Raw genomic sequence first — 57,671 nt, forward strand, 5'->3', positions numbered from 1 at the left:
GACGCCGGGCGTGGTGACGTCGGCCCCGACGATGGAGTTCACCAGGGTCGACTTGCCCGCCCCGGTGGAGCCTCCGACGACGGCCAGCAGCGGGGCGTCGATCGCGCTCAGGCGCGGGATCAGGTAGTCGTCGAGCTGGCCGGCCAGCTCGCGCAGCGCCCTGCGGTCCGCCTCGACACCGCCGGTCTCCAGGGGCAGCGGGTCAGGATCGAGGCGGCTCCGCAGCTCCCGCAGCGCCTCCAGCAGACCGCCGTTCCCGTTCATAGGACCGGTCCTTCCCGAAAGGGAACGGCCTAGACGTCCAACGTGATCGGTTCCGCACATGAGAAGGGCCCCGCCGTCCGACCGGATCACGGGGGCGAATCCGGTAGGCGACGGGGCCCGAATCCCCGGTGCCCGAGGGCGGACCGGAACGGTCTCGCCTCCCCCGCAGCTGGAGGCGAGCCCTGATCCGCCACGGTCACGGGGAGATCTGGGGTGATGCGGTGACCATTGGAGCAGCCGAACCTCAGGGACAGATGAGGCGAACCTGAGTATTCGCTGAAAGTTCAATCATCCCGGGGAGGGCGCAGGACGTATCCCACGCCCCTCAGGGTGTGGATGAGGCGGGGCTCGTTCACGTCCACCTTCCGGCGGAGGTAGGAGACGTAGGACTCCACGACCCCGGCGTCGCCGCCGAAGTCGTAGTTCCAGACGTGGTCGAGGATCTGCGCCTTCGACAGCACCCGGCCGGTGTTGACCATGAAGTAGTGCAGCAGCTTGAACTCGGTGGGCGACAGCCGCACCGGCTCACCCGACACCCAGACCTGGTGGGCCTCCTCGTCCAGTTCCAGCGTGCCGACCTGCAGCCGGGCGGGGATGTCGAGGTCTCCCCGGGTACGGCGCAGCACGGCCCGGATCCGGGCCACGACCTCCTCCAGGCTGAACGGCTTGGTCACGTAGTCGTCGGCCACCCGCAGGCCGGCGACCTTGTCGTCGGTCGCGTCCCGGGCGGTCAGGAAGAGCACCGGCGTCTGGCCGCTCACGTCCCGCAGCCGCCCGGCGACCGAGAAACCGTCCATGTCGGGCAGCATCACGTCCAGCACGACGAGGTCGGGGCGGGTCCGCTCGGCGAAGTGCACCGCCTCCCGCCCGTCCGCGGCGGTGATCACCTCGAACCCCGACCTGCGCAGGCTGGCCGAGAGCAGCTCACGGATGTTGGGCTCGTCGTCCACGACGAGCAATCTGGCCTCGGCTCTGTCCAGCACGATCACGAGGTTCGCTCACCGCCCTGGAACGCAGCTCAGCCCAGGCTGAACATTTGCTGAGAAAACGATTTCAGTACGCGGACCGCCGCCGCCGGGAAACGGACCCGGCGAACGGCTCGTACCCGTGAGCGGACCCGATTCCGGCCCCCCCTTTCCCGCCGGGGATACGGACCCGGTCCCGGACCGCCGTCGCCGCCGGGCCCGCGCCCGCCCGTCACCCCCGGCCGCCGCCCTCGCTGATCGCGGTGGCGGTGATCGAGCCGTCCCCGGCCCGCTCCCCCTGGACGACCACCGCGCCACCGGGTTCCAGGTCGGCGACCTTCCCCTTCTTCGAGACCCGCACGGTCGTGTCGTCGCCGGTGTTGACCGTCACGACGGAGCCGTCCCTGGTCTGGACGTAGACCTTCGTGCCCTCCACCCGCTGCACGGTGCCGACGGCCGCCCCGCCGAACCCGCCCCGGCCGCCGAAGCCGCCGCCCGGCCCGGTCCGGCCGCTCTGCGTGCCCTGGTCACCCTGGTCACCCTGGCCGTTCTGACCGGGCCGGCCGTTCCGCTGGCCGCCGCCGAAGCCCCGGCCGTCCCCGAAACCGCCACCGGAGCCATCGGAACCGCCGGGACCGCCGGGGCCCTGCCGTACCGCGGCGTTCGACGCGGCGGGACCCGCGGCCGGGCCGCCCAGCGCCTTGTGCGCCTGGATGCCCAGGATGATCCCGGCGACGAGCACCACCCCGGCGCCCAGCACGAGCGTGAGCGTGGACGGGCCGCGTCGCGGCGGGCCCGTCGGTTCCGTCTCCAGGTCGTCCCCGAAGGGAGAGCTGTCGAGCACCTCCCCGGCGGGGACGGTGCCACCCGGCCCGTCGGCCGGTCCCGCGCCCTCGTGTTTCCCCTTGGGCCCCATGTGTCTCTCCTCAGCCTGAATGCGCGCGGCGCGCGCCGTACCGGGTCACTCGTGGCGCAGAGCCTGGATGGGGCGGAGCTTGGCCGCCCGGTTGGCCGGGTAGCCGCCGAAGAACAGCCCGATGCCCACCGAGACGCCGAGGGCCAGCGCGATCGAGGACGGCACGACCACGGGCTGGATGCCCGCGACCGGGAACCGGCTGCCGGCCAGCGCGACCAGCACGCCCGCCAGCCCGCCCGCCAGGCTCAGCACCGTCGCCTCCGTCAGGAACTGGCCGAGGATCGCGCTCCGGGGCGCCCCGATGGCCTTCCTGATGCCGATCTCCCTCGTCCGCTCGGTCACGGTGACCAGCATGATGTTGGTGATGCCGATGCCGCCGACCAGCAGGGAGATCGCGGCGACCGCGCCGAGCAGCGCGGTGAAGACGCCGATGGTCGAGCTGACCGTCTCCTGCAGGGCGGCCTGGTTCAGGATGCGGTAGTCGGCGGCCCCGCCGGGGGCGATGCCGTGCCGCTGGTCGAGGATGGCCGTCACCTCGTCCTGGGCCGCGTCCGTCGTGTCGGCGCCGGTGGCCTGCACGATGATCGAGCCGAGCGGGCCGAACCCGGTCAGGCTCTGCTGTACGGCCGGCAGCGGCACGATCGCGACGTCGTCGGCGTCCTGCATCCCCGACGAGCCCAGCTCCCTGAGCACCCCGACCACCGTGAACGGCACCCCGGAGACGGTGACCTGCCGGCCGACCGGGTCGGCGGCTCCGAACAGCTCGTCGGCCACGGTCCGCCCGACCACCATGACCTTCCGGGCGGCGACCACGTCGTCGTTGACGAAGTACGACCCCTTCTCGACCACCTTGTTGGTCGCCTCGAAATAGCTGGGGTAGGTGCCGACGAGCTGGGAGACGGTGTGGCTCGTCCCCTCGTACACGGCGGCGGTCCCGTTCGCGGTCACCACCGGCGACACGCTCCGGACCGACGGGGCCTGCGCGCGGTCGGTCAGCGCCCGCGCGTCGTCCAGCGTGAGCTGCCTGGCCTGGGTGCGCGGCCCGCCGCCCCCGCGCCCGCGCCCGCCGGCGAACCCGCCGGGGCCGCCGCCCGCGAAGGACGCGGAGACGGTGAGGGTGTTCGACCCCAGCCGCTGGATGTTCTGCTGGATGGACCGCGAGGCGCCCTCGCCGAAGGCGACCAGCAGGATCACCGCGGCGACCCCGATGAGGATGCCGAGCGTGGTCAGGAAGCTGCGCAGCTTGTTGGCCGCCAGCCCGCGCAGCGCGAACCGGAGGATCTCGAACCGGCTCACGCGGGCACCTCCGGCGTGCGGGCCCGGGGCGGGGCGCCCTCGACGGGCGCCTGCCGGCGGTCGTCGACGATCCGGCCGTCCACCAGGCGGACCACCCGCTTGGCGTGCTCGGCCACGTCGTCCTCGTGGGTGATGATCACGATCGTCCGGCCGGAGACGTTCAGCTCGTCGAAGATCTCCAGGACGTCCCGGGTCGAGGCGGTGTCGAGGTTGCCCGTCGGCTCGTCGGCGAGCAGCAGGGACGGCGCGGTCACCAGCGCCCTGGCGACGGCGACGCGCTGCTGCTGGCCGCCGGACAGCTCGTTCGGCTCGTGCCGGACGCGGTCGGCCAGGCCGACCCGCTCCAGGGCAGCCAGGGCGCGGGCCCGCCGCTCGACCGCCCCGACCCCTCCGTACGCCATGGGCAGCTCGACGTTGGCGAGCGCGCTCATCCGGGGGATCAGATTGAACGACTGGAAGACGAAGCCGATCTTCCGGTTGCGCAGGACGGCGAGGCGGCGCTCGTCCAGCGACCCGACGTCGGTGCCCTCGATGAGGTAGCGGCCCGAGGACGGCACGTCCAGGCAGCCCAGGATGTTCATCAGCGTGGACTTGCCGGAGCCGGAGGCGCCCATGATGGCCACGTAGTCGCCGCGCTCGACGGTGAGGGACACCCCGCGCAGGGCGTGGACCCGGGCGTCGCCCTCGCCGTACACCTTCGACAGGTCGCGGACCGACAGGACGGGGACGCTCACCGGCCACCGTCCCCGCCGCCACCGCCGCCGATCCGGCCCAGGCGGCCGGTGCCGCCCCCGCCTCCGCCGAGGCCGGGGAAGCCGCCCTGCTGGGAGGTGCCGGCGGCGGCCGGGCGGACGACCTGGTCGCCCTCGGCGAGACCGGACGTGATCTCGGTGAGGGTGAGGCCCCTGACACCGACCTCGACCGGGGTCGTCACCTGCCGGCCGTCCCGCAGGACCGTCACCGTAGTGCGGCCACCCGCCGTGGAGACGACCGAGGAGGGGACCGCGAGGACGTTCTCGGCCCGGCCGACGGTCACCTCGACGGTCGCCGTCTGGCCGAGCCTCACCTCTTCCGGCGCCTTGGCGAAGGAGATCGTCACCGGGTACTGCACGACGTTGTCGCTGGTCGTGGCGGTCGGCTGGATCTGGGTGACCTCACCGCCCGCGGTGACACCGGGCAGCGCGTCGAACCGGACCGCGGCCTGCTGGCCGACCTTGAGCCTGGTGACGTCGGACTCGGTGAAGTTCCCGACGAGCTGGAGCCTCCCGGTGTCGGCGAGCTCGATGAACCCGCCCGACCTGGCGGTGGAGCCGTTCGACGCGTTACTCCCCGACGCGCCCGAGCCGGACCCCGAGCCCGAGGCGGACCCCGACCCCGAGCCGGAGGCCGAGGCCGACGACCCCGAGGCCGAGCCGCCGACGGTGCCGTTGACCGCGGTGACCGTGCCCGCGAACGGGGCCTTGATGACCGTGCCCGCCACGGTCCGCCGCGCCTCCCGGTAGGTGTTCCTGGCGGTGACGTACCGGGCGTAGGAGGCGGCGGTGGAGGTGTCGTCGTCGGCGGAGTCGAGCGCGGCCGCCGCCGCGTCCAGACTCTCCCGGGCGGCGGTGTCGTCCAGGCGGGCGAGGATCTGCCCCGCGCGCACCTTGTCACCGGGGGCCACGTAGATCTTCTCCACCGTGCCGCCCGTACCGAACCCCAGGGAGCGCGACCGGGCGCTCGTCACCGCTCCCGAGGCCGACACCGAGGCGACCACCGTGCCCCGGGTCACCGCCACGGTCCGCGCGGCGGCTCCGGCGGACCCGGCGGCCTCCGCCGAGGAGGACTCCCCGCCCAGGGAGGAGTAGGCGATCCCCGCGCCGCCCAGCAACAGGACGGCGAGCGTCCCGTTGACGATCAGCGCTCCGCGCTTGGTCGACAGCTTCACAGGGCGGTACCTTGGCGCACCTTCCTTAGGCGCAGCCTCTAGATCGCTGAAGGTTTCCTGGGGACCCGCGGGGCTCCGGTGGAGATACGCAGGAAACCCTCAGGTGTTCCTGAGGAGAGAGTGGATCGGGCACGCCACAATGGTCCGCCATGAGACCGACTGATCTCCCGAAACCGGTACGGACGGGAGGACTCGCCCTGGCCGCCCTCGTCCTGGCGGGCGCGGGCGTGCTCTACGCGCTCGACGACGGCTCCGCCCCGGCGCCCCGGGTGGAACTCGCCGCCGCCCGGCGGGGGACGGTGACGGCCGAGGTGTCCGCGGCGGGCGAGACGGTGGACGGCCACACCCGCGAGCTGGCCTTCGGCGCGTCCGGCACGGTCACGAAGGTCCATGTCAAGGCCGGTGACAAGGTCGGCCGGGGCGACGTCCTCGCCAGGATCGACCCGGCGGCCGCCCGCGAGCACTACGCCGCGGCGAAGGCGCAGCTCGCGGCGGCCCAGGAGGCGCTGGACGACGCGGAGACCTCAGCGACCTCTGTGACCTCCGCGCCGCGGGCCACCCGACAGGCCGCGCAGCCCCGTCAGCCGCAACAGCGGGGTCGGGAGCAGGTCCCCGCGACCTCAGGCCCCACCGTCCCCGCTGTCCCCACCGCCCGCGCCACCTGCGTCCCCACGGTCCCGACGGCCCGTCCCACCTCCGCCCCCGGGCCCAGCGGCACCACCGACCGTACGGCCCGCCCGACAGGCGCGCCCGCCCCGACCGGCGCGCCGGCCGCGCCCACACCCGGGTCGCGGGAGCCGGTACGGCAGGTCACGGTGGCACCGGCCGGTGGGATCGCGCCGGCCGGGTACTTCCTCGCGCCCGCCCGGATCCCTTCGTTCGCCGGAATCCCTTCGTCCGTCCAGAGCCCTTCGTCCGTCCGGAGCCCGGAGCGGACGCCCACCCCCACGCCCACGGTCAGCCCGACGGCCGTCCCGTCGCCCACCGGCGACTCCACCGACCCGGAGCCCGCGCCGACGGTGACCGTCACGGTGACGGCGACCCCGACGGCGGCCCCCACGGTGACCGTGACCGCCACGGTCACCGCCACGGCCACGGTCACCGCCGCGCCGGGCGGGGACCGCCCGCCGGTCACCACCGGGCCCACGCGTCCCGGGACGGAGCCCACCGCCGGACCGAGCGGGCACCCCACCGCCGGGCCGGGCAGGCACCCCACCGCCGCCCCCACCTCGACCGGTCGGCGCGGATCGAGCCCCACCCCGACCGTCGGCCGCACCCCCGGGACGCGCACCACCCCGGCCTGCCAGGAACAGGGCTCCGGCCGCGACCGGACGGCCACCGACACCGGAGACGGCACCGGCACCCGAACCGGGACCGGCACCCGAACCGGGACCGGAAACGGCACCGGGACCACCCGGTCGGCCACCGCCACCGGGGACGGCGCCGGCGGACGGCAGGCGCTCAGCGTCGAGCAGGCCCGGGCCGAGGTGAAGCGGGCGGAGGCCGACCTCACCGACGCCCGCGAGGAACTGGGCGGCGTGCGGATCGTCGCGCCCGCGGACGGGACCGTCCTGTCCGTGGCGGGCGCCGTCGGCGACAGCGCGGGCACCGGCGCGTTCGTCACCCTCGGCGATCTCGACGAGCTCCAGGTGGAGGCGCTGTTCACCGAGTCCGACATCGGCCGGCTGAAGCTCGGGCAGCGGGCCCGGGTCACCCTCGCCACCCGGGAGGGCGAGGAGCACACCGGCACGGTGACCCGCATCGCCCCCACGGCCACCACCAGCGGGCAGCTCGTGCGGTACGGGGTCACGGTGGCGTTCGACGAGCCCCCGGCCGGGCTCCTGGTCGGCCAGACCGCCACCGTCCGGGTGACGGTCGCCGAGGCCGAGCAGACGCTCTATCTCCCGGCCCAGGCCGTGCGGTCCCGGGCGGGCGGCGTCTCGGTGGTCACCGTCCAGGGCGGCGTCGAGCGCGTCGTCGAGACCGGGGTCCGCGGCGACCGGTACGTCGAGATCGTCTCGGGTCTGACGGAGAACGACCGGGTGGTGCTCCCCGGCGGCACGGCCACCGGCGGGTTCCCCGACAGCGGCTGGCCTGAAGGGATGTGAGCCCGTACGGTTCCGGGGCCCGGCCGGGTCCCGGGACCGTACGGCTCATCCCGGGAGATCCCGCCGCCCCGGAACGCGGCCCGTGACGACCCGGACCAGGGAAGGGTCAGTCGGCCTCGGGGGCGAGGGGGAGGGCGACCCGGAACGTCGCCCCCTCGCCCGGGGCGGACTCCACGGCGACCCGGCCCCCGTGGGCCTCGACCATGGCGGCCACGATCGCCAGGCCGAGCCCGCTGCCACCGCCCTCGGGAGTACGGCGGCCGCGGGCCGAGTCGACGCGGTAGAACCGCTCGAAGACGCGTTCGCACTGCTCGGCGTCGAGCCCCGGCCCCTTGTCGGCCACCTCGATGACGGCCGTGCCGTCCTCGGCGCGCACCCTCACCTCGATCGGGGTGCCTTCGGGCGTGTGGGTGAGCGCGTTCGTCATCAGGTTGCCCACGACCTGGCGGAGCCGTACCTCGTCGCCCGAGACGATGAGCGCGGCGCCGTCCACGGTGAGCGTGACGGAGCGGGCGGGGGCCAGGATACGGGCGTCGTGGACGGCGTCGGCCGCGATGGCGAGCAGGTCGACCGGGCGCGTCGCCATCGGGCGCTGCTGGTCCATCCGGGCGAGCATCAGCAGGTCGTCCACGAGCAGGCCCATCCGGACCGCCTCGGACTCCACCCGGCGCATCAGCGGCGCGACGTCGACGTCCGGGGCCTGCCGGTAGAACTCGGCGAAGCCCCGGATCGAGGTCAGCGGGGTGCGCAGCTCGTGTGAGGCGTCCGCGACGAACCGGCGCATGCGCTCCTCGGAGCTGCGGGCCGCCGCCTCCGACTCCGACCTCGCCCGGAAGGCGGTCTCGATCTGGGTGAGCATGCCGTTCAGCGACTGGCCGAGGCGCCCGACCTCGGTGCGCGGGTCGGCGTCGGCGACGCGGCGGCTCAGGTCTCCGGCGGCGATGGCCTGGGCGGTGGCCTCGATCTCCTCCAGCGGGCGCAGGCTCCGCCGGATGACCATCACGCCCGCCCCGGCGAGCACCAGCATCAGCCCGCCGCCGCCCAGCACCTCCACCAGGGCGAGCTGGCCGACGATCTGGCGGACCTCGGACATGTCCACGGCCACGACCAGGCTCCCGCCTTCCGGGAGGGGGGTCACCCGGACCCGCCACTCCCCGCTGGTGAACGACCCCGGCCGACGCCACGCCGGCACGTGCGGGCCGGGCTTGTCCTCCACCTCCGAGCCGCTGAACGGCAGGAGGACAGCGCCGTTCCGGTCGCGGATCTCCACCCTGGTGTCGGCCGAGAGCGGTTTGCCGGCCAGCATGGTGTTGCCCCGCTGGACGCGGCGCAGGGCGGTCGCGGTGGTCAGGGCGGTCTGGTTGTCCACCCGGTCGATCAGGTAGCCGTGCATGATCGAGACGCTGCCGATGCCGATGAGGGTGAGCGCGATGACCAGCAGGACCAGGATGATCACGATCAGTCTCACCCGCAGCGGGGTGCCCTTGAAGGTCATGACCCGCGGCGGGGCGGCCATGAGGGTCCTGGCCCGTGACGGGACGCCCCGGCGGATCATGCGCCGGGCGGGAGTCGCAGAACGTAGCCGACGCCGCGCAGGGTGTGGATGAGCCGGGGATCGGTGTTGTCGATCTTGCGGCGGAGCACGGAGACGTAGGACTCGACGATCCCGACGTCGCCCCGGAAGTCGTAGTCCCACACGTGGTCGAGGATCTGCGCCTTCGACAGCACCCGCCCGGCGTTGGCCATGAAGTAGCGCAGGAGCTTGAACTCCGTCGGAGACAGCGCCACCGCCCTGCCGTCGCGCCACACCTCGTGGCTCTCCTCGTCGAGCTCGATGTCGGCGAAGGTGAGCCGGGGCGGCCGGGCGAGCACGTCGCCGGACCCGGTACGGCGCAGCACGGCCCGGATCCGGGCCACGACCTCCTCCAGGCTGAACGGCTTGGTCACGTAGTCGTCGCCGCCCAGCGTCAGTCCCTTGATCTTGTCCTCCACGGCGTCGCGCGCGGTGAGGAAGAGCACGGGGGTGTCGGTGCCGCCGCCGCGCAGCCGCCGGACGACGTCGAAGCCGTCCATGTCCGGCAGCATCACGTCGAGGACGATGAGGTCCGGGCGGTGGCGCTGCACCGAGGCGACGGCGTCGGTCCCGTTGCCCGCGGTGTTCACGCCGAACCCGGCGAACCGCAGGCTCGCGGCCAGCAGTTCGAGGATGTTGGGCTCGTCCTCGACGATCAGGAGTCGAGCCTCGGGGGAGTCGGTCACGACGGTTATCTTCACTCCCCCAGATGAAAGCGCAGTTAAAAGGACGACACCGAGGTTAGCCCCACAATATGCCTGGCGATTGCCAGACTGGACGTCGCCGCAGGCGAAGGGGCGTTTCTCACCAGTGCCACCCGGCCCTGGACGTCGACGGAGAAGTCGTCCAGAAGGGCGCCGTCCCTGTCCACGGCCTGCGCCCGGACGCCGCCCTCGACCCTGACGAGGTCGCCGGCGGTGAGGGCGGGCACGTAGCGGCGGGCGGCGGACAGGAAGGCCCCCTTGGACAGCGAGCCGAGCACCTCCCGCACCCCGGTCCGCCAGTGCCGTACGGCCAGCCGCCGGGTGCCCCGCCAGGCGAGGATCCGGCGCAGGTCGCCCGGGTCGACGTCGCGCCAGGAGTAGCCCTCCAGCGCCAGGGCCATGACCGCGTTGGGGCCGACCAGGACCTCGCCGTCGATCCGGCGGGTCAGGTGGACGCCGAGGAACGGGTAGCGGGGGTCGGGGACGGGATAGATCAGCCCGCGGACCAGGTCCCTGGCCGTGCCGGCCAGCGCGTAGTACTCCCCGCGGAAGGGGACGATCCGCACGTCGCCGGGCGCCCCGGTCATCCGGGCGACGGCGTCGGTGCCGAGGCCGGCGCAGACGATCAGCCGGTCGAAGCGGAGCCTCCGCCCGCCGGCCAGCACGTCCACCCCGCCCGAGGTCTGCCGCAGGGCGCGGACCGGGTGCGACAGGAGCACCGAGCCGCCCAATTCCTCGATGTCGCGGGCCAGGCGGCGGGCGACGGCGGGGAAGTCGGCGATCGCGGTGTGCGGGGAGTGCACGGCGGCCACCCCGACGGCGTTCGGCTCGACCTCGCGCAGCGCCAGGGCGTCCAGCTCGGCGATGCCCGGCACGCCGTTGGCGCGGGCACGCTCGGCGATGTCCCGCAGCCCCGGCCGCTCGGCGGCGGTGGAGGCGATGACGAGCTTGCCGACCTCGTCGTAGGGGATGCGGTGCTCGGCGCAGTACTCCCTGAGCATCGCCGCGCCCTCGCGGCACAGCCGCGCCTTGAGCGAACCGGGCCGGTAGTAGATCCCCGCGTGCACGACGCCGCTGTTGTGCCCGGTCTGGTGGGCCGCGACGTGGTCCTCCTTGTCGAGGACGGTCACCGTGGCGCCGTCCAGGGCCACCTGCCGGGCCACCGCCAACCCGACGATTCCCGCGCCGACGATCCCCACGCTCCCGCGGGGGACGGCGCCGCCGGACGCACCGGCCTCCAGAAAGGGCATGCCCGCACGCTAACGGCAACACTTCCCCGCGGTGAAGCCCCTTCCGCTGATCGTCACCTTTTGCCCACATACCACCTGAAAGGCGGGGACCACGCGCCAGAGCCGCCCGCCGGGGCCACGCGTCGGGACCGCGTAGGAGCCACCCGTCGGGGCCGCGTAGGAGCCGCGCGTCGTCAGCGCATCCTGCCCACGGCCGCCCGCAACCGGCGCACGTCCCTCAACCGGGCCTCGTAGGTGGCGCCGAGCGCGACGAGCAGCAGCCCGCCCGCCGCCATCGGCACCCACCGCGGCACGGCCACGACGGCCAGCGCCACCCACGGGGCCAGCTCGTGCAGGACGACGACGGCCAGCGTGAGACCGCCGAGCAGGGCCGGCGCCTGGAGTCGCAACCGGGCCCCGGCCAGCAGCACGGCCATCGAGACCAGGCCGAGCAGCAGCGGCCGGACCCAGCCCTCGCCCTGGAACACCGCGAAAGCGCTGGGCAGCAGGCCGGTGGCCAGGCCCGTGCCGTAGGCGCTCCAGGAGGAGATCCTCGCCCCGCGCGCCCGCCACCGGCCGAAGGCCACCAGCACCAGCGCGAACGGGACCGTGTACGCCTCGATCACCGACACGTCCCAGGCGAGCAGCCGCAGCCAGGAGGCCACGAGCAGGAAGCCCGTCCCCACGTATCCGGCCTGCCGCCGGTCGGGGCGCAGCGCCGTACCGGCCATCAGCACGCCGACGACCGCGCAGGCCAGCGCCATCACCGGCAGGTCCGCGCCGGAGCCCGCGCCCATGGCGGACCCCGCGAGCGGCCTCGTACCCCCGACGGCCTCCGGGAGCGAACCCGTGACGGCGAGGATCAGGCCGGCGGCGGCGAGGGCGTACCCCGCCGCCTCCACCCCGGCCGCGAACGCCGACCGCCGCAGGCGGCCCGCGACGACCGCCGCCGCACAGGCCACGGTCAGCGCGCCGAACGCCGCGTACCGTACCGGCCACCCCGCCGCCAGACCGGCGGCCAGCGCCTCGCCGCCCAGGAGCAGCGTCGCCACGCACGCCGCCCCGGCCCGTACGGCCGACTCTCGGGCGGTCGCCGCGACCGCCGCCCCGATCGCCGCCACCGCCGGAAGCGCGGCCAGCGTGGCGGATTCCGCCGCGAGCGCCCAGGAGACCGCCATCGACACCGCCCACAGCGCGCCGGCCGCACCGGCCACTCCGGCGGCGCCGATCGCTCGGGGCGCTCCGGCCACGGAGGCCGTCCCGCCGTCACGGCCACGCGCCGCCGCCCACGCCGCCGGAACGATTCCCGCGACCAGCAGCGCCACCTCCACCCCGTACGGCGGGGCGGCCGAGGCCGCCAGCGCCGCCGGCACCACCGGCCCGGCGGCCGACGCCGCCGCGAGCGCGCCGACCCGTCCGGCGGCCCGGCCGCGGAACGCCGCCAGGGCGGCCACCGTGAGAACCGCCAGGACGACGAGGGACGGGTGCTGCCGGACGTGCTCCACCGGCGGCGCCCAAGGGCGGGCGAGCGGGTGGTAGAACCCGTGGATCCCGGCGGCGAGCACGGGAACCGCGACGAGCCCGGCCAGGAGACCGGCGGAGACCGCGGCGGCCGGGCGGATCCGCACACCCCCGCGGACCGGCGTGCCCGCTGCTCGGCGGATCCGCGCGTTCACCGGGCCCGGCAGGTGCAGCGCGACCGCCGCGACGACCAGCGCCGCGGTGACCTGGGAGACGGCCCACCACTCCCCCGGGAGCAGTGCCCGGAGGGGCGCGGCCAGGCCGACGGCCGCCACGAGCGCCGACGCGGCCGCGAGGACCGTGCGCGCCGGAGCCCCCAGCCGTACGGCGACGGCCACCCCGATCACGGCCAGCGCGACCAGCAGCGCCCCACCGGTGAGGCCGGCTGCCATACCGTCCGTGAGCGTGGGAGAGGCCGGCACCCCGAAGGAGGTGTGGAGGATTCCGCAGAGGGCGGCCGACGCCCAGGCGAGACCGAAGCAGGCGGACGCGGTCACCCGCGCCCATCGCCCGCCCGCGCCCCGCCCCGAACCGCGCGTTCCCGGCCCCGGATCACCCGCCCCCGGCCTCGGGCCATGCGCCTCCGGCGCCGTCCCGGGGACGGAGGCCGGGCCGCGCGCCCCGCGGGCGAACAGGCCCACGAGAACGGCGTCGATCGCGGCCGTGGCCACGAGGGCCGCGGTGCTCCGTACGTCCACCCCGTGCACGAACAGCAGTGGGAGCGGGAGCTGGGCGAACCCGATCGCCACCGGCAGCGGCAGCCTCAGCGGCAGCAGCCGTGAGTACCCCGCCATGGCGAGCGCGACCACGGCGGACAGCAGGGCGACGTAGTCGCGTCCGGCGAGGCCGGCGGCTCCCGCCAGGCCGACACGCCGGACCGCGTAGCCGTCCAGGAGAAGCAGGGCGACGCCGAGCATCGCGACGGTCTCCGCGGTGGTGACGAGTGACCGCCGCACCAGGAACCGCGGCGCGGCGAGGGTCAGCGCGGTGAACCCGGCGAGGATCGCCGCCCGCCCGCCGATGCCGATGCGTCCCCAGTTCACCACGGTGAAGGCGACGGCCGCGACGACGAGGAGCAGGCCGCCGAGCGTGAGGAGGAGGTTCTGCACGGCCCGCGGTGAGAAGTCCCGGCGCGGGGCGGCGGAGCCGCCGGGACCACCGGGACCATCAGGACCACCGGGACTGCCGGGGGAACCCGCGGGCACCGGCCCGGCGGCCGGGGCGTGTTCCGCCCTGAGCCGGGCGAGCAGTCCACCGCGCCGCTCCAGCAGCTCCGCCTCTTTGGCCCGCAGGTCGGCCAGCGCCCGGTCCACGTGCCACAACTGGGTCGCCACCGGCCCGCGCAACGGCAGCGCGCAGCGGGGACAGCGGTCGTACGTCGCGTCGATGGGCGCGTCGCACTCCGGGCAGCCCGTTCCCAGCGGGCGCCGCGCACCGGGGGGCGGGGTTCGATCAGGCATGGTGCCGACGATGGCAGGCGCCGGTTGCCGTTCGGTTGCGGAAAGCACTCATCCCGGCCCGCCGCCGGGCCCGAGGCCCCCGCCCGGCCGCCGAGTCCGAGATCTCTACCCGGTTATCGGGTCCGAGGCCCCCGCCCAGCCGCCGAGTCCAAGACCCCTGCCCGGCCATCGGGTCCGAGGCCCCTGCCCGGCTACCTGGCGCGGCGGGCGATGAAGGTGATGACGCCCGTGGCTCCCGCCGCGACGGCCAGCCACAACGCCACCGCCCGGTTCGGCACCCCCGCGTCGGCGTCGGCCGCCCGCGCGTCACCCCGGGCGTCCGGCCCGGCGTCGGCGGCCGTCGTGGCCCGGCCGTCCGCGCTCCCCGTCGGGGTCGGCGCGGCCTTGCGGTCCCCCGCGGCCTTCGCCCGCGTCGCGTCGATCTCGCGGAGCACCCGCTCGGGCAGCGGGACGCGGTACACAGGGCTGCCGACCCCCTCGCTCCCGGTCAGCAGCGCCCTGCCGTCGGACGTGTAGGCGATGGACTCGGCCTGCTCCAGCGGCGGCATCGACACCCGGGAGATCTCCTTGCCCGGCGCCCGGTAGACGGTGGCGGAGAAGTAGGTGCGGATGACGAAACTCGACCCGTCGGGGGCGTAGGCGGCGTCGGTGGCCATGATGGGCGCGGAGCCGACCCTGCGGAACACGTTGATCCGGTCGGTGCGCAGCCGCTTCGGCGCCGCGTAGACCCCGCCGGCGAACTGCTTGGTCACGACGTAGAGCCGCCCGGTGCGGGGGTGGACCATGACGCTCTCGGCGTTGTGCTTGCCGTCCTCGTAGCGGAACCGGTAGCGCACGGCGGGCAGGGTGGCGTCACGCATCGTGGTGGGCTCGTCCACCCGGTAGACGGAGACGTCCGGCCACGCCCCGTCGAAGTTGTCGCCGATGTCGGCGAACCAGAGCACCCCCCGGCCGGTCGCCGGGTCCTTGGACGCCGCCATCCCCTCCCAGTCGCGGGCCGACGCCCCCCGGAGGGTGAACGTCGCGCGGGTGCGGCCGTTGGGCCCGACGGCGTAGAAGACCGGCCCGGCCGCGCTGTCGTTGTGGGTGTAGTAGACGTCCGGGTGCGTCGGCGAGACCGCCAGCCCGCTCGACTCGGTGATCCGCCGGTCCTTGAAGGTGAACAGCGGCCTCCCCTCGTCGTCGTCCCACGCCGCCGCCCGCGTCCCCGTCCCCGCCTGTGCCTGCGCCTGCGCCTGCTCCTGGGGCGTCACCGCCTGGGACCGCTCCGCCGTACCCTCGCGGGCCTGTGCCCGCGCCTGCGGTCCGGTGAGCGCCATCGCGCCGGCCAGCACGACCGCCCCGGCCGACGCGAGCGTACGGACCACGATCTCCCCCGCCTTACTCCCCATCCCGCCATAATGCCCTGCGATCGGCCCGCGGAAGCGGCCTACCCGGTCAGCCCCGCGCCTACGTTGCCCGCCCCGGCCGGTCATCGCTTGTCCACCTCCAAACGATCTTAGAGGTATACCCCTTAGAGTTATAGTTCTAAGAGGTATGCCTCTAAGGAGCGCGACAGTGATCAGGAAACCCGAGTACGTCTTCGCCCGGGACACCGAATGGGCCGCGCTGAGCCGTTTCGCGGAGAGTGAGGCGCTGAGCACCCGGCTGGGCGTGGTGAGCGGGCGGCGCAGGCAGGGCAAGACCTTCCTGCTCAATGCCCTCGTCGAAGCCGTCGGCGGTTTCTACTTCGCGGCCAGCGAGGATACCGAGACGGAAGGGCTCCGGCGGTTCGGCGAAGCCCTGGCCTTCCACGCGGGCGGCGGAGGACGGTACCAGTTCGACAACTGGGACCAGGCCATCGACCGCCTGTATGCGACGGTCCCCGACGGCATCGTCGTCATCGACGAGTTCCCCTACCTCACCAAGGCCAGTCCCGTTCTGCCCTCGCTGTTCCAGCGGGCCCTCGATCCAGGTGGCATCGCGCGCCGGTCGAGGACCAAGACCCTGCTCTGCGGATCCGCGATGTCGGTGATGGGCGGCCTTCTCGCGGGTGACGCACCACTCCGGGGACGGGCCAGCCTCGAACTCGTCGTCAGCCCCATGGACTACCTCACCGCCGCGCGCTTCTGGGGATGCGACTCCGACCACGAGCTGGCGGTGCTCCTCCACTCCGTCGTCGGCGGGACGCCCGCGTACCGGCACGAGTTCATCCACTCCGACGCGCCGTCGTCGCTCGCGGAGTTCGACGACTGGGTGGTCAGGACCGTGCTCAATCCCGTGGTCCCCCTCTTCCGGGAGGCCCGTTATCTCCTCGCGGAGGAGACCGAGATCCGCGATCCGGCCCTCTACCACGCCGTTCTGGGGGCCATCGCCACCGGGCACAACACGCGCGGCGGCATCGCGGGATACCTCGGACGCCCCTCGACCCACATCGGCCATCCCCTGACGGTGCTGGAGGACAGCCGCCTGATCCACCGGGAACAGGACACCTTCAGGCCGGGGAAGTTCACCTACCGGATCACCGAGCCGCTGATCACCTTCTACGAGAGCGTGATGCGCCGCACCTGGAGCTTCCTTGAGCGCGGGCTGGCCGGGCAGGCGTGGGAGGTGTCCAGGAGCGGTTTCCTCTCCCAGGTCGTCGGCCCGCACTTCGAGGAGCTGTGCCGGGAGTTCACCATCGCCAACAGCCTGGACCTGTTCGGCGAACTGCCGGGACAGGTGTCCCCGGGGGTCGTCCCGGACCCCTCCAACAGGAGATCGATCCAGGTCGACGTCGCCGCGGTCGCCCCGGGCGAGGCGGGTGCCCGCCCACGCGTCATCGCCCTGGGCGAGGCGAAATGGGGGAAGGTCATGGAGCTGCGCCATCTCGAACGGCTGCGCAGAGCCGGAGAGCTGCTGGCCGTCAAGGGGTACGACGCCGAGGGCACGTCGCTGCTCTGCTACAGCGGAGCCGGGTTCGACGCCGAGCTGCGCGCGGCGGCCGCCCGCGACGGCCGAATCATCCTCGTCGACCTCCCCCGCCTGTACGGCCGGGCAGCCGGGTGAGGCGAGTGATCGATGAGAGGGCCGCGCGCGGGGGCCGGCCCCCGCCTGGTCCCCGCGCGCGGATCGGTGAGCGCCTCAGTCCCGGCGGGCGGGCGGTTCCGGTCGTTCGTCGGTCCAGCCGATCGCCTGGTACGAGGTGGACGAGGGGAGCTCCACCGGCCGCCCGTCGGCACCCTTGGCCACGTTCATCCGCATTTCGGCGAGCGGCAGGCCGGTGCCGGGATCGACCACGAAACGGATCTCGGTGAACAGGCCCGGCTCGGCCTCCTCCTGATAGACGAGCGCCTGCCCGCGCCGGCCCAGCGGATCCGTGATCTCCCCCCCGGCCCGGATGCCGGGCAGGGACGCGAGGATCCGGTAGGCGGACGCGCGAGCCTCGGGGGACACCGGCAAGCCGGTGATCATCCGTATGCAGACCGCCCGAAGGAGCCGCGGCATCTCCTTCTCCACGTCCATCCCGGAGTCAGGGTGCGCCACCTGCCGCCGGACGTACCGTTCCAGGTACGTCCGGAGCCTCCCGGGGTCGCCCGGGATCGCGCGCGCCTCCTGCCAGGTGATCGAATCCCATATCAGGTCACCGGCCGTGCCCTTCCAGCGGCCGCGAAGCCGCTCGGCGGTCCGCTCGCCCGCCGCCGCCTCCAGCGACTCCCCGGGCGGCGGGGCGGCGAACTGTTCCTTCTTCACGTCCTCGGGGTACCGCCAGCTGGTGGGCGCCCCCGCGGCCCGCCATGCCTCCTCGTCCCGCGGGGTCGCGGGCCTGGCGCCGAGATACCGCCTGATGCGCCAGCTCTGCAGGTCCGGCCGCTCCGCCAGCCATTCCTCCCGGGATTGCTTGGTCTCGATCACATAGCTGCGGGTGGGGTCGGTCAGCGTCGACTGGTCGACCATCGCGATGCGCCAGTAGTCGCCGCTCGCGGGGGCCTTCTCCACGGCGACGGCGGCGGCGAGCAGGACCTGTCGGGCGGTCAGTTCGGTCGTGGCGGGAACCGACGTACCGGTGCGAGGTGCGACGGACGTCCCGCTGCCGGACAGCCCCATGGGGACGAGAACCGCCGCCGCGGCCGCGACCGCGGTGAGGCTCAGCCCGATGCCGACCCGCCGGCCCCGCCGGCCGTGCCGCCTCCGCCGTGCGGGTTCCAGGCCGCTGACCGTGGCGGTCGCGGCCGCCTCGGCGAGCAGCCGGGCGCGGCCCTCCGCGACCGTGCGGGATGAGGGTTCGTGGGATCCCAGCAGGTGGCGTACAGCGGTCACGTGGTGCGGCTCGACCGGCTGACGGAAGTCCTGGTCGTCGTGCGGCTCATCCATCGGATCCTCCAGATTCAGCAGTGATGTCGTTCAGCGCCGCGCGCAGCTTTCTGCGGACCCGGTTGAGCCGGGAGGCCACGGTGCCCAGAGGGATGTCGAGGGCTTGGGCGATCTCCTCATAGCTGAGATCGCCGTACGCGACAAGGAGCAGCACGTCCCGCTCGCCATCGGGCAGCCGGCTGAGCTCCGCGGCGAGTCGGCGCTGCGTGGCCGCCGCGGTCACCCGCGCCGCCACGCGGTCGGCGTGCTCGCTTTCGGCGGGACTGGCCACCGGAACCCTGGCCAGCGCTTCCAGCCTCCGGGTCTCGCTTCGGCGATGGTCGGCGAGGAGGTTGGTGGCGATTCCGTACAACCATCGGCGTACCGCGCCACGCTCGGGATCGAAGCCGTCTCGCTTGCGGAACGCGACCAGGAAGGTCTCGGAGGCCAGATCGTCGGCGGCCTGCGGTCCGATCCGCGCGGCGACATAGCGGTAGATATCGCCGAAGTGGCGGTCGTACAGCGCGGCGAAGGACTCGGGCCGATGCCGCGACTGCTCGATGAGCGCGGCGTCGTCAAGTCTCCCCGGCGAATCGGGGGGAGCGGTCATCCGCATGGTGTCCCTTCTTCCAGATACACCATTAGTCCGCCGCAGAGCCCGTCCGACTTCGCGGCCGGCGCCGGCAGGTGCGGGAGGTGGCCATCGACGACGCCTGTCGGCACCGGAGTTCCGCGCGGCGGGCTCGCCTGGAGTGCGCTCCAGGTATTTAGGGTGAAGGTCATGGATTACACACAGCTTGGCCGTACCGGCCTGAAGGTCAGCCGCCTCTGTCTCGGCACCATGAACTTCGGCCCCGTGACCTCGGAGGAAGACTCCTTCGTGATCATGGACCGCGCCCACGAGCTGGGGATCAACTTCTTCGACACCGCCAACGTCTACGGGTGGAAGAAGGGCGAGGGCATCACCGAGAACATCCTCGGGCGATGGTTCGCCAAGGGCGGCGGCCGCCGCGAGAAGACCGTCATCGCCACGAAGCTCTACGGCGACATGGGCGACTGGCCCAACGAGGGCCGCCTGTCGGCGCTCAACATCCGCCGGGCCGCCGAGGCGTCGCTGAAGCGGATGCAGACCGACTACATCGACCTCTACCAGGCCCACCACGTCGACCGGAACACCCCGTTCGAGGAGTTCTGGGAGGCCATGGACATCCTCAAGCAGCAGGGCAAGATCCTGTACGTGGGGTCGTCCAACTTCGCCGGCTGGCACATCGCCAAGGCGCAGGAGACCGCCCGCCGCCGGGGCGGCCTCGGCCTGGTCTCCGAGCAGTCGCACTACAACCTCATCGTCCGCGCCGCCGAACTGGAGGTCATCCCGGCCTGTGAGGACTACGGCCTGGGTCTGATCCCGTGGAGCCCCCTGGCGGGCGGCCTGCTCGGCGGCATCCTCCGGAAGATCGACAAGGGCCGCTCGGCCGCCGAGCACATCGTCCAGGAGCTGGAGAAGCACCGCGACAAGATCGAGCGGTACGAGGCGTTCTGCGACGAGCTCGGCGAGGACCCGGCCAACGTCGGCCTGGCCTGGCTGCTGCACCAGCGTGCCGTCACCGCGCCGATCATCGGCCCGCGCACGACCGAGCAGCTCGACGGCACCGTCAAGGCCCTGGAGATCACACTGGACGACAAGGCGCTGACCCGCCTGGACGAGATCTTCCCCGGGTTCAGGACGTCACCCGAGGAGTACGCCTGGTAGCGGACGACCGGCGGCGACGGCCCGCGGATCCCCGCCCCGGCGGGGGCCGCGGGCCGTACGGCGGGGGCGCGCGGAGACCGCGCGGCGGAGCCGTACGGCGGGAGGCCGGGAGAGCCGCGGGGAGCCCTGGGAGCGGACGGCGAGGGCCCGGAAACAGGCCCGGGGAGCCTAGGAGACGAGGGCGCCGATCACCACGAGCAGCACGAGCAGTGCGAGCACCGTGGGCAGCAGCCAGCGACGGGGACGATCCACGCTTTGGAGCTTAGCCCCGCTCACCGGGTGCGGGCGCCGCGAGGGGGTACTCCTCGATCGTCTCGTAACGGACCGTCGCCCCCAGGTGGCTGCGCACCAGATGCACGGCGTCCGCCTCCCAGGAGGACCCGGTGAACGCGGCGAAGGCGTCCACCAGGTCCTGGATGTCGACGCCGGAGCGGGTCCTGGCCAGCGACAGGTGCGGCCGGAGCCGCCGCCGGTCGGCCTGCTCGGCCCCGGCCCGGAACGCCCCCGCCCCGAGCGAGTCCGCCAGGCGGACGAGCCGGGGTTCGGGGCCGCGCAGGCCGGTCCAGAAGACCCGCGCCCGGCGGGCGGAGGGGAAGGCGCCCCCGCCCGCGAACGACAGCGTCATCCGCTCGTAGCGCGACGCGGCGCGCGCCAGCCGGATGCGCAGGCCGGGCAGGACCGTCTCCGGGACCTCGCCCAGGAACGACAGCGTCACGTGCCAGCTCTCCAGGTTCAGCCAGCGCAGCTCGGGCCAGGCCGCCCGGTGGGGTTCCAGGGCGCGGGCGAGCTCGTCACGCACCTGCCGCGGCGGCAGTAGTCCGACGAACAGCCGCATGCGTCCTCCTGCCGATCACCCTGGTCAGCATTATCGCCGCGCCGACCCCGAGCATCGTGAGCACCCCTCCGATGACGACGCCCGTGCGGGGGCCGCCGACCTCCGCGACCCAGCCGAGCAGCGGCGCGCCGATCGGGGCGCCGCCGGTGAAGACCAGCACGTAGATGCCCATCACCCGGCCGCGCATCTCCGGCGAGGCGGCGAGCTGGACGCTGGTGTTGGCGGCGGTGTTGACCGTGATCAGCGCGATCCCGGCGGGGATGAGGAAGAGCAGGTAGAGCGGGTACCACATGGCCAGGCCGCTGACGATCTGGGCCACGCCGAAGGACAGCGCGCCGCCGATCAACAGCTTGCGGCTGGGCCGTACCCGCCGGGCCGCGAGCAGCGCGCCGCCCAGCGCGCCCACCGCGAACATGCTGGAGGCCAGGCCGAAGGAGGACGCGCCCGCGCCGAAGACCTGCCGGGCCATCAGCGCGATCGACATCGAGAACGACTGGGTGAACAGCGACACGAAGGCGACCAGCAGTATCGGCAGCAGCAGCTCGGAGCGCGCCAGCACGTACCGCAGGCCCTCGCGGAGCTGGCCCTTGGCCCTGGGCACCGGGTCGGGAGCGGTCAGCTCCGAGGCCCGCATCATCCCCAGGCCGGCGAGGACCGCGCCGAACGACAGCGCGTTGACCAGGAACATCGGGCCGGTGCCACCGAGCGCGGAGATCAGCACGCCCGCGATGGCCGGGCCGACCACGCGGGCCAGGTTGAAGCTGGAGGCGTTCAGCGCGACGGCGTTGGACAGGTCCTTGCGGCCCACCATCTCCACGACGAACGACTGCCGGGTCGGCACCTCGACGCAGGAGATGAGGCCCAGGACGAAGGCCATCACGTAGACGTGCCAGACCTGCGCGCTGCCGGTCACCACGAGCACGCCCATGGTCAGCGCCAGCAGGCCCATGAGCGACTGGGCGGCCATCAGCAGCGGCCGCTTGGGGTAGCGGTCGGCGAGCATCCCGCCCCACAGCCCGAACAGCAGCAGCGGCAGGAACTGCAGCGCGGTGGTCAGGCCTAGAGCGAAGGCGCTGCCGTGCGCCAGGTCCAGCACCAGCAGGTCCTGCGCGGTGCGCTGCATCCATCCGCCGACGTTGGAGATCACGCCGCCGATGGCGAACAGCCGGTAGTTGTAGATGCGCAGCGACCGGAACATCCCGCCCGTCGACTTGGGGACGGGCTGAACGGTCCTGGTCTCGACGGCCTGCAGCTCACCCGCGGCCGCCGCCCGCGCGGTCCGGCGGCGGCGCGCGGCCGCCCGCCACCCGGGCACCGCGCGCGTCACCCGCCGCGTGACCCGTCGTACCGGCCCCTCCTCCGGTACGGCACGCGCCTCGGCGTCCTGCGGGGTCGCCGAGGCCCTGGGTTCCTCAGGTTCGGCTAGATCCGGCTGAGCTTCTCCAGAATCGGAGCCGCCTGCCGCAGCACCGCCCTCTCCTCGGGCGTCAGCTCCTTCAACTGCCGTGTCAGCCACGCCTCCTTGCGGCGGCGCTCCTCCTTCAGCAGTGCCGATCCCGCCTCGGTCACGCTCAGCGTCACCTGGCGCCGGTCGGTCGGGTGCGGTGTGCGCGACACCAGCCCTCGCTCGCCCAGTACGGAGGTCACGCGGGTCATCGAGGGCGGTTGCACCTTCTCGAGCTCGGCCAATTCGCCGGGGGTTATCCCGGAATGCCGTTCCACGGCGGCGAGCGTCGCGAGCTGGGTGGGGGTCAACGAGTGTCCGGCGGCCTGCCTGCGCAGGCGTCTGTTCAGGCGCGCCAGCGACACGCGCAGCGCCGAGGCCAGACCGGCGTCGCTGCGCAGGTTCGCGCGCTGGTCCTTGCTTGGGTTCATTATCATGCGTCATTACCTTTGCTAACTATATACGACGCTACGGAATTCCCGGCGGGACAGGGGTTTCTCGCGCGCGTCACCGGCCCCGGGCAGCGGCGCCCGCCGCATGTTCGCAGAGTACGGCGAGCGTCCTCCGCCCCTCCGCCGGACCCCGCGAAGGGTCCTCCGCGCGGCCGTCACCCGGTCCGCCGGGCGGCCCGCCACCGTGGTGCTGTGCTCCTGGTCGATCTGCCCTCCCGCTTCGGGAGGACGGCCCCTCTTCTCGGGCCCGGGTGACCCGGGCCCGTGCCGCCTTACGGGTCCGTACGAAACGGGAAAGGCCGTCGTGGCGGCCCGTACCGCCACGACGGCCTTTCCCGCGCGTCTCTCAGCCGACGCCGAGGAGGGACTTGATCGGGCCGAGGGCGAAGTAGAGGACGAACAGCGCCGCGACCACCCACATCAGGGTGTGGATCTCGCGGACCTTGCCCTTCGCCAGCTTGATCAGCACGAAGCTGACGAAGCCCGCGCCGATGCCGTTGGCGATGGAGTAGCTGAACGGCATGAGCACGATGGTGAGAAACGCCGGGATGGCGATCTCGTAGTCGGTGAAGTCGATCTCGCGGATGGCCGTCATCATCAGGAAGCCCACGACGACCAGCGCCGGGGCGGCGGCCTCGTGCGGGACGACCGCGACCAGCGGCGAGACGAAGATCGCCAGCAGGAAGAGCACGCCGGTGACGACGCTGGCCAGGCCGGTGCGCGCACCCTCCCCGACGCCCGCCGCCGACTCGACGTAGGTGGTGTTGGACGAGACCGAGCCCGCGCCGCCGACCGCCGCGCCGATCGAGTCGACCAGGAGGATCTCCCGGGTCCGGGGCAGCGTGCCGTCCTCCTCGATCAGGCCGGCCTGCCCGCCGACGCCGACGATCGTGCCCATGGTGTCGAAGAAGTCGGTGATCAGCAGGGTGAAGACGAGCAGCAGCGCCACGATGACCGAGACGGAGCCGAACGCGCCGAACGGGTCGAACTCCTTGAACAGCACCAGCGGGTTCTCGAACCCGAAGATCTTCTCCGGCATCGCGGGCACGACGAGCCGCCAGCCGCCGGGGTTCGGCTGGTCGGCCGTGCCCGAGCCGCCGACCTTGGCGACGGCCTCCACGACGATCGCCAGGACGGTGGTCGCGACGATGCCGAGGAGGATGGCGCCCTTCACCTTGCGGGCCACGAGCATGACGAGCACCAGCAGGCCGGCCACGAACACGAAGATCGGCCAGCTCGTCAGGTTGCCGCCGATGCCCAGCTCCAGCGGCACGGCCGGCGCCTTGCGGACGAAACCGGCGTCCACGAAGCCGATCAGCGCGATGAACAGGCCGATGCCGACGCTGATCGCGGTCTTCAGCTGGGGCGGGATGGCGTTGAACACCGCCGTCCGGAACCCGGTCAGCACCAGGAGGGCGATGATCACGCCTTCGAGGAAGACCAGGCCCATGGCCGCCTCCCACGACATCTGCGAGGCGATGCCGTAGGTGACGAAGGCGTTCAGGCCGAGCCCGGCGGCCATCGCGAACGGGACCTTCCCGACGACGCCCATCAGGATGCACAGCACTCCGGCGACGAAGGCGGTCCCGGCGGCCACCAGGCCGGTGGGCGCGGAGGTCGCGTCGGCGATGAACTGGCCGTCCGCGTCCTTGGCGGTGGCGATGATCAAGGGGTTGAGCACCACGATGTAGGCCATCGTGAAGAAGGTCGCCAGGCCGCCCCGGACCTCCCGGCCGACCGACGATCCGCGCTCGGAAATGCTAAAGAAACGGTCAAGACCGCTCAATTGGGTGGGTTTACTGTCAGTCACGGACGCAGGGTGACAGTGCGTGTCCGCCGCCGGAAGGGCCAGGCCGCGATGGTGATGTTTTCGCGACCGATTCGCGATCTCACAGGGCCAGGTTGCGGGCGGTGAGCCCCCGTCGCCTACGCTGGCTCACGTGAAGCAGTCTCGCCCCTCGGATCTCCAGCCGCTGAAGACCAACGACACGGCCACGATCCTCACGGGCATCGGCCTGTGGGCGGCCGCCCTCGTCGCGCTTCTGATCGTCGGCCCCGACGCCGGGCACCGCTGGTGGATCTGGACCTGTGTCTCGGGCATCTGCGGCGGCGTCTTCGGCCTGTGGTTCGTCCGGCGGCGCGACCGACACGCCCCGGCCTCGGCCCCGGCTCCCGGTGAGGAGCCGGTCGAGCCCGCCACCGCGATCCCCCCGATCTCCCCCACCCCGCCGTCCGCCTGACCGGGGGTCGCCGCGCGCCGGAGTGTCACGGTGTGGTTTCGGCCGCGGCACCGCTCGGCAGGAGGGCCAGGAGCTGCCGCGTGTGGCCGGGCAGCTCCGCCTCCGCGAGGCCCTTGATGAGGTCCCTCAGCGGCATGGGCTGATCGAGCAGGACGGTGTCCTTGGACAGGAGCCGGGTGGGCACCGGTGTGTCGAGTTCGGCGTCGCTCAGCATCGGCCCCCCGAGTGCGCAGAGGGCGTCCGCTTGGAGACGGATGCGGTCTCGAAGCCCCGCGTTGCCGCCGGCGAGCGCGATGAGGCGTTCGATGGTCCAGGTGTCGAGCGCCATGCGGTTGTCGTAGGTCGTGTTCGTTCCCGAAGCGACGGCTGAGACGGCTGCGATGGTGGCCGCGTTGACGATGGCGACATGCGCCAGGATCTGGTCGGCGTTCCACTCACCGGCCGGTGGGAGGGGACTGGGCTCGCCGGAGCCGGCCACGGTGGCAGCGGCGTCCAGCAGCGCGCGGTAGGCGTCTCGCAGGGGGATGGTGTCCATCGAAGTCCTCTTTCCGCGGGCGGGGGTGAACGGGAAGGGTCGTGTCCGATGCCGTCTCAGGCATGTGCTTCGTGCATCTCCCATGGCGCCTGTGGGAGGACCTCGCCGGTCTCGAGCAGCGACTTGAGGTTCGCCAGCACGGCCGGCCATCCGCGTGAGATGCCGTCGAGCATCTCCTGGTCGGGAAGATTCTCGTGGGTCACGGTGAGGCGGACGATGTCCCGGTGCGGCTCGACGAGAAAGGTGACGACCGACGGCTCCCTCGGTGATTCGGCGTCGGGGGCGTCGTCGAAGGTGATGACCAGGCGTGTCGGGGGATCGGCCTTGATCACTTGGCCGGCGACGTCGACGACGCCTGATCCGTCGACGCGCCGGTGCTCCCAGGCCGAGCCCGGCTGCCAGTCCGACACGTTGGCGTGCCCCCAGTAACGCGCCGTCAGGTCCGCGTCCGTCAGGGCTTGCCACACCTGCTGCGCGCTTGCGCGGATGTAGGTGACATAGACGTAGGTCGGCACGGACGCGGGTCCATTGGTCATGGCGTACTCCTCTGCCTGGTTCTTGATGGCACTGACCGCTTGCAGGCGGGGCTTGTCGAACCCCGAGATCCAGCGCTCCTCGATCTCGTGGATCGGTATCGGGTTGAGGTAGTGAAGCCGCGCCCGTCCGCGTCGTACGACGGTCACGAGGTTGGCCCGCTCAAGGATGTCGAGGTGCTGGGTCGCCGACTGGCGTGCCATGTCCAGGCGTTCGCACAGCTCGCTCAGTGTCTGGCCGTTGTGCTCGCGCAGACGGTCGAGCAGAAGTCGCCGGGTGGGGTCGGCCAGCGCTTTGAAGACCGAGTCCATCGCTTCGAGGCTCACGCCCCCATTATGCAGGCATCTGCCTGCATAACGTCAAGTGATGGATCTCCACTCGCCTGACTTCATGACCATCGGGCACGACCAGGCACTACGCGCCCACCCGGCATGACGCACAACGCGCCGCCCGGAACGATTCCGGACGGCGCGTCGCTACGGAGCGGACGTTGCTCGATGCGGGCTAGTTCGTCGAGGCGGTCCAGCTGTCCAGGTCGGCCTCGGCCAGCAGCAGCGGCACGGCCGCCGGGTCGCGCAGCAGCGCCGCCACGGCCAGCCGGTCGCCCCACTGGCCCGACGCCCAGGCCAGCCCCCGCGCCAGGCCCTCCACGCCCGAGGCGTGCACCTGGCCCTCGAAGAACCGCCAGGCCGCGGGGACGCCGTCCACCAGCAGCTTCTCGTGCTCCACGTACGTGGCGGGCGCGGTGGGCAGCAGCGATCGCACGGCGGGCGGCACCTCGCGGGCCGCGCCCGAGGAGGTCACCTCACCGGCCGCCTCCTCCCCGGCCAGCGGCAGGTCGAGCAGCTCCGACAGCGCCTCGGCGAGGTCGAACGGGGCCAGCACCAGCGGCCGGCCCGCCACCAGCGGCAGCAGGTCCGGGGCCTCCACCACGACCGGCTCGGGCACCTCCGCCCCGGCGCCCCCGACGCGGTCGGGTCCCGCCAGCAGCCGCCCGTTCTCGGCGTCCACGACGACGATCTCGCCGTCGAGGATCGCCCGCACCGCCCGCGGGGGCGCGACGCGGGCGGGCTCGACACCGGCGAGCGCCACCCACAGCGACCGCAGCTGCGCCCGGTCCACCTCGGCCGAGGGGTCGCCCAGCAGGTCCAGCAGCTCGTCGGGGCCGCCGTGCGAGGCGAGCAGGTCGGTCAGGGTGGTCCGCACGCCGATCATGGCGAGCGCGGCCTCGTCAATCACCGAGGGCGCGTCGCCGTACAGGCCGAACAACAGCGGGTCGGCGGCGGGCAGCCGCAGCTGCGTGGGACGCCGGCCGTCCAGCACCGGGTGGGTGGACAGCCACCACGCGGTGTAGGACGGCACCTCCACGACCTCGCCGGCCGCCAGGACCCGCAGCGGGTGCAGGACCGAGCGAAGCGGCGGGCGCGACAGCAGGGCCAGGGCCGACGGCCAGTCGGCGACGTACTCCAGGTCGCGGACGGCGGAGAACTCCCTGGCGACCGGCGGCACGTCGATGTCGGGCAGCAGGTCGAGCACCGCCTCCAGCCACTCCTCCTCGCGGTCGAGGTCGTGGTCGAACTCGTCCGGGTCGAGCATGACGTCGGCGTCGTTGACCACGGCGAAGCCGTCGAGCACGCCGGCCGCGGCCAGCACCCGCGGGCCGTACCGCTCCACCAGGTCGGGCGCGGCCGTGCCGAAGTGGGTCTCGGCGTCGAGCAGCCCGGCCAGCGCTCCGTCGGCCAGGAGCAGCTCACCCGCCGGGTACAGCTCGCCGTCGGCGCCGCGAAGCGCCAGCTCCGACAGCCACGGGGCGTCACCCGGGACCAGCCCGGCGGCGTCCACCAGCGCGAGCACCGCCTGCGCCACCGGCTCGGGGTCGGGGCCGTCCAGCGACTCCGCGACGGCGGAGCGGGTCAGCGGGTCCTCCAGGACCGTCCTGGGAGTCGCCTCGGCGGCGCCCAGGCGCAGCAGCAGCGGGTGGGCGGCCTCCGGGTGCACCACGCGCAGGCCCAGCGGGCCGAGCACGGCCGGGTCCAGCGCCGAGCCGTCGCTCAGCAGCAGCGTGCCGCGCGGCCCCCGGACCAGGCGGCCGTCGGCCAGCGGCACCGGCAGCGCGCCGAGCGCCTCGGGGTCGTCGGCGGGCAGCACCTCGTACAGCGACCGCCACCATTCGGGACCGAGATCGGCGACGGCGTCCCCGGAGAGCATGTCCACCACGTCGGACAGCTGCACCCGCCGGACGCCGAGCGCGGCGATCGCGGGGTGCCGGGACGGCCACCCGGCCGGCAGCAGCCCGGGGACCATGCCGGCGATCTTCTCCAGCAGCTCGCCCGGCGCCGCCACCACCACCGACGCCTGCCGCCCCGTGACGACGATGTCCTCACCCGGCGCGCCCGCGCCCTCGGCGGCGGCGTCGGCGGGCGGCGACAGCGCCGGGAGCAGCGGCAGGTCGGGGAGCCTGCGCAGGATGGCGCGGCGGATCCGCGCGTCGAGCTCACCCCTGCCCATCAGGCCGGGGACGAGGTCGAGGAGGGCGGGCGTGCGGGGCAGCCCGGCCAGCAGGTCGAGGTAGGCGTCGGCGGCGCGCTCCACCAGGAAGTCGGTCAGCGGCCCCATGGCCACGTGCCGCCGGTCGGTCGCCATCGGGAAGGAGGCGATGAGCAGGGCGGGCAGGTCGAGCGGCTCGTCGCTCGGCGTCGGCGCGTGCACAACCGGCCGGACCAGCTCGGGCAGCGGCCGGGGCTCCCCCGTCTCCCCGGCGACCGGTACGGCCCAGCGGACCAGCCAGTGCGGCCGGCTCCGCTCCTCGGTCGGCCGGTCGGCGAACAGCTCGGTCACCTCCTCGGGGGTGAACCGCCCGGACGCCGAGACCACCCGCCAGCCGTCCGGCAGGATCGTGCGCATCTCGCCGTCGAGGTCGATCTCGATCGACTCCAACGCGGGCAGCCCGAGCAGCAGCGCCGGACCGGCCTCCCGCAGCATCCGCCGTACGGCGTCCTCGGACGCGGCGTCGCGCAGCGGCAGCCGGACGAGCGTGTCGAAGCCCGGTGGCACCTCCACCGGGCCGGCCGGGAACGGCAGGCGCAGCAGCGGCACGTGCCCGCCGCGCTCGGCCAGTTCCGCGGCGAGCACCGGCTCGGCGGCCACCAGCGCGGCGGTCTGGGAACGGGACCAGCGGACCACCCCCGACCCGAGCGAGCCGATCACCGGCTCGTCGGTGACCGAGACCACGGCGGCGAAACCGACGCCGAAGCGGCCCGCGGCGTCCTCCTCGCCGCGCTTGGCGGAGGCGCGCAGCGTCGACAGGCTCTCGATCCCGGCGGCGTCCACCGGCGCACCGGTGTTGGCGGCCGACAGCACGCCCTCGCGCAGCGACAGGCGCAGCCGCCCCGGCACCCCGGCGCGGACCGCGGCGTCGGCGGCGTTCTGGGCGAGCTCGACGATCAGCCGGTCGCGGTAGCCGCCGAGCGCGAAGTCCTCCTCGGCGTTGGCGTCCTCACGGAACCGCGCGGGCGAGGCGGTCCAGGCCGCGAGCACCGCGGAGCGCATCCGGTCGGTGCCGAAGGTGTCGGGGCCGAAAATGTCAGTCACAGCGATGAGTCCAAGGGTCGAAGGGATCCAGTGGTCACGTCGCGCACCGGGCCGCCGGGCCGTGAACGGCCCGCCCGCGCCGGACGGCCCCGCGGGGACCGGGACGCGGCCCCGCGGGAGGGGGCCGGGTCAGGAGTGGCCCAGCGGCTCGGCCGCGGCGTCGTCCACCGAACCGCCGCGGTCCGCCCCCGGCAACTCCTCGGCGAGGTGCTCGGTGATGTCGTAGGCGAGTTCGTCGAGGATCGGCGCGGTCGGCTCGACCTGGGGCGGCGTCACGGCCGCCTCCGAGTGCGCGCCGCAGCCGTGGTCGGCGGCGACCACGCGGCCGTCGTCCGGGGCGAACTCGTTGGTGCAGACGCCGAACGTCGCGCCCAGCGCGCCGGCGAGCGGCCAGTAGAAACCGCAGGTGGAGCACTGGGCGGGCGCGGCGTGCGCGATCGGGGTGTGCGGCCCCGCCTCACCCGCGTGCCAGCGCCGCACGGCACGGTCACGGCCGACCGGGGACAGCACCCGGGCCCTGCCGAGGCCGTACTCGAAGAACATCTCGCGGTCGGTCTCCTCACCGGTGTCGGTGAAGCCGGGCGCGAGGCGGACGTCGTCGGCCGCGGTGGGCAGCAGGTCGCCCACACCGAGGTCGCCGGGGCGCAGACGCTCGCTCCACGGCACCCACTGCGGCGGCAGCAGCGCGCCCTCGCCGGGCACGAGCACGACCTCGCTGACCGTGACGTTGCGCGCCCGCGAGGCGCGGGCGACGGTCACCGCCCACCGCCAGCCGGCGTAGGCGCGGTCGAGGCAGGCGAAGTAATGGGTGACGACCCGCTCGCCCTCGCTCTGCGCTCCGAGGTGCCCGCCCACCTCGTCGGGCCGGACGTTCTCCTCCACGGCGGAACGGGCCAGGTCCACGGCGTCGGCGCAGGCGGGGTCGAGAACCGGGGTGCGGGTCCGGACGCGGCTCACGAGCCCGCTCCCGTCGGCCCCGCAACCGGACGGTCGCTGTGCTTGCTCGCTCGCTCGTTGCGCTGACTCACAGTTCATTCTCACCCATGTCCGGAGCGGACGGCACCGTACCTCCCCTGGGGCGGGAGGGGCGAGCCGTGGCCATCGGACGACCTGGCCATCACCATTTTTTCAGGAATAGGCGCCCGGCGCGAAAAAGGCGTCCCGACCCCGCCGGAAGCGCGCCGCGGAACGGGCCGGTCCGGTCCGCGGGCCGATCGTAGGGCGGGATCGATCGGGTAAGACTGGATGCGTGGGAAACGGGTGGAACCGGGCGCGGCGGGTGGTGGGCGAGGCGTCCCGCCGGACGGGCCGGGCGGCGGCCGGGGCGGGGCGTGGCACCGTACGGGCGGGCCGGGGCGCGGGGCGGGCGGCGGCGCGCGCCGGTCGCGGCACGGCCGGTGGAGTGCGGCGGATGGGCCGGGCCACGCGGCGGCTCACCCACGCCCAGGGGGCCGGCCGCACCGGGCTCGGCCCGCTCATCGAGCTGACCGCCGGGCAGAGCGCCGGCGACGCGCTGGTCACCGCGGCCCTGGCCGGGACGCTGTTCAAGCTCCCGGTCAACGAGGCCCGCGGCCAGGTCGCCCTCTACCTGCTGATCACGATGATCCCCTTCGTGGTGGTCGCGCCGTTCGTCGGCCCGGTCCTCGACCGCTTCCGCTCCGGCCGGCGCTTCGTGATGGCCGGCACGCTGTTCGGCCGCGGGCTGCTGTGCTTCGCGATGGCGGCGGCGTTCGTCAGCGGCGACCCGGTCACCATCTTCCCCGCGGCGCTGGCCGTACTGGTGCTGTCGAAGGCCTACAGCGTCTCCCGCGCCGCGATCATGCCGAACGTGCTGCCGGCCGACATCCCGCTGGTCACCGCGAACGCCAGGGTCGCGCTGTTCGCGCTGGTGGCGGCCGGGGTGGCGGTCCCGATCGGCGCGGGCGTCAGCGCCTGGGTCGGCGGCGACTGGATGCTGCGCGGGGCGACGGTCGTCTTCCTGCTTCAGGGCGTGTGGGCCGTACGGCTCCCGCGCCACGTCGACTCCCCCGACCTGGAGGAGCTCCGTGAGGAGGGGGAGGAACGCCCGCACCGCTGGCGCACCCTGCTGAACGTCGGCCCGGTGGTGACCGAGGCGATGCGGGCCAACATGGCCATCCGCGCCCAGTCCGGGTTTCTGCTGTTCTACCTGCTGTTCCTGGTGCAGGACGGCAAGCTGCCGGGCCAGGCTCCCGCGGTGACCATCGGCCTGCTGGCGGTGGCCGCCGGGGCGGGCGGCCTCGCCGGTACGGCCGTGGCCTCCCGGATGCGCCGCCGCTCGCCCCAGGTCATCGTGCTGGCCACCCTGGCGTTGACGACCGTGGCGACGATCGTCCCGGCGGTGGTGTTCACCCTGTGGACGGCGGTGGCCGTCGCCCTGGTGGCCGCGTTCGCCCAGGGGCTCGGCAAACTGGCGCTCGACGCCATCGTGCAGCGCGAGATCGGCGAGGAGGTGCGCTCGTCCACCTTCGGCGTGGTGGAGGCGATCCTGCAGATCACCTGGGTGGCCGGCGGCCTGTTCGGGCTGCTGCTGTCGCTGTTCGCCGGCGGCCGTACCGGGCTCGCGGTGATGGCGGCGCTGCTGGGCGGCTCGTTCGGCTGGCTGGTGGCGCGGCGCCGCGGGCGGACGATGGCGGTTGAGGAGCGGGTCCAGGCCGCCCGGTCCGCCTCCGGCGCCCCCGCCGTCACGACGGTCGCCGGGGACGACGCGCCCGGTTCCGAAGGGCCCGCCGCCCCGCCCGCGCCGGACGGCGGCCCGCAGGGCCCCCGTCCGGCGGTCCCTCGCCGGACGGCCCGGTGCCCGGCGGATCGACGTCCGGCGGCCCGGAGGGCGGGCCGTACGACGGCTCCCCGGCCTCCGACACGCGCCGGCTCCGGTGGACACGGCGCGCCCCGAAGCCCACCGGACCGACCACCGCGATCGTGCGGCACGGGGACCACCCGGCGGACAAGACGGAGAAGCACACCAAACCGCTGACCAACCCCCACGGCTGAACGCGGGAACCGGTCGCGGGGCCACGGGGGTCACCGCCGGAGCGCGGTCAGGCCTCCAGGTCGTCGGCCACCGTGCGGAGAATGGCGGCGATCTTCCTGGCATGCGCCGGCTCGGGGTGCTTGCCCTTCTGGTACGACGTGGAGACGGTGTCCAGGAGCTTGATCAGGTCTTCCACGATGACCACCATCTCGTCGGGCTTCTTGCGCTTGCCCTTCGGTTTGGCGGCCCTGGCGAGCGTCGGGGGCTGGTCGATCACGCGAACCGAGAGCGCCTGCTGGCCACGGCGCCCCTCGGCCACACCGAACTCGACCTTCTGCCCTGGCTTGAGGGAGTCCACGCCGCCGGGCAGCGCGGAGGAATGCACGAAGACCTCACCGCCGTCGTCGCGGGTGAGGAAGCCGAAACCCTTGTCGGCGTCGTACCACTTGACCTTGCCACTCGGCACAGGGGTGACCTCGTTCAGACTGTCGTGAAAAGGAATGGATGTAGGTTATGCCCACAGGGCGCCGGGGGCGACCGTCTATTTCCCCGGAATTACGCGACGACAGCGGTGTTTCGCCAGCCGCCGAACCACTCCCCGAACTCGGTCAGATCCGCCAGGACCACGTCGGCCCCGTGGTCGCGCAGATCCTCCGCCGGATGACCGCCGGTGGCCACCGCCACGCTGACCGCGCCGCCGGCCCGGGCCGCCTCGATGTCGGCCACGTGGTCCCCCACGTAGGCGGTCGCGCCGAAGTCGGCGAGGGCCGGGCCCTTGGCGGCCCCGAAGACCGACCCGGCGACCATGTCCACCTCAAGGCCGAGGAACTCGACCGTCCGCGTCGCGTCGATGGGGTTCTTCCCGGTCACCACGATGACCCGGCCACCGCCGCGCCGTACGGCCTCGACGGCCTCGCGCGCGCCGGGCATGAGGACGGTGGCGGGCACGGCGAGCGAGGGGTACAGCTCCCGGTAGAGGGCCACGGCCGGCGGAACCTCCTCCGGCGGCAGCCAGTTGGCCAGCTCCCACTCCAGCGGCGGCCCGAGCCTGGCCACCACGACGGCGCTGTCGATGAACACACCGAGCCGCAGGGACAGCTCGTCGAAGACGGCCGCGATGCCGGCGCGCGTGTCGGCGAGCGTCATGTCCAGGTCGAATCCCACCGACGTCATCGGACACTCATCTCCGGCTCACAACTCCTCGTCATCCGCCGGAGGGTTCGCTCCGCGCGCTCCCCGCAGTGTGCCAAATCCCGCCGGTTCAGGGGTAATCGCCGCCGGGGAACGGGCCTGGCGCCGACGTGCCCGGACTTTCCCGTACGGCCGGACGCCGACGTGCCGCGCTTTCCCGTACGGCCGGGCGACGGCGGATCCGGACTTTCCCGGACGGCGCTTTGTCGGGGACGCCTCTTACCATTGACGGAATGAGCACGGAGTTCACCGAATGGCTGCGCGGCCGGAGCGACGACCGGCTGCGGGCGCTCGTCGCCGCGCGCCCCGAGCTCATCACCCCGGTCCCGGCCCACATCGAGGGGCTGGCCGGGCGGGCGAGCAGCCCGTCGGCGGTCGCCCGGGTGCTCGACCGGCTCGACCGGTTCGCGCTCGCGGTCCTGGAGACGCTGGTCGTGCTCCCCGAGCCGGTCGGCTACGACGCCCTGCGCGGCCGGCTCGCCCTGGCGCTGCCCGGGGCCGCCGGACGGCCGTTCCGGACGGCGCTCCGGGAGACGGTCGAGCGGCTGCGGACCCTCGCCCTGCTCTACGGCCCCGACCGCGCCCTCGCCCCGGCGCCCGGCGTGCGGGAGGCGCTGGACGCCCCCGCCGGGCTCGGCCCGCCGGCCGCCGAGGCGTTCCGGCACCACTCCCCGAGCGCCTGGCGGAGCTGGTCCACGACATCGGCGGCCGGACCGGCGGCACCGGTGAGCCCGCCGGGCGCAACGGCGCCGCTCCCGGGCCGAACGGCGCCCATGACCGGCCGGACCGCGGGGGCACCGGCGGGCGGGAGGCCCTCGCCGCGCTGCTCGGCGACGACGCGACCGTCGGCCGCCTCCTCGACGAGGTCTCCCCGCAGGCCCGCGCCGCCCTCGACGAGCTGACCTGGGGCCCGCCCAGCGGCCGGGTGCCCAACGCCCGTCGCGAGGTGCGGGCCGCCACCGCCCGGTCGCCGATCGACCAGCTCCTCTCCCGCGCGCTGCTGGCCGCGACCGGCGAGGAGACCGTCGTCCTGCCGCGCGAAGTGGGCCTGTTCCTGCGCGGCGGCCGGGTCCACCGCGACCTCTCCCCGCTCCCGCCCGTGCTGGAGGGCCCGGCGCGCGACCCCGAGCTCGCCGACCGCACGGCGGCGGGGCAGGCGTTCGCGTTCACCCGCGCGGTGGAGGAGCTGTGCGAGCAGTGGAGCGCCGATCCGCCGGGCGTGCTGCGCGGGGGCGGCCTGGCCGTACGCGATCTGAAGCGGTGCGCGGCCCTGCTCGACCTGCCCGAGTGGGCGGCGGGCCTGGTCATCGAGGTGGCGCACGCCGCCGGGCTGGTCGCCGCGAGCGGCTCGGTCGACGGCGAGTGGCTGCCCACCCCCGCCTACGACGCCTGGCGGGTGAAGGGCACCGAGGACCGCTGGGTGGCGCTGGCCACGATGTGGCTGACCATGGACCGGGTGCCGGGCATGATCGGCGACCGCGACGAGCGCGACCGGCTGCTCAACGCCCTCCACCCCGACCTGCGCACCTCCGTGGCCTCCGAGGTCCGCACCACCGCGCTGGGTGTGCTGGCCGTCGCGGGCCCCGGGGTGGCGCCGGCGCTCGCGTCGGTGCGCGAGCGCCTGGCCTGGGAGCAGCCCCGGCGCCGCGGCGAGCGGCGCGACCGGCTGGTGGAGTTCACCCTGCGCGAGGCCGAGCAGCTCGGGGTCACCGGTCTCGGCGTGCTCGCCGGCCACGGCCGGGCGCTGCTCCCCGGGGTCCTCGACCACCAGGATCCCGCGGAGCCCGGTGGGTCCGGCGACCCCCGCGAGTCCGGCGGCGTCCGCGCCGGGACCGCGGGCGAGCTGCTGCTCCCGCTGCTGCCCGAGCCGCTCAACCACGTGCTCCTGCAGGCCGACCTGACCGCCGTCGCCCCCGGTCCGCTCACCGGCGAGCTGAGGCGGTGGCTGGCGCTGGCCGCCGACGTGGAGTCCACCGGCGGCGCGACGGTGTACCGGTTCGGCGAGGGGTCGCTCCGGCGGGCGCTGGACGCCGGGCAGGGCGCCGACGAGATCCTCGCCATGCTGGAGCGCCACTCGGCCACCCCGGTGCCGCAGCCGCTGACCTACCTCGTCACCGACGTGGCCCGCCGCCACGGCCGGATGCGCGTCGGCACGGCTAGCGCCTACGTCCGCTGCGACGACCCCTCACTGCTGGACGAGGTGATGGCCGACCGGCGCTCGCTGCCGCTGCGGCTGCGCCGCCTGGCCCCCACGGTGATCGCTTCCAAGGCGTCCCGGCAGACGCTCCTCGACGCGCTGCGCGCGATGGGGTACGCCCCGGCGGCCGAGTCGCTGGAGGGCGACGTCATCATCACCCAGCTCGACGTACGGCGGACCGAGGGTCAGCCCGCCGTCCGCCCGCCGGTCGCGTTCACCGGGCTGGAGGCCGACGTGGTGGCGGCGGCGGTCCGGGCCGTGCGGGCCGGGGACGCGGCCCACCGGTCCCGCCGCGCCCCGGTGAGCGCGCCGGAGGGCCGGCCGCCCCGCTCGCCCTCGACCGCCACCGTCGACGCGCTGCGCGAGGCCATCCGGCAGGGCTCCCAGGTCTGGATCGGTTATCTCGACTCCCAGGGAAACGCCACGAGCCGGATCCTGGAGCCCGCCCGGATGGAGGGTGGTTACCTCACCGCCTACGACGAGACCCGGGCGGCGGTGCACCGCTTCGCCCTGCACCGCATCACCGGCATCGCGGGCGTCGAGTGACGCGCGCCCCGTTCCGCTGTGGCCGGGATCCCGGCCCCATATCGTGATATCTGTTGAAGCTGGTCTGCCCAACCGAAGTGAGAGATCCACAGTGAGCAGCGGTCACCCCGAAGGCCCCAACGGCAACCCGGACGACTGGAGGAACCCGTACGGCCCCGGCCCCGGCCAGACCCCCGGGTACGGCCAGTCCGGCGACCACGGCCAGGCCCCCGGATACGGCCCGCCGCCGGGCGGCCACCCGACCGGCGGCCAGTACCCCCCGCCGGGCCAGGGATACGGCCAGGGGTACGGCGGCCAGGGATACGGCGACTCCGGCTACGGCGGTCAGGGGTACGGCGGCCAGGGGTACGGCGACCCCTCCTACGGGCAGTCCGCACCCGGGTACGGCTACGGCGGTTACGGCTACGGACCCGCGCCGCAGGGCGGCAACGACGGCGTCCGGACCCACGCGATCGTCGCGCTGGTGATCAGCATCATCCTGGCTCTGAGCTGCTACGTCACCCTGGGCGGCATCGCCGGAGCCATCCTGTCCGGCATCGCGCTGGGCAAGGTCGAGCGTGAGCCGCAGACCGCCAGGAACCTCCTCAAGTGGACCTGGATCAGCATCGGCATCAACGTCGGCCTCCTCATCCTGGGCGTCGGCGGCGTGATCATCGCCGGGATGAACGGCGCCTTCGACTGACCGGCGGCCCCGGTGGGAACTCGGGCTCCGGTCAGGGACTTATCGGGGGCCCGTGTCCGTTGAACACCGGGTGGGCCGCACGCGGAGAGCGGGATGACACGGCCACCCGGACCGGCCGCGCGGATCCCCGCCACGGAGGATCCGCGGTGGATCCGCCACGCGGGCCCGGAACACACCGGCCGCCTCCTCGCCGATGCGAGCATGGGGTTCGCCGGCCGCGCAACGAGGGAGAAGCCTTGACCGACGGACCACTCATCGTGCAATCGGACAAAACCCTGCTGCTGGAGGTCGAGCACGAGCGGGCCGACGAGTGCCGCAAGGCGATCGCGCCGTTCGCCGAGCTCGAACGCGCCCCCGAGCACGTGCACACCTACCGGGTGACCCCGCTGGCGCTGTGGAACGCGCGGGCCGCCGGGCACGACGCCGAGCAGGTGATCGACGCGCTGATCGGCTACAGCCGCTACCCCGTCCCGCACGCGCTGCTGGTGGACGTGGCCGAGACCATGGCGCGCTACGGCCGGCTGCGCCTGGAGAAGCACCCCGTCCACGGGCTGGTACTGACCAGCACCGACCGCGCCGTGCTGGAGGAGGTGCTGCGCTCCCGGAAGATCCAGCCGCTGCTGGGCGAGCGGCTGGGCGACGACGGCGTGGCGGTGCACCCCAGCGAACGCGGCAACATCAAGCAGCACCTCCTCAAGCTGGGCTGGCCGGCCGAGGACCTCGCCGGATACGTCGACGGCGAGCGCCACCCGATCAGCCTGGCCGAGGACGGCTGGACCCTGCGCACCTACCAGCGGGAGGCCGCCGAGGCGTTCTGGCACGGCGGGTCGGGCGTGGTGGTGCTCCCCTGCGGCGCGGGCAAGACGATCGTGGGCGCGGCGGCGATGGCGCACGCCCAGGCGACGACGCTGATCCTGGTGACGAACACGGTCTCGGCGCACCAGTGGAAGCAGGAGCTGATCCGGCGGACCTCGCTGACCGCGGACGAGATCGGCGAGTACACCGGCACCAAGAAGGAGATCCGGCCGGTCACCATCGCCACCTACCAGGTGATGACCACCCGCAGGCAGGGCGTCTACCGCCATCTGGAGCTGTTCGACGCCCGCGACTGGGGCCTGATCGTCTACGACGAGGTGCACCTGCTGCCCGCGCCGATCTTCCGGATGACCGCCGACCTGCAGGCCCGGAGGCGGGTCGGGCTGACCGCGACGCTCGTGCGGGAGGACGGCCGGGAGGGTGACGTGTTCTCCCTCATCGGCCCCAAGCGCTACGACGCGCCGTGGAAGGAGATGGAGAACCAGGGCTGGATCGCCCCGGCCGACTGCGTCGAGGTGCGGGTGACGCTGAGCGAGTCGGAACGGCTCGCCTACGCGATGGCCGACGCCGAGGAGCGCTACCGGTTCTGCGCGACCACGCCGGCGAAGCTGCGGGTGTCCGAGGCGCTGGTCCGGCGGCACCCGGACGAGCAGGTGCTGGTCATCGGCCAGTACATCGACCAGCTCGACGAGCTCGGCGAGCACCTGGGCGCCCCGGTGATCAAGGGTGAGACGAAGGTCAAGGAGCGTGAGCGGCTCTTCCAGGCGTTCCGCGACCGGGAGATCCAGGTCCTGGTGGTGTCGAAGGTCGCGAACTTCTCCATCGACCTGCCGGAGGCCGCGGTGGCCATCCAGGTGTCGGGCACCTTCGGCTCGCGCCAGGAGGAGGCCCAGCGGCTGGGCCGGGTACTGCGTCCCAAGTCGGACGGGGGCGGCGCCCGCTTCTACTCGGTGGTCAGCCGGGACACCGTCGACCAGGACTTCGCCGCCCACCGTCAGCGGTTCCTGGCCGAGCAGGGGTACGCCTACCAGATCATCGACGCTGACGACGTGCTCGCCGGCGAGTGACACCGCCCGGCGAGCACGCCCTCACATGTCCCGGTCCGTCGACCGGTCAGGTCCACGAGATACCGCGGGTCTTCGGCAACCACACCACCCCCTCGACAAGGCCGCGGCGGCCATTGGCGACATACCCCCATGATCTGCGGGAGTCACCAGATTTGCTCCCCTTTTTTGCGATTTTCGAGTAGTGTGACGGAGGGTGACAAAGGGGTCGCTGTGGGAATTGGAACGTTCCTCCGGTCGACCCCGGCACGACCCTCCGTCCCTCCGGCCCCACCGCGCCTCCCCCGGAACGCCGAGTCCCGGCGCTCCCGCCCTCCGGAGCGAGCCCGTACGGCCCGCACCCACCCCGGCGGATCCGCCCGGCGCCGGATCCGGCGATCGGCACGACCGTCGCGATACCCGCCGCACCGGCCCCCGGTCACCCGCTAATCCTTTTGAGACGCCCTGGGACCGCGGCTAAGCTAGTCGGTTCGCTGCCTGATCACCTCCGTTTACCGAATGGGAGGCGTTTTCGTATGCCCGCACACCAGCTGGCCCCCGACATAGCCGACGACCCCGACGACCCCGGCCACTCCGGCGACTCCGCCCGTTCCGCCGGTCCCGGCGACGGCGACACCGCGGCGGTCCTCGAAGCCGAGCGACGGCACCTGGCCGTCTCCCGCGCGGCGCTGCGCGCGATGCGCGAGCACGCCCAGTCCCTGTCCTCCGACGCCGCCGGCGACTGGGTCTCCCAGCAGATCCTCCAGGCGCTGCTGGACCAGCGCGTCGCGGCGCTCGCCGACCACTCGGGCACCCCCCTGTTCTTCGGCCGCCTCGACCGCACCGGGGGTGACGACCTCCCCGGCACCATCTACGTCGGGCGCCGGCACGTCCACGACGAGCGCAGCCGCCCCCTGGTGATCGACTGGCGGGCGCCGGTCTCGCGGGCGTTCTACCAGGCCACCCCGGCCGACCCGATGGGCGTGGAGCTGCGCCGCCGGTTCGGCTACCACGGCGGCGACCTGACCGCCTACGAGGACGAGCCGCTCACCGGGGGCGGCGTCCTGGCGCAGAGCAGGATCCTCACCGAGGAGATCGAGCGTCCCCGCTCCGGCCCGATGCGCGACATCGTCGCGACCATCCAGCCCGACCAGGACGAGATCGTCCGGTCCGAGCTGGGCGGCACGGTGTGCGTCCAGGGGGCGCCGGGCACCGGGAAGACCGCCGTCGGCCTGCACCGGGCCGCCTACCTGCTGTTCACCCACCGGGAGAAGCTCGCCAGGTCCGGCGTGATGATCGTCGGTCCGAACCGCGCCTTCCTCGCCTACATCTCCTCGGTGCTGCCCGCGCTGGGCGAGGTCAAGGTCGACCAGACCACCGTCGCGGGGATCCTCGGCGAGTACGCCGCGCCGGAGGACCCCGCCGCCGGCACGGTCAAGGGCGACGCGCGGATGGCTCCGGTGCTGCGCCGCGCCCTGTGGACGCACGTCGTCAAGCCGACCGAGGGCCTGCTGTTCACCAAGGGCGTCAACCGCTACCGGGTCGCCGACCACGAGGTCCGCGAGATCGTCGCCTCGCTGCGCGGCACCACCCGCTACGGCCCCGGCCGCGCGGCCCTCGCCCAGCGGCTGGCCCACATGGTGCTGGTCCGGATGGAGCAGCGCGGCGAGTCACCCGACGACCGGGTGCAGGACGCCGTGGCCCGGTCCAAGCCGGTCAAGCAGCTCGTGGACGCCGTGTGGCCCAAGCTGACCCCGCAGCAGGTGCTCCACCGGCTGTTCAGCGACCCCGCGTTCCTCGCCGCCGCCGCGAAGGACGACCTCACCGCCGACGAGCAGGCCCTGCTGCTGTGGGCCAAGCCGGCCAAGTCGCACCGCTCGGCGAAGTGGTCGGCGGCCGACGGCGCGCTGATGGACGAGCTGGCCGACCTGATCGAGCGGACGCCCTCCCTGGGGCACCTGGTGGTGGACGAGGCGCAGGACCTGTCAGCGATGCAGCTGCGGGCGCTCGGGCGGCGGTGCCGTACCGGGTCGGCCACCGTACTCGGCGACCTGGCGCAGGGCACCACCCCCTGGTCGGCCCGCTCGTGGACGGAGGTCCTCACCCACCTGGGCTTCGAGAGCGGCGCCGTCACCGAGCTGACCCTCGGCTTCCGCGTGCCCCGCGAGGTCCTCGACTACGCCGCCCGGCTGCTGCCCGACGTCGCCCCCGGCCTGGCCGCGCCCCGCTCGCTGCGGCCCGGCGCGGGCTCCCTGACGGTACGGCGGGTGCCCGACCTCGCCGCGTCCCTGCCTGAGGCGGCGCGGGAGGTCCTGGCGCGGGAGGGATCGATCGGCGTGATCGTCCCGGACGCCTCGGTCGCCGCCGTGTCGGCGTCCCTGGCCGGCCTGGACCACCGGGTGCTGGGCCCCGACTCAGTCGAGGAGCACCGCCTGCTGGTGGTGCCGGCGTCCCTGGCCAAGGGCCTGGAGTACGACCACGTGATCGTGACCGAGCCGGCCGACATCGTGGACGCCGAACCGCGCGGCCTGGCCCGCCTCTACGTGGTCCTCACCCGCGCGGTCACCTCGCTGACCGTCCTGCACACCCGGGACCTGCCTCCGCGACTGCGCTGACGCGGGCCACGGCCGGCCCGGGGAAAGGGGCCGAGGAAAAGAGGCCGTGAAAAGGGTCCGGAGAAAAAGGCGGAAAAGGACAGCGGAAAAGAACCGCGAAAAAGCGGAAAGGCGGCCCCGGAGATCCGGGGCCGCCTTCTCGTTCGCGTGAGACGACGGACTAGAAGTCCATGTCGCCGCCGCCCGGCATGGCGGGAGCGGCCGGGGTCTTCTCCGGCTTCTCGGCGATGACGGCCTCGGTGGTGAGGAACAGCGCCGCGATGGACGCCGCGTTCTGCAGAGCGGAACGGGTCACCTTGGCCGGGTCGAGGATGCCCGCCTCGAACATGTTGACGTACTCGCCGGTGGCGGCGTTCAGGCCCTCACCCGGGGTGAGGTTGCGCACCTTCTCCACCACGACGCCGCCCTCAAGGCCGGCGTTGACGGCGATCTGCTTCAGCGGCTCCTCCAGGGCCTTGCGGACGATCGCGGCACCGGTGGCCTCGTCGCCGTTCAGCTCCAGCTTGTCGAACGCCTTGGCGCCCGCCTGCAGCAGCGCCACGCCACCGCCGGGGACGATGCCCTCCTCGACGGCCGCCTTCGCGTTGCGAACGGCGTCCTCGATGCGGTGCTTGCGCTCCTTGAGCTCGACCTCGGTCGCCGCGCCGGCCTTGATGACGGCCACGCCGCCGGCCAGCTTGGCGAGACGCTCCTGGAGCTTCTCGCGGTCGTAGTCGGAGTCGGTGTTCTCGATCTCGGCGCGGATCTGGTTGACCCGGCCGGCGATCTGCTCGGCGTCACCGGCGCCGTCGACGATGGTGGTCTCGTCCTTGGTGACGATGACCTGGCGGGCCCGGCCGAGCTGGTCGAGCGCGGTGGACTCCAGCTTGAGGCCGATGTCCTCGCTGATGACCTGGGCGCCGGTCAGGATGGCGATGTCGCCCAGCATGGCCTTGCGGCGGTCGCCGAAGCCGGGGGCCTTGACGGCCACCGAGCGGAACAGGCCGCGGATCTTGTTGACGACCAGGGTCGCCAGGGCCTCGGCCTCGACGTCCTCGGCGATGATCAGCAGCGGCTTGCCGGACTGCACGACCTTGTCGAGGACCGGCAGGAGGTCCTTGTTCGCGGAGATCTTGGAGTTGACGACGAGGATGTACGGGTCGTCGAGAACGGCCTCCATACGCTCCGGGTCGGTGACGAAGTAGGGCGAGATGTAGCCCTTGTCGAAGCGCATGCCCTCGGTGAGCTCAAGCTCCAGGCCGAAGGTGTTGCTCTCCTCGACGGTGATGACGCCTTCCTTGCCGACCTTGTCCATCGCCTCGGCGATCATCTCGCCGATCTGCGGGTCACCCGCGGAGATGGAGGCCGTGGAGGCGATCTGCGCCTTCGTCTCCACGTCCTTGGCGAGCTTGAGCAGCTCCTCGGAGACACGCTCGACGGAGGCCTCGATGCCCTTCTTCAGGCCCATCGGGTTGGCGCCGGCGGCCACGTTGCGGAGGCCCTCGCGAACCAGGGCCTGCGCGAGGACGGTGGCGGTGGTGGTGCCGTCACCGGCGACGTCGTCGGTCTTCTTGGCGACTTCCTTGACGAGTTCGGCCCCGATCTTCTCCCACGGGTCCTCGAGCTCGATCTCCTTGGCGATGGACACACCGTCGTTGGTGATCGTGGGGGCGCCCCACTTCTTCTCCAGGACGACGTTGCGGCCCTTCGGGCCCAGGGTCACCTTGACGGCGTCCGCGAGCTGGTTCATACCACGCTCGAGACCGCGCCGGGCGTCCTCGTCAAACGCGATCATCTTGGCTGCCATACGGCTAGACCTCCCGAACACAGGGTGGCTTGCACCGGATCGAGCCGACGCCCGCGACGGCATCGGATCCGCGACTCCGTTCGGCGGATCCCATCGCCCCGATCCAGGGTTGGCACTCACCCGTGGGGAGTGCCAACAAACTATTTAGCACTCTACCCTGCCGAGTGCAAGCGACGCCGCGTTGACCTGCCCCGGGAGGCGACGACCTCAGGCGGCCCGGCGCGGCCACCGCTTCACCCGGCCTCGCCCCGGCGGCCACGTCGTACGACGGAGTCCGGCCCCGGTACGGCGAAGGCCCGGCCCGCCGAGGGGACACGGCGGACCGGGCCGGCGTGCCGAGGGCCCGCGTGGACTGCGCTGCCACGGGGGCCGTCCGGCACGCCCCTGCGCACCTTAAGGAGACGGCTGCCTCAGACGGCCCGGACGGACTCCGCCTGCGGACCCTTCTGCCCCTGGGTGATCTCGAACTCGACCCGCTGGCCCTGTTCGAGTGAGCGATAGCCGTCCATCATGATCGCGGAGTAATGGACGAACACATCCTTACCACCGTCTACCGCGATGAAGCCGTAGCCCTTGTCCGCGTTGAACCATTTGACGGTGCCTTGCGCCACTTCCGACTCCTCTTACTGGACTTGAGGACGTCGCCCATTCCTCTCGCGGCGCCCTCAATCTCCGAGGCGGACACATCGCCTGCGTCGATCGTTCTCGACCATACCTGTGGTACGCCGTAGGGCAACAGAGTCAACCAGCAAACTGCCGCTTTACGTACGAATACAGCACGAGAACATAGTTTTGCTATCCAGGCCCGCTGATCAAATATTGCATTATTTCACCAAGCGCCGATATGGACACCCTCCCGAAAGCGCGACACCCGCCCCGAACTGGACCGGGGCGGGTGTCGGTGGGCGCCGTACGGCACGGCGGCCCGGAGCGCGGAGGGACGGATCAGCCCCCGGCGACCGCCGGGATGATGGAGATCTGGACGCCCGACGGCGTGGCGGTGTCCAGGTTGTCGGCGAAGCGGACATCCTCCTCACCGACGTAGACGTTGACGAACCGGCGAATCTTGCCGGAGTCGTCGAGAATCCGGGCGCCGATCCCGGGGAAGTCGGCGTCGAGTTTCCGCAGCACGTCGCGGAGGGTCTCACCCTCGGCGTTCACCTCGGCCGCACCACCGGTGTACGTCCGGAGAATCGTCGGAATCCGTACAGAGACACTCATTATTAAGCACCTTTCCGGTGATTTCAGGCGATGACCGAGCGGAATTCGTCAAGCGAGGGGCGGATGACGGCGGTGGGACGGGCCTCGCCCGCCACCGCGTCGAGGGTCTTCAGGCCGTCGCCGGTGTTGAGCACCACGGTCTCGGCGTCGGGGTCGAGCCGCCCCTCGGCGACCAGCTTGCGCAGCACGCCGACCGTGACGCCGCCGGCGGTCTCGGCGAAGATGCCCTCGGTCCTGGCCAGCAGCCTGATCGCGTCGACGATCTCGGCGTCCGTGACGTCCTCCACCGCGCCGCCGGTGCGCCGGGCGATGTCCAGCACGTAGGGGCCGTCGGCCGGGTTGCCGATGGCCAGCGACTTGGCGATCGTGTCCGGCCGTACCGGGCGGATCACGTCCTGGCCCGCCTTGTAGGCGGCCGAGACCGGGGAGCAGCCCTCGGCCTGGGCGGCGAAGATCCGGTACGGCCTCTCCTCGACCAGCCCGAGCGCGATCAGCTCCTTGAACCCCTTGTCGATCTTCGTGAGCTGGGAGCCGGACGCCACGGGGACGACGATCTGGTCGGGGATCCGCCAGCCGAGCTGCTCGGCGATCTCGTACGCCAGGGTCTTGGAGCCCTCGGCGTAGTACGGGCGCAGGTTGACGTTGACGAAGCCCCACCGCTCGCCCAGCTCGTCGCCGATGAGCTCGGAGCAGAAGCGGTTGACGTCGTCGTAGGTGCCCTCGATGCCGACGAGCCTCCCGCCGTACACCGAGGCCATGACGATCTTGGCCTGCTCCAGGTCGGCGGGGATGAACACGCAGGCGTCCAGCCCGGCCCGGGCGGCGGCCGCGGTCACCGCGCCGGCGAGGTTGCCGGTGGAGGAGCACGACAGGGTGTGGAAGCCGAAGTTGCGGGCCGCCTCGACGGCGATGGCGACCACGCGGTCCTTGAACGAGTGGGTCGGGTTGCCCGAGTCGTCCTTCACGTGCAGCGAGCGCAGGCCCAGCTCGCGGGCGAGGTTGCCGGCGTTGACGAGCCTGGTCCAGCCGGGCGCCATGTTGGGCCGGGCGGCGACGCCGTCCGGGACCGGCAGCAGCGCGCGGTACCGCCAGATGCTCGCCGGACCGGCGGCGATCTGCTCGCGCGTGACGCGCCCGAAGTCGTAGGCGACCTCCAGGGGGCCGAAACACTCGACACAGGCGAAGTTCGGGCCGAGGTCGTAGCGGGCGCCGCACTCCCGGCAGGACAGGGCCACGGCGGGGCCGAAGCGGCCGTCGAGCGCGGTGTCGGCGGAGACGGAGGCGGTGGGGATCTCTGTTTCTGCGAGCGCCATGAAGCGAGGCCTTTCCCTCATCTTCGTCCGCGACCACCCTGGTCGCGAACCGGAATTGGCACCTGTCCCGGCCGACCCCGCCATGTCGCGAGTTTGAACCGGGAGGGTTGCCGGGGCTTCGCAGGGCCGGTCCCTCCACCCCTCTGGATGAGCAATATGAAGTTGTGGGCCCGATGGACGGGTCTCCTGCACTTTACCCCGGCCATCGGTCGTTCCAACCGTATGTCTCACTCCGCGAGACGACCGGTGTCATCCTCCGGACGACGGCGGGCCCGTCACGGGTGGCGGAACCCGGGAGGAAGAGGGGATGTCCGGGGAGCGCCCGGCCGGACCGTCAGAAACCGTAGGCGTCGCCCAGGGCGCCCTGGACGTATTTGCGCGCCTGGTGGATGCGTGACTTGGCGGTGCCGAGCGGGATGCCGAGCTGCTCGGCCACCTCGCTGTAGTCGAGCTGGCAGATGTCGCGCAGCACCAGCGCCTGGGCGAGGTCGGGCTTCTCCGCCTCCAGCGCCTCCATCGCGTCCAGCAGGTCGAGCCGCGACCCGGCGATCACGCTCACCCGGGCGACGTCGGGCCGCTGCACCGGCAGCTCGTCGGAGCTCTGCTCGGCCGAGCGCCGCTTCAGCGAGCGGTAGGTGGTGCGGGCGCAGTTGGCGGTGATGATGTGCAGCCACGTGCTGAACCGGGCCCGCCCCTCGAACCGGCCGATGTTCCGCGCCACCGCCAACAGCGTGTCCTGGCACGCCTCCTCGGCGTCCTGCCGGTAGGGAAGGATCCGGCCGCAGTGCCGGAGGATGTCGGGTTCGATCCGCCTCAGCAGCTCGCCGAGCGCGCGGTGATCACCTCGGGCGGCCAGCCGGGCCAGTTCCTCGGTCGTCTCGTCCAGCGCCATCACGAGCTCCTGATCGACGGTCATGGTCGATCGCCATCTTAAGCTCCGGCGGCCCTTTCCTTGGCGTCACCTTGACCGTCCCCCCGCTTCCGGCGGCTCCGGCGGCCCGGCGGACCGGGGTGCGACCCCCCTGGGAACCCGCACAGGTGGAAGACCAGGGCATTTTGCCCGAGGCCCGGTTAACCTTTCAATCCAGGCAAGCGCGTCCCTCTGCCGAAGGGATCCCGATGAGCGGCCCCATCCTGCTGGCTTCGAACCGCGGCCCCGTCTCCTTCACCCTCTCCGACGACGGTTCCCTGACCATGCGCCGGGGCGGCGGGGGTCTGGTGTCGGGCCTGTCGGAGGTGTCGCGGGACTTCGACCTGCTGTGGATCTGCGCCGCGCTGTCCGACGGCGACCGCGGCGCCGTACGGCTGGCGCCCGGCGGCCGGCTCGACCACGCGGGCTTCGACACCGGGGCGGTGCGGATGCTCGACATCCCCCCGGCGACCTTCCACCGCGCCTACAACACGGTGGCGAACTCCACACTGTGGTTCGTCCACCACCTGCTCTACGACACGCCCAACAGGCCCCAGTTCGACGCGAGGTTCCGCCGCGACTGGGAGTCCTACCAGGCGTACAACGAGGCGTTCGCGACGGCGCTGGGCGAGGAGGCGCCGCACGAGGCCCGGGTGATGGTCCAGGACTACCACCTGTCCCTGGTCCCGGCCATGCTGCGCGGCGAGCGGCCCGACCTGCGGGTGGCGCACTTCTCGCACACCCCCTGGGCCCCGCCGGAGTACTTCTCCCTGCTCCCCGACGACCTGCGGGTCGAACTGCTCGAAGGCATCCTCGGCGCCGACCGGGCCGGTTTCCTCACCGCCCGGTGGGCCGGGGCCTTCATGGACTGCTGCGAGACGGTGCTCGGCGCCCGGGTGGACCGCGCGCACCGCACCGTCACGCACGGCGGCCGGACCACCCGGATCGGCGTGCACCCGCTGGGGGTGGACGGCGAGGCGCTGTGGGCGCGGGCCTCGGAGCCCGATGTCGAGTCGCACATGGCCGCGCTCCGCGACCAGGTGGGCGACCGCAGGCTGATCGTGCGGATCGACCGGACGGAGCTGTCCAAGAACATCGTGCGGGGCCTGTCGGCCTACCGGGAGTTCCTGGCGGCGCACCCGGAGTGGCACGGCCGGGTGGTGCACCTGGCGTTCGCCTACCCCTCCCGCCACGACCTGCCCGAGTACCGCGAGTACACCGCCGCGGTGCAGCGCTGCGCCCAGGAGATCGAGGACGAGTACGCCACCGAGGACTGGAACCCGCTGATCCTCAACGTCAACGACGACTACCCGCGCTCGCTGGCCGCCTACCGGCTGGCCGACGTGATGCTGGTCAACCCGATCCGCGACGGCATGAACCTGGTGGCCAAGGAGGGGCCGCTGCTGTCACCGGGCAGTGCGCTGATCCTGTCGCGCGAGGCGGGCGCCGCCGCCGAGCTGGGCGAGAACGCGCTGCTGGTCAACCCCTTCGACGTCTCGGCCACGGCGGCCGCCATCCACCGGAGCCTGATCATGCCGGAGGCCGACCGCGTCCGCAGGGGCGCGCGGCTGTCGGCGGCGGCCACCGCGCTGCCCCCACGCCGCTGGTTCACCGACCAGCTCTCCGCCCTGGGATGAACGCCCGGCTCAGGCGCGGTCCGTCCCCCCGGCCTCGATCGCGTCGGCGATCGAGGCGAACAGCTTCATCACCCCGTCGGGACCGTCCACCACGATGTCGGCCTCCACCTCCAGCTCGGCCGACCCGCTGAACACCGTCACGCCGGGCAGGCCCGACGTCCGTACGGCCTCGAACGCCGCGATGTCCCCGAGGTCGTCGCCGGCGAACAGCACCGAGCGCGCGCCGCGCTCGCGCAGGAACGCGCCGAGCGCCATCCCCTTGTCCATCCCCGGCGGGCGAAGCTCCAGCACGAACTTGCCCGGCTCCACCGCCAGCCCGGTCTCGACGGCCAGTTCGGTGATCGGGTCGCGCAGCGCGACGAGCACGCCCTGGGGGTCGTGGGCCCGCCGGGTGTGCACGGCCAGCGCCCGCTCCTTGTCCTCGATCACGACCCCGTCGAACGGCTCGACCAGCCGGGGCAGGTCCGCCCGCGCCCGATCCAGGCCGGGGTGCGGCGGCGGTGAGGTGACCGTGTCCGCCTCCCAGCGTTCGAAGCCGTAGTGGCCGAGCACGACGACCCCGGGTATCCCGGCCAGGGAGCCGTACTCCACGGCGGTGGCCGCCGGGCGGCCGGTGACGACCGCCACGGCGCCGACCAGGCGGCCGAGCCTGGTCAGTACGGCGACGCCGTCCGGATGGATCCTGGCGTCGGCGGGGTCGGGCACGATCGGGGCGAGCGTGCCGTCGAAGTCCACCCCGATCACCGCCCCCGCGGGGTCGGCCGTGATCGCGCGCAGTCCGTCAGGGAAGTCAGTGGTCATGCTCGCTCGCTCCGTCGTCGGCCCGGTCGTCTCGCCGGATCACCGGCTCACCGTCGTCTCACCGGCTCGCCCGGCGTCCGCCGGGGTGCCCGCTCGCAGTGCCGTACCCCTCTATTTGATGATTTATCCGAAATAGGGGTTATCACCGGGGTCGCCGGGCGGCGCGCCGGGCGAGGCATCGGGCGGGGCCGCCGGGCCTGCGCGGCGGACGTCCCGGTCGCGGCGGCGCGTCTCGCGGAGCCGGCGCAGGCGCTTGACCAGCATCGGGTCGTGGGCCAGCGCCTCCGGACGGTCGACGAGCTCACCGAGCAGCTGGTAGTAGCGGGTGGCCGAGACGCCGAAGGTCTGCCGGATGGCCTGCTCCTTCGCGCCGGGGCGGCGCCACCATCGGCGCTCGAAGGCCAGCAGTTCCCGCTCCCGTTCGGTGAGGGCACGGGCGTCCGGCTCGCGTCCGGCGCCGGCGTCGTCGCCGGGGATCGGTGCGCCGTCCATCGCCCTCCTCCTCGGTCGGGCACCCGGCGACGACGCCGGGCACGCGCCCGGAAGTCAGGATAGTCCGGAATTTCTGTCTGTTCACGGCGGAGGCCCCGACGTACAGTCACCAGGTGTGACCTCAGTCATCACCATTCTCACTGACTACGGCCTGCAGGACGGCTACGTCGCCTCCTGCCACGGCGTGATCGTCGGCATATCACCGGAGGCGCGGATCATCGACGTGTGCCACCAGGTCCCGACGGGGGATGTGCGGCGCGCGGCGGCGATCCTGGCGCAGACGGTCCCCCACATGCCGCCCGCCGTCCACATCGCCGTGGTGGACCCCGGGGGCGGGGCCCGGCGCGCCGTGGCGATCGAGGCGGGCGACCACGTGTTCCTGGGGCCGGACAACGGGGTGCTGTCATGGGCGGTCCAGGCGAACGGCGGCGCGCGGGCGGCCTACGAGCTCACCAACGAGGAGTTCTTCCACCGGCCCGTCGCACCGACCTTCCACGGCCGCGACGTCTTCGCGCCCGTGGCGGCGTTCCTGACGGTCGGGCGCCGGCCGCCCGAGCTGGGGCCGCCGATCCCGCTCGACCGGCTGGTCTCGCTGCCCGCGCCGACCTCGCGGGTGCGCGAGGGCACGGTGGAGGGCGAGGTGCTGTCGGTGGACGGCCACGGCAACACCCAGCTCTCGGTCACCGGGGGCGACCTGGACACGCTGGGCGCGCGCCCCGGCGGCACGCTGGTGGTCTGGCTGGGCAGGCGGCACGTCACCGTGCCGTTCCGCGAGACGTTCGCCGCCGTCGCGCCGGGTGAGCTGGTCGCCTTCACCGATTCGGCGGGGCTGCTGTCGCTGGCGGTCCACGCGGGCGACGCCTCGCAGCGGCTGGGCCTGCCCCCCGCGCCCACGTGCGTCTGTCGGTCCACCCGTGACCCGCGCGCCCCGCACCGCCCGCCCGTGACTCGCCCGCCCATGACGGGCACCCCTCCCCTCCAGCCCGGCGCCGCCCGCGGCCCCCGCGGTCTCCGCCGTCCGTTGCGACGCGCGGGACCGCAACGGGCGTGGCCGTACGGCGCTGCGCGGGTGTTATGCCCGCTTGTGCACCGCTATGGTGCTGCGATCATTGCCGCCGCCTGACCTTCTTGGCACCGCCCGTAGACGTGCCGCTGGATAGTCTCACTCTCGCTACTTCGCGTGGTCACGCGCATACGCGGAGTGTCAAGGCCAATCACTGGCGCGATTTCCTTTCGGGGGGAACACAAATGATTCGTCGTCTTCTCGTCACCTCGGCGTGCGTCGGCCTCGCCGTCCTCGCCCCGGCCGTCGCCGCCTCGGCGTCCACGGCCAAGACGGCCAACTGCTGCGGTGCCGGCGCCTTCATCCCGACCAGCACCGTCACCTACGGCCAGGTCGTCACCCCGGTCGCCGTCGCCAGCTCCGCCAACTGCTTCGGCTACAGCGGTGTCGCCCTCGCCGGCGGCAACTGCTTCGGCTACGGCGCCGGCTGCTACGGCGGCGGCTTCTACGGCGGCGGCGGCTACTACGGCGGCGGGCTCGTCCCGGGGGGCTACGGCCTCGGCGGCGGCGGCTACCTCGGCGGCGGCAACAACATCAACACCCTCAGCCCCGGCACCGGCGTCGTGGGCAACGGCACGGGCATCGGCGGCCTCATCGGCGTCGGCAACCTGGGCATCGGCGTCCTCTAAGGAGCGATGCCGCCGGCCGGTTCCGCGCACTGCCGGCGGGCGCCGGCCGGCTTCTCCGAGCACCGAAAAGGGCGGTGCCCCCGCACGTCACCGTGTGGGGGCACCGCCCTTCGGTCGTCTCCGGCGCCCGGCCGGGACCGGCGGGCCGTACGGCCCCGGGAACCTCACGCGCCCGGCCGGCGGCGCGGCCGGCGCGTCGCGCGACCGCCCGCCGTACGAGCCGTATGAGCGGAGATGGCCCCTACACGTGCACCACGTCGTGGGTCTCGGCGAAGTGGCAGGCGCTGGCGTGCCCGGTGCCGGGCCTGATCTGCAGCAGCGGCTCCTGCTGGGCGCAGATGTCCTGCGCCTTCCAGCACCGGGTGCGGAACCGGCAGCCCGACGGCGGGTTGGCCGGGGACGGCGGGTCACCCTGCAGCACGATCCGCTCGCGCCGCTCACGCCCGTCGGGGTCGGGCACCGGCACCGCCGACAGCAGCGCCTGGGTGTACGGGTGCGCGGGCCGATCGTAGATCTCCACGTCGGTGCCGATCTCCACCATCTTGCCCAGGTACATCACGCCGACCCGGTCGGAGATGTGGCGGACCACCGACAGGTCGTGGGCGATGAAGATGTAGGCGAGGCCGAACTCCCGCTGCAGCCGCTCCAGCAGGTTGACGACCTGCGCCTGGATCGACACGTCGAGCGCGGACACCGGCTCGTCGCAGACGATGATCTCCGGCTGGAGCGCCAGGCCGCGGGCGATGCCGATGCGCTGGCGCTGGCCGCCGGAGAACTGGTGCGGGTAGCGGTTGACGTGCTCGGGGTTGAGCCCCACGACCTCCAGCAGCTCCTGCACCCTGCGGCGGCGGTCGCCCTTGGGCGCGACCTCGGGGTGGATCTCGTACGGCTCGCCGATGATGTCGCCCACGGTCATCCGGGGGTTCAGCGAGGTGTAGGGGTCCTGCATCACCATCTGGATGTTGCGGCGGACCTTCTTGAGCTCGGACCCCCGGGCGTTCGCGATCTCCCGGCCGTTGATCTTCACCGAGCCGGAGGTCGGCCGCTCCAGCGCCATCAGCACCTTGGCCAGCGTGGACTTGCCGCAGCCGGACTCGCCCACGATGCCGAGCGTCTCGCCGCGGCGCAGGTCGAAGGAGACCCCGTCGACGGCCTTGATCGCGCCGACCTGCTTCTTCAGCAGGATGCCCTGGTGCAGCGGGAAGTGCTTGACCAGGTCGCGGACCTCCAGGATCGGCTCACCTGCGGCTGTCATCGAAGACCTCCCTCCAGTAGTGGCACGCGCTGCCGCGGGTCGGCCCGATCTCGTACAGCGGTGGCGTGTCGGTGACGCAGTCGTCCTGACGGTAGGGGCACCGGGGGTGGAAGGCGCAGCCCTGCGGCATGTCCAGCAGGTTCGGCGGCATGCCCTTGATGGCGTACAGCTCCTGGCCCTTGAGGTCCACCCTGGGGATGGAGTCCAGCAGGCCCTTGGTGTACGGGTGGGCGGGCGACCGGTAGATGTCGTGCACCAGGGCGTTCTCCACGATCCGCCCGCCGTACATGACCGCGATCTTGTCGGCCACGTCCGCCACGACGCCGAGGTCGTGGGTGATGAGGATCAGGCCCATGTTGCTCTCGCGCTGGAGCTCGGCGAGCAGCTCCATGATCTGGGCCTGCACCGTCACGTCGAGCGCCGTGGTGGGCTCGTCGGCGATCAGCACCTCCGGGTCGAGCGCGATCGCCATCGCGATCATGATGCGCTGGCGCATGCCGCCGGAGAACTGGTGCGGGTAGTCGTTCACCCGCTGCCGGGCCGCGGGGATGCGGACCCGGTCCATCAGCTCGACGGCCTTCTTCGTGGCGTCGCGGCGGGACATGCCGCGGTGGACCCGGAACATCTCGCTGATCTGCCAGCCCACGGTGAACACCGGGTTCAGCGCGGAGAGCGCGTCCTGGAAGATCATCGAGATGCGCTGGCCGCGGACCTGCGCCCGCTGGTCCTCCGGCAGCCGCAGCAGGTCGGTGCCGCGGAAGCGGATCTCGCCGCGGGGGATGCGGGCCGGCGGCATGTCGAGGATGCCCATGATGGCCTGCGCGGTCACCGACTTGCCGGACCCGGACTCGCCGAGCACGGCGAGGGTCTCGCCGGGGTTCAGCGAGTAGCTGACCCCGTTGACCGCCTTGACGACGCCCTGCCGGGTGGCGAACTCCACGTGCAGGTCGTCGACGGCGAGCAGCGGACCGTCGCCCGGGGCCGTCCGCGCCGGCAGCACCGGCGTCGAGGTCTTCTTCACAGCGGGTCCCCCTTACCGCAGCTTCGGGTCGAGGGCGTCGCGCACGGCGTCGCCCAGCATGATGAAGGCCAGCACGGTCAGGCTCAGGAACAGCGCCGGGAACAGCAGCGGAGCCGGAGCCTCCAGGAACCGCTCCCGGGCGTCGGAGATCATCAGACCCCAGGAGATGTCCGGGGAGCGCAGACCGACGCCGAGGAACGACAGGCCCGCCTCGGCCGCGATGAACGTGCCCAGATTGATCGTAGAGACCACGATCACCGGCGCGACGGCGTTCGGCAGGATGTGCCGGAACATGATCCTCGGCGCCGAGGCGCCGAGCGCCCGCGCGGCGACGACGTAGTCCTGGCTCTTGGCGGTGATCACCGCGGCGCGCATGATGCGGAACGTCATCGGCCAGGCCAGTACGGCCAGCGCCAGCGTGACGGTCCAGACGTTGCCGGTACGGAAGACCGCGAGGATGAGCAGGGCGCCCAGGATCGACGGGATCGCGAAGAAGATCTCGGTGATCCGGGAGAACAGGGTGTCCACCGCACCGCCCTTGAACCCGGCGACCAGGCCGAACAGCCCGCCGACGACCGCGGTGACGATCGTGGTGCTCAGGCCGACCACGATCGAGTTGCGGGCGCCGTAGAGGGTGCGCGCGTAGACGTCGCAGCCGAGGTTGTCGGTGCCGAAGAAGTGGGCGCCGCTCATCGGCTGCCGCGCCTTGGCGAGTTCGCAGCTGGCGGCGTTGAGCGGGTCGACCGAGGTGAAGAGCCCGGGGAACACCGCGATGACCAGGATGACCGCGATGAGGACGGCCGAGCCGATGAAGAGGGGGCGGCGGCGCAGGTCGTGCCAGGCGTCGCTCCACAGGCTCGCCGCCTTGGGCGGCTTGGCGGTCCCGCCGCCGTGCTTGCGGCGCCGGGCGGACGGCGCGATCGTGTCACTCATAGCGGATCCTCGGGTCGAGCACGGCGTACAGCAGGTCGACGACCAGGTTCGCCAGGATGTAGACCAGCACCAGCACGGTCACGATCCCGACGACCACGGACTGCTCGCGCAGGTAGACGGAGCTGAACAGCTGCTGGCCGATGCCGGGCAGGTTGAAGATCGTCTCGGTGATCACCGCGCCGCCCATCAGCGCGCCGAGGTCGGCGCCGATGAAGGTGACGAGCGGGATCAGCGCGTTGCGCAGCGCGTGCCGCCCGACGACCCGGCGGCGGGGCAGGCCCTTGGCCACCGCCGTGCGGATGTAGTCGGCGCGCAGGGTCTCGGCCAGGCTGGTCCGGGTGAGCCGGGTGAGGTAGGCGATCGACACCCCGGCGAGCACGAAGCCGGGCAGCAGGTAGCTGCGCCAGCCCTCCGTCACGCCCGCGATGGGGAACAGGTCGACCCCGGCCGTCTTGAGCTTGACGCCCAGCAGCAGCTGGAGCACGAAGCCGGTGACCAGCGTGGGGATGGAGATCAGCACCAGCGTCGAGGCGAGGATCAGCGAGTCCGCGGGCCGGCCGCGGCGCAGCGCCGCGTACAGGCCGAGGCCGATGCCGATGACCGCCTCCAGGACCAGCGCCGTCGCCGCCAGGTTGATGGTCACCTGGAACTTGCCGGCCATGAGGTCCGTCACCGGCACGCCGGCGAAGGTCTTGCCGAAGTCACCGCGGAACAGTCCCGTGAGGTAGTACCAGTACTGCACGATGAACGGGTCGTTCAGGTGGTACTGGTCGCGCAGGATGGCGACGATGTTGGGGTCCATCCGCTTCTCGCCCGCCAGCGCCGCGATGGGGTCACCGGGCAGCGCGAAGACGATGGCGTAGATGAGCAGGGTGGCGCCCAGTAGGACGGGTATCGCCTGGATCAGGCGCCTGATGATGTAGCGGCCCATTCAAGCCTCCCTTGTGCCCCGCCGCGGCCCTCCTTCCGGCACCCGGGGGTGGTGGTGCCGGGAAGGGCCGCGGCCGTGAGGCGGTTCGTGCGGCCGGGCTCGGCGCCCGGCCCGCGGGGCGTGGGTCAGGCGACCTTCTCGACCTTGGTCCAGTCGACCTGGTTGAGGAGGTTGATCTTGACGCCCTTGATGTGCTGGGAGAAGGCCGCGTTGGTCCGGTAGAAGTACACCGGGATGTACGGCAGGTCCTTGATCAGGACGTCGTCGGCCTGCTGGTAGTACTTCAGGCCCTCCTCCTGGGTCGGGGCGGCGTCGCCCTTCGCCAGCAGCTCGTCGAACTGCTTGTTGGACCAGCCGGCGTAGTTGGAGCCGGTCTTGATCGCGACGGTGGAGAAGACCGGGGTCAGGTAGTTCTCCGCGGACGGGTAGTCGATCGCCCAGCCCATGCGGAACATGCCGGTGTAGCTCTTCTTGTCCAGGTCGTCGAGGATCGAGGCGAACTTCTCGAACGGCTTGACCGTGACCTGCACGCCGAGGTTGGCGCGGAGGTTGTTGGCGACGGCCTCGATCCACTCCTTGTGCGGGCCGTCGGTGTTGTAGCCCAGCTCCAGCGTCTTCGGGCCGCCCGCGGCCGCGTACTGCTCCTTGGCCTTGGCCGGGTCGTAGTTGCAGACGGCGCAGGCGCCCTGGCGGTAGCCGTCCAGCAGCGGGTTGATGAAGTCGTCGGCCGGGGCGCGGGTGCCGGAGAAGACGGTCTCGGCGATCGTCTTGCGGTCGATGGCCATGGAGATGGCCTCGCGCACCTTCACGTTCGAGTAGATCTTGTTGTACTGCAGCGGGAAGCCGATGTAGCCGACGCCGGCGTCGGCCGCGTCGATGTAGCGCTCGCCCAGCTCGGTCTTGGCCCGGGAGATGGCCGACGGAGGCAGCGAGTCGTGGACGTCCAGGTTTCCGGCGACCAGGTCGTTGAACGCGGTCTCCGGGCTCGTGTAGAGCTTGAACTGGAGCTTGTCGAACTTCGGCTTCTCCCCCGGGAACTTGTCGTAGCGGGTGAGGTCGATCGTCTGGTCGGTGCCCTTGTTGTAGGGCTTGTCGAGCTTGAAGTAGCCCTGGCCGATCGGCTGCTTGGCGTACGCGTCGGTGATCTTGCCGTCGGGGCCGAAGGCCGCCTTGGGCAGCGGGTAGAACGCGGTGTAGCCGAGCATCGTCTTGAACTGCGAGAACGGCTTGCTGAGGGTCACCTTGAAGGTGGTCTCGTCGACGGCCTTGAGGCCCTTCATCCCCTTGGCGGAGACGGTCTTGCCCTCGCCCGGGTTCAGGTCGGCCCAGCCCTCGACGCGGCTGAAGAAGCCGTTGGCGCCCTGCGCGTTGTCCTGGTCGGCCGCGTAGTTCCAGGCGTCCACGTAGTTCTGGGCGATCAGCTTCTCACCGTTGTGCCAGGTGTAGCCCGGCTTGATCTTGATCGTCCAGACCTTGTTGTCGGTGGTCTTGATCGACTCGGCGACGTCGTTGACGACCTGCTTGTTCTCGTCGTAGTCGACGAGCGGGGCGAAGATCGCGGCCAGGACCTCCGCGCCCTCGGACTCGGTGGTGTCGCCGGGGTAGAAGAGCTTCTGCGGCTCACCCAGCTCCATGCGCACGGGCTGGTCGCCGCCGGCGGCCGACCCCCCGCTGGTGGAGGACTCGCTGCCACACGCGGCGAGCCCGAGCGCGAGCAGCGCGGTGCCAGCGATGATCCGTGCGCCGTTAGTAACGCGCATTGTAGGTTTTTCCTCCCTTTACAGGCGGACGCCGCCGATGAACTGCCGAAGACCGGGGCACAACGGAAGAGGATCTTGTGGTCCTCGGGTCCCCGTCACCCTGGGCAACGTGCCGACGCCACACCAGTCAGACGCGACTATCCCGTACCGCTCCACACCGAGTCGCCTCTGTGATGTTGCAG

At 72.7% G+C, this 57,671-nt stretch carries 47 protein-coding genes, 1 pseudogene and 1 riboswitch (1 of these 49 running past the window's edge); of the genes and pseudogenes, 13 read left to right on the forward strand and 35 right to left on the reverse strand.

Translation table 11 applies throughout. From position 1 onward, the window contains the following. The 6 genes from ACQP10_RS35165 to ACQP10_RS35190 form a co-directional block, all read right to left on the reverse strand. A protein-coding gene (locus ACQP10_RS35165) for an ABC transporter (RefSeq protein ID WP_390000534.1) crosses the window boundary here: on the reverse strand, window positions 1-264 show its 5' portion. 1,593 nt of this gene lie to the left of the window's left edge; only the first 264 of its 1,857 coding nucleotides appear in the window; the start codon lies at window positions 262-264; its stop codon lies off the left edge, out of view. A gap of 284 nt (window positions 265-548) precedes the next feature. After that, window positions 549-1,253 carry a response regulator transcription factor gene (locus ACQP10_RS35170; RefSeq protein WP_312873542.1) on the reverse strand — a complete coding sequence of 235 codons (705 nt, stop codon included), beginning with the start codon at window positions 1,251-1,253 and terminating at the stop codon, window positions 549-551. Between the two features lie 208 nt (window positions 1,254-1,461). Continuing rightward, a complete protein-coding gene (locus ACQP10_RS35175; RefSeq protein WP_433540476.1) occupies window positions 1,462-2,145 on the reverse strand; it encodes a hypothetical protein in 684 nt (227 codons plus the stop codon). Between the two features lie 45 nt (window positions 2,146-2,190). After that, window positions 2,191-3,441 (reverse strand): ABC transporter permease, encoded by a 1,251-nt coding sequence (locus ACQP10_RS35180; RefSeq protein ID WP_346018669.1) that lies wholly within the window; start codon window positions 3,439-3,441, stop codon window positions 2,191-2,193. Then, window positions 3,438-4,175 carry an ABC transporter ATP-binding protein gene (locus ACQP10_RS35185; protein WP_433540477.1) on the reverse strand — a complete coding sequence of 246 codons (738 nt, stop codon included), beginning with the start codon at window positions 4,173-4,175 and terminating at the stop codon, window positions 3,438-3,440. The genes ACQP10_RS35180 and ACQP10_RS35185 overlap by 4 nt, the downstream gene beginning before the upstream one ends. Continuing rightward, window positions 4,172-5,368 (reverse strand): efflux RND transporter periplasmic adaptor subunit, encoded by a 1,197-nt coding sequence (locus ACQP10_RS35190; RefSeq protein ID WP_399501535.1) that lies wholly within the window; start codon window positions 5,366-5,368, stop codon window positions 4,172-4,174. The genes ACQP10_RS35185 and ACQP10_RS35190 overlap by 4 nt, the downstream gene beginning before the upstream one ends. A gap of 149 nt (window positions 5,369-5,517) precedes the next feature. Here ACQP10_RS35190 and ACQP10_RS35195 point away from each other — a divergent pair, with 149 nt between their 5' ends. Further along, window positions 5,518-7,476 (forward strand): efflux RND transporter periplasmic adaptor subunit, encoded by a 1,959-nt coding sequence (locus ACQP10_RS35195; RefSeq protein WP_433540478.1) that lies wholly within the window; start codon window positions 5,518-5,520, stop codon window positions 7,474-7,476. Window positions 7,477-7,582: 106 nt separating this feature from the next. Here the strand turns inward: ACQP10_RS35195 and ACQP10_RS35200 are convergent, their stop codons facing one another. The 5 genes from ACQP10_RS35200 to ACQP10_RS35220 all read right to left on the reverse strand — a co-directional run bounded on the left by ACQP10_RS35200 (window position 7,583) and on the right by ACQP10_RS35220 (window position 15,354). Beyond that, window positions 7,583-8,992, reverse strand: a complete 1,410-nt coding sequence (locus tag ACQP10_RS35200) for a sensor histidine kinase (protein WP_246424515.1) — start codon at window positions 8,990-8,992, stop codon at window positions 7,583-7,585. A gap of 35 nt (window positions 8,993-9,027) precedes the next feature. After that, window positions 9,028-9,735: a response regulator transcription factor gene (locus tag ACQP10_RS35205; RefSeq protein ID WP_346018664.1), complete on the reverse strand. Its 708-nt coding sequence runs from the start codon at window positions 9,733-9,735 to the stop codon at window positions 9,028-9,030. A 35-nt stretch (window positions 9,736-9,770) separates the two neighbouring features. After that, entirely contained in the window at window positions 9,771-11,003 is a 1,233-nt protein-coding gene (gene lhgO / locus ACQP10_RS35210) for an L-2-hydroxyglutarate oxidase (RefSeq protein ID WP_346018663.1), read from the reverse strand. A gap of 173 nt (window positions 11,004-11,176) precedes the next feature. Beyond that, a complete protein-coding gene (locus ACQP10_RS35215; RefSeq protein ID WP_433540479.1) occupies window positions 11,177-13,963 on the reverse strand; it encodes an SCO7613 C-terminal domain-containing membrane protein in 2,787 nt (928 codons plus the stop codon). A 191-nt stretch (window positions 13,964-14,154) separates the two neighbouring features. Beyond that, a complete protein-coding gene (locus ACQP10_RS35220) occupies window positions 14,155-15,354 on the reverse strand; it encodes a hypothetical protein (protein ID WP_399501540.1) in 1,200 nt (399 codons plus the stop codon). A gap of 166 nt (window positions 15,355-15,520) precedes the next feature. Between ACQP10_RS35220 and ACQP10_RS35225 the strand changes: the two genes are divergently transcribed. Next, window positions 15,521-16,990, forward strand: a complete 1,470-nt coding sequence (locus ACQP10_RS35225) for an ATP-binding protein (RefSeq protein ID WP_399501541.1) — start codon at window positions 15,521-15,523, stop codon at window positions 16,988-16,990. Between the two features lie 75 nt (window positions 16,991-17,065). Here the strand turns inward: ACQP10_RS35225 and ACQP10_RS35230 are convergent, their stop codons facing one another. Continuing rightward, the gene (locus tag ACQP10_RS35230; RefSeq protein ID WP_433540480.1) at window positions 17,066-18,295 is read right to left on the reverse strand and encodes a CU044_5270 family protein; all 1,230 of its coding nucleotides are present in this window, start codon (window positions 18,293-18,295) and stop codon (window positions 17,066-17,068) included. Next, window positions 18,288-18,890: an RNA polymerase sigma factor gene (locus ACQP10_RS35235; RefSeq protein WP_433540481.1), complete on the reverse strand. Its 603-nt coding sequence runs from the start codon at window positions 18,888-18,890 to the stop codon at window positions 18,288-18,290. The genes ACQP10_RS35230 and ACQP10_RS35235 overlap by 8 nt, the downstream gene beginning before the upstream one ends. 165 nt (window positions 18,891-19,055) lie before the next feature. Between ACQP10_RS35235 and ACQP10_RS35240 the strand changes: the two genes are divergently transcribed. Further along, window positions 19,056-20,024 carry an aldo/keto reductase gene (locus ACQP10_RS35240; RefSeq protein ID WP_346018657.1) on the forward strand — a complete coding sequence of 323 codons (969 nt, stop codon included), beginning with the start codon at window positions 19,056-19,058 and terminating at the stop codon, window positions 20,022-20,024. Window positions 20,025-20,286: 262 nt separating this feature from the next. Here ACQP10_RS35240 and thpR read toward each other — a convergent pair whose 3' ends face one another. The 4 genes from thpR to ACQP10_RS35260 form a co-directional block, all read right to left on the reverse strand. After that, entirely contained in the window at window positions 20,287-20,859 is a 573-nt protein-coding gene (gene thpR, locus ACQP10_RS35245) for an RNA 2',3'-cyclic phosphodiesterase (protein ID WP_433540482.1), read from the reverse strand. After that, window positions 20,816-22,057, reverse strand: a complete 1,242-nt coding sequence (locus tag ACQP10_RS35250) for an MFS transporter (protein WP_433541964.1) — start codon at window positions 22,055-22,057, stop codon at window positions 20,816-20,818. The genes thpR and ACQP10_RS35250 overlap by 44 nt, the downstream gene beginning before the upstream one ends. A 224-nt stretch (window positions 22,058-22,281) precedes the next feature. Then, window positions 22,282-22,734, reverse strand: coding sequence for a MarR family winged helix-turn-helix transcriptional regulator (locus ACQP10_RS35255; protein WP_179826536.1), 453 nt, complete (start codon window positions 22,732-22,734; stop codon window positions 22,282-22,284). Between the two features lie 367 nt (window positions 22,735-23,101). Further along, the gene (locus tag ACQP10_RS35260) at window positions 23,102-24,565 is read right to left on the reverse strand and encodes an NCS2 family permease (protein WP_346018654.1); all 1,464 of its coding nucleotides are present in this window, start codon (window positions 24,563-24,565) and stop codon (window positions 23,102-23,104) included. Between the two features lie 130 nt (window positions 24,566-24,695). Here ACQP10_RS35260 and ACQP10_RS35265 point away from each other — a divergent pair, with 130 nt between their 5' ends. Continuing rightward, the gene (locus tag ACQP10_RS35265) at window positions 24,696-24,995 is read left to right on the forward strand and encodes a DUF2530 domain-containing protein (RefSeq protein WP_179826138.1); all 300 of its coding nucleotides are present in this window, start codon (window positions 24,696-24,698) and stop codon (window positions 24,993-24,995) included. 25 nt (window positions 24,996-25,020) lie between these two features. Here ACQP10_RS35265 and ACQP10_RS35270 read toward each other — a convergent pair whose 3' ends face one another. From ACQP10_RS35270 to ACQP10_RS35285, 4 genes are all read right to left on the reverse strand, one after another. Continuing rightward, window positions 25,021-25,530 carry a hypothetical protein gene (locus tag ACQP10_RS35270; RefSeq protein ID WP_433540483.1) on the reverse strand — a complete coding sequence of 170 codons (510 nt, stop codon included), beginning with the start codon at window positions 25,528-25,530 and terminating at the stop codon, window positions 25,021-25,023. Between the two features lie 56 nt (window positions 25,531-25,586). Further along, on the reverse strand, window positions 25,587-26,390 hold the full coding sequence (locus ACQP10_RS35275) for an ArsR/SmtB family transcription factor (RefSeq protein ID WP_399501544.1): 804 nt from the start codon (window positions 26,388-26,390) through the stop codon (window positions 25,587-25,589). 178 nt (window positions 26,391-26,568) lie between these two features. After that, entirely contained in the window at window positions 26,569-29,613 is a 3,045-nt protein-coding gene (locus ACQP10_RS35280; protein ID WP_433541965.1) for a sacsin N-terminal ATP-binding-like domain-containing protein, read from the reverse strand. Between the two features lie 171 nt (window positions 29,614-29,784). Beyond that, complete coding sequence (locus ACQP10_RS35285) at window positions 29,785-30,612, reverse strand: DUF3027 domain-containing protein (RefSeq protein ID WP_346018651.1); 828 nt, start codon at window positions 30,610-30,612, stop codon at window positions 29,785-29,787. A gap of 292 nt (window positions 30,613-30,904) precedes the next feature. On the opposite strand from ACQP10_RS35285, the gene ACQP10_RS35290 reads away from it, so the two are divergent. After that, window positions 30,905-32,650 (forward strand): MFS transporter, encoded by a 1,746-nt coding sequence (locus tag ACQP10_RS35290; protein WP_433540484.1) that lies wholly within the window; start codon window positions 30,905-30,907, stop codon window positions 32,648-32,650. Window positions 32,651-32,714: 64 nt separating this feature from the next. On the opposite strand, the gene ACQP10_RS35295 is transcribed toward ACQP10_RS35290, so the two are convergent. Both ACQP10_RS35295 and ACQP10_RS35300 read right to left on the reverse strand, forming a co-directional pair. Next, window positions 32,715-33,113 (reverse strand): cold-shock protein, encoded by a 399-nt coding sequence (locus tag ACQP10_RS35295; protein ID WP_179826144.1) that lies wholly within the window; start codon window positions 33,111-33,113, stop codon window positions 32,715-32,717. A gap of 89 nt (window positions 33,114-33,202) precedes the next feature. Next, window positions 33,203-33,820: an HAD family hydrolase gene (locus ACQP10_RS35300; protein ID WP_346018649.1), complete on the reverse strand. Its 618-nt coding sequence runs from the start codon at window positions 33,818-33,820 to the stop codon at window positions 33,203-33,205. 251 nt (window positions 33,821-34,071) lie between these two features. Between ACQP10_RS35300 and ACQP10_RS35305 the strand changes: the two genes are divergently transcribed. From ACQP10_RS35305 to ACQP10_RS35325, 5 genes are all read left to right on the forward strand, one after another. Next, window positions 34,072-34,740: a hypothetical protein gene (locus ACQP10_RS35305; protein WP_433540485.1), complete on the forward strand. Its 669-nt coding sequence runs from the start codon at window positions 34,072-34,074 to the stop codon at window positions 34,738-34,740. A gap of 23 nt (window positions 34,741-34,763) precedes the next feature. Beyond that, window positions 34,764-36,581 (forward strand): helicase-associated domain-containing protein, encoded by a 1,818-nt coding sequence (locus ACQP10_RS35310; protein WP_433540486.1) that lies wholly within the window; start codon window positions 34,764-34,766, stop codon window positions 36,579-36,581. 91 nt (window positions 36,582-36,672) lie between these two features. Further along, window positions 36,673-37,263: a hypothetical protein gene (locus ACQP10_RS35315; protein WP_179826150.1), complete on the forward strand. Its 591-nt coding sequence runs from the start codon at window positions 36,673-36,675 to the stop codon at window positions 37,261-37,263. 236 nt (window positions 37,264-37,499) lie between these two features. Then, a complete protein-coding gene (locus tag ACQP10_RS35320; protein WP_179826151.1) occupies window positions 37,500-39,146 on the forward strand; it encodes a DNA repair helicase XPB in 1,647 nt (548 codons plus the stop codon). A gap of 512 nt (window positions 39,147-39,658) precedes the next feature. Beyond that, complete coding sequence (locus tag ACQP10_RS35325; protein ID WP_399501548.1) at window positions 39,659-41,737, forward strand: HelD family protein; 2,079 nt, start codon at window positions 39,659-39,661, stop codon at window positions 41,735-41,737. A 160-nt stretch (window positions 41,738-41,897) separates the two neighbouring features. Here ACQP10_RS35325 and groL read toward each other — a convergent pair whose 3' ends face one another. From groL to ACQP10_RS35350, 5 genes are all read right to left on the reverse strand, one after another. Continuing rightward, the gene (gene groL, locus ACQP10_RS35330; RefSeq protein WP_179826155.1) at window positions 41,898-43,523 is read right to left on the reverse strand and encodes a chaperonin GroEL; all 1,626 of its coding nucleotides are present in this window, start codon (window positions 43,521-43,523) and stop codon (window positions 41,898-41,900) included. A gap of 410 nt (window positions 43,524-43,933) precedes the next feature. After that, on the reverse strand, window positions 43,934-44,134 hold the full coding sequence (locus ACQP10_RS35335) for a cold-shock protein (protein ID WP_068927743.1): 201 nt from the start codon (window positions 44,132-44,134) through the stop codon (window positions 43,934-43,936). A gap of 334 nt (window positions 44,135-44,468) precedes the next feature. Further along, window positions 44,469-44,744 carry a MoaD/ThiS family protein gene (locus ACQP10_RS35340; RefSeq protein WP_346018645.1) on the reverse strand — a complete coding sequence of 92 codons (276 nt, stop codon included), beginning with the start codon at window positions 44,742-44,744 and terminating at the stop codon, window positions 44,469-44,471. Window positions 44,745-44,767: 23 nt separating this feature from the next. Then, on the reverse strand, window positions 44,768-46,057 hold the full coding sequence (thrC, locus tag ACQP10_RS35345) for a threonine synthase (RefSeq protein WP_346018644.1): 1,290 nt from the start codon (window positions 46,055-46,057) through the stop codon (window positions 44,768-44,770). Between the two features lie 14 nt (window positions 46,058-46,071). Then, window positions 46,072-46,211, reverse strand: a riboswitch (SAM riboswitch). Window positions 46,212-46,391: 180 nt separating this feature from the next. Further along, window positions 46,392-46,949 carry an RNA polymerase sigma factor gene (locus tag ACQP10_RS35350; protein WP_189251201.1) on the reverse strand — a complete coding sequence of 186 codons (558 nt, stop codon included), beginning with the start codon at window positions 46,947-46,949 and terminating at the stop codon, window positions 46,392-46,394. Window positions 46,950-47,176: 227 nt separating this feature from the next. On the opposite strand from ACQP10_RS35350, the gene ACQP10_RS35355 reads away from it, so the two are divergent. Further along, on the forward strand, window positions 47,177-48,604 hold the full coding sequence (locus ACQP10_RS35355; RefSeq protein ID WP_346018643.1) for an alpha,alpha-trehalose-phosphate synthase (UDP-forming): 1,428 nt from the start codon (window positions 47,177-47,179) through the stop codon (window positions 48,602-48,604). Window positions 48,605-48,613: 9 nt separating this feature from the next. On the opposite strand, the gene otsB is transcribed toward ACQP10_RS35355, so the two are convergent. Together otsB and ACQP10_RS35365 are read right to left on the reverse strand one after the other, a co-directional pair. Further along, on the reverse strand, window positions 48,614-49,405 hold the full coding sequence (gene otsB, locus ACQP10_RS35360; RefSeq protein ID WP_179826170.1) for a trehalose-phosphatase: 792 nt from the start codon (window positions 49,403-49,405) through the stop codon (window positions 48,614-48,616). A gap of 195 nt (window positions 49,406-49,600) precedes the next feature. Then, window positions 49,601-49,897: pseudogene (locus ACQP10_RS35365) on the reverse strand (DUF3263 domain-containing protein); the annotation flags it as partial. 115 nt (window positions 49,898-50,012) lie between these two features. Between ACQP10_RS35365 and ACQP10_RS35370 the strand changes: the two are divergent. Together ACQP10_RS35370 and ACQP10_RS35375 are read left to right on the forward strand one after the other, a co-directional pair. Further along, on the forward strand, window positions 50,013-51,020 hold the full coding sequence (locus ACQP10_RS35370; protein ID WP_433540487.1) for an SAM hydrolase/SAM-dependent halogenase family protein: 1,008 nt from the start codon (window positions 50,013-50,015) through the stop codon (window positions 51,018-51,020). 125 nt (window positions 51,021-51,145) lie between these two features. Beyond that, complete coding sequence (locus ACQP10_RS35375; protein ID WP_346018641.1) at window positions 51,146-51,589, forward strand: hypothetical protein; 444 nt, start codon at window positions 51,146-51,148, stop codon at window positions 51,587-51,589. Between the two features lie 241 nt (window positions 51,590-51,830). Here ACQP10_RS35375 and ACQP10_RS35380 read toward each other — a convergent pair whose 3' ends face one another. The 5 genes from ACQP10_RS35380 to ACQP10_RS35400 form a co-directional block, all read right to left on the reverse strand. After that, window positions 51,831-52,844: an ABC transporter ATP-binding protein gene (locus ACQP10_RS35380; protein ID WP_346018640.1), complete on the reverse strand. Its 1,014-nt coding sequence runs from the start codon at window positions 52,842-52,844 to the stop codon at window positions 51,831-51,833. After that, the gene (locus tag ACQP10_RS35385) at window positions 52,828-53,865 is read right to left on the reverse strand and encodes an ABC transporter ATP-binding protein (protein ID WP_390000444.1); all 1,038 of its coding nucleotides are present in this window, start codon (window positions 53,863-53,865) and stop codon (window positions 52,828-52,830) included. The genes ACQP10_RS35380 and ACQP10_RS35385 overlap by 17 nt, the downstream gene beginning before the upstream one ends. A gap of 12 nt (window positions 53,866-53,877) precedes the next feature. Beyond that, window positions 53,878-54,798 carry an ABC transporter permease gene (locus ACQP10_RS35390; RefSeq protein WP_179826181.1) on the reverse strand — a complete coding sequence of 307 codons (921 nt, stop codon included), beginning with the start codon at window positions 54,796-54,798 and terminating at the stop codon, window positions 53,878-53,880. Continuing rightward, window positions 54,791-55,729: an ABC transporter permease gene (locus ACQP10_RS35395; protein ID WP_179826183.1), complete on the reverse strand. Its 939-nt coding sequence runs from the start codon at window positions 55,727-55,729 to the stop codon at window positions 54,791-54,793. Before ACQP10_RS35395 ends, ACQP10_RS35390 begins: the two co-directional genes overlap by 8 nt. A 125-nt stretch (window positions 55,730-55,854) precedes the next feature. Further along, window positions 55,855-57,489: a peptide ABC transporter substrate-binding protein gene (locus tag ACQP10_RS35400; protein WP_346018638.1), complete on the reverse strand. Its 1,635-nt coding sequence runs from the start codon at window positions 57,487-57,489 to the stop codon at window positions 55,855-55,857. Between the last annotated feature and the right edge of the window lie 182 nt (window positions 57,490-57,671).

The organism is Streptosporangium sandarakinum, from assembly GCF_050942225.1.
In the GTDB taxonomy this organism is placed as follows: Bacteria; Actinomycetota; Actinomycetes; order Streptosporangiales; family Streptosporangiaceae; genus Streptosporangium; species Streptosporangium nondiastaticum.

Bases quoted from the DNA above. Each gene is read 5' to 3' on its own strand.
- ACQP10_RS35380 (WP_346018640.1), bottom strand. From the start codon at position 52,844: ATGACAGCCGCAGGTGAGCCGATCCTGGAGGTCCGCGACCTGGTCAAG.
- ACQP10_RS35355 (WP_346018643.1), top strand. From the start codon at position 47,177: ATGAGCGGCCCCATCCTGCTGGCTTCGAACCGCGGCCCCGTCTCCTTC.
- ACQP10_RS35325 (WP_399501548.1), top strand. From the start codon at position 39,659: ATGCCCGCACACCAGCTGGCCCCCGACATAGCCGACGACCCCGACGAC.
- ACQP10_RS35215 (WP_433540479.1), bottom strand. From the start codon at position 13,963: ATGCCTGATCGAACCCCGCCCCCCGGTGCGCGGCGCCCGCTGGGAACG.
- ACQP10_RS35240 (WP_346018657.1), top strand. From the start codon at position 19,056: ATGGATTACACACAGCTTGGCCGTACCGGCCTGAAGGTCAGCCGCCTC.
- ACQP10_RS35340 (WP_346018645.1), bottom strand. From the start codon at position 44,744: ATGAGTGTCTCTGTACGGATTCCGACGATTCTCCGGACGTACACCGGT.
- ACQP10_RS35195 (WP_433540478.1), top strand. From the start codon at position 5,518: ATGAGACCGACTGATCTCCCGAAACCGGTACGGACGGGAGGACTCGCC.
- ACQP10_RS35230 (WP_433540480.1), bottom strand. From the start codon at position 18,295: ATGGATGAGCCGCACGACGACCAGGACTTCCGTCAGCCGGTCGAGCCG.
- ACQP10_RS35270 (WP_433540483.1), bottom strand. From the start codon at position 25,530: ATGGACACCATCCCCCTGCGAGACGCCTACCGCGCGCTGCTGGACGCC.
- ACQP10_RS35280 (WP_433541965.1), bottom strand. From the start codon at position 29,613: ATGCGCTCCGCGGTGCTCGCGGCCTGGACCGCCTCGCCCGCGCGGTTC.
- ACQP10_RS35350 (WP_189251201.1), bottom strand. From the start codon at position 46,949: ATGGCGCTGGACGAGACGACCGAGGAACTGGCCCGGCTGGCCGCCCGA.
- otsB (WP_179826170.1), bottom strand. From the start codon at position 49,405: ATGACCACTGACTTCCCTGACGGACTGCGCGCGATCACGGCCGACCCC.
- ACQP10_RS35255 (WP_179826536.1), bottom strand. From the start codon at position 22,734: ATGAACCCAAGCAAGGACCAGCGCGCGAACCTGCGCAGCGACGCCGGT.
- ACQP10_RS35395 (WP_179826183.1), bottom strand. From the start codon at position 55,729: ATGGGCCGCTACATCATCAGGCGCCTGATCCAGGCGATACCCGTCCTA.
- ACQP10_RS35250 (WP_433541964.1), bottom strand. From the start codon at position 22,057: ATGTTCCGGTCGCTGCGCATCTACAACTACCGGCTGTTCGCCATCGGC.
- groL (WP_179826155.1), bottom strand. From the start codon at position 43,523: ATGGCAGCCAAGATGATCGCGTTTGACGAGGACGCCCGGCGCGGTCTC.
- ACQP10_RS35175 (WP_433540476.1), bottom strand. From the start codon at position 2,145: ATGGGGCCCAAGGGGAAACACGAGGGCGCGGGACCGGCCGACGGGCCG.
- ACQP10_RS35375 (WP_346018641.1), top strand. From the start codon at position 51,146: ATGATTCGTCGTCTTCTCGTCACCTCGGCGTGCGTCGGCCTCGCCGTC.
- thrC (WP_346018644.1), bottom strand. From the start codon at position 46,057: ATGGCGCTCGCAGAAACAGAGATCCCCACCGCCTCCGTCTCCGCCGAC.
- ACQP10_RS35305 (WP_433540485.1), top strand. From the start codon at position 34,072: ATGAGCACGGAGTTCACCGAATGGCTGCGCGGCCGGAGCGACGACCGG.
- thpR (WP_433540482.1), bottom strand. From the start codon at position 20,859: ATGCGGCTGTTCGTCGGACTACTGCCGCCGCGGCAGGTGCGTGACGAG.
- ACQP10_RS35300 (WP_346018649.1), bottom strand. From the start codon at position 33,820: ATGACGTCGGTGGGATTCGACCTGGACATGACGCTCGCCGACACGCGC.
- ACQP10_RS35235 (WP_433540481.1), bottom strand. From the start codon at position 18,890: ATGCGGATGACCGCTCCCCCCGATTCGCCGGGGAGACTTGACGACGCC.
- ACQP10_RS35400 (WP_346018638.1), bottom strand. From the start codon at position 57,489: ATGCGCGTTACTAACGGCGCACGGATCATCGCTGGCACCGCGCTGCTC.
- ACQP10_RS35390 (WP_179826181.1), bottom strand. From the start codon at position 54,798: ATGAGTGACACGATCGCGCCGTCCGCCCGGCGCCGCAAGCACGGCGGC.
- ACQP10_RS35200 (WP_246424515.1), bottom strand. From the start codon at position 8,992: ATGGCCGCCCCGCCGCGGGTCATGACCTTCAAGGGCACCCCGCTGCGG.
- lhgO (WP_346018663.1), bottom strand. From the start codon at position 11,003: ATGCCCTTTCTGGAGGCCGGTGCGTCCGGCGGCGCCGTCCCCCGCGGG.
- ACQP10_RS35220 (WP_399501540.1), bottom strand. From the start codon at position 15,354: ATGGGGAGTAAGGCGGGGGAGATCGTGGTCCGTACGCTCGCGTCGGCC.